The sequence below is a fragment of the Candidatus Sulfotelmatobacter sp. genome (assembly GCA_036500765.1).
Taxonomy (GTDB): domain Bacteria; phylum Acidobacteriota; class Terriglobia; order Terriglobales; family Acidobacteriaceae; genus Sulfotelmatobacter.
Map to the genome: position 1 here is coordinate 1 of DASYBM010000002.1, position 57671 is coordinate 57671.

Below are 57671 nucleotides of genomic sequence, written 5' to 3' on the forward strand. Positions count from 1 at the left end.
AGCTCGCGTTTGACCCTTGCTCGACCTGCTCTCGTTGCTCGCCCTTGCGGGGCGCAACGCGCGATCTTCGCTTGGGCTCCGGGCTCACCGCCAACCGGATAAACCTACCCTACGCCTCGGAACTCTATCTTGCCTTCAACATTTCTTCTCCGTTCTCCTCGACCAGCGCTTTGCTATAGACCCTTGCTCGCCCTCCTTCCCAATCTTGCGATCGGAAAAGTGACTTCGCTCGAGCCCCGGACGCCGCGCCAACCGGAAAAACTTAAGAAGCTGTCAAAGAACAATTCCCTTGTACTCCTTCTATATTTTCAGTCAACGAAAAATACGCGATTGTAAGTACATGCGTTTTCAATCGAGTGCAGCGCGTCCACAGGGGGATGACCGATTTTAGTGCAGGAGGTTGGGCAATTTCGGCGGAAAGCCGCGCGGGACGAGAGTTTCCGCAGGATTTATTGATGGAAGTCGATGTTAAGGATCGAGGCACATTTTGTTGCGGGCTTGTGAAAATCGCGCAGATGGCGCGTACTACAAGGGACTTTGATTCCGGTCAAGCGATCTCAATTGTTTCGTCAAGGAACCGCCTGCTTTCGTCAGAACTATCAAGTTCGAACGAATTAGTGAGAGCTGCCTTTCCTTTCTCCACGCTCGTAATGACATAGGAGAGTCCAGGCCAGTGCGCCTCTGCGAGATCGGTGATTGACCAGTGTGCTGGATGGTCAGGATGAGAGTGGTAGTAGCCGATAACATCCTCGCCGCGCTGTCTGGCTTCTCGTTGAATCCGAATCTGGTCACGCGGATCAATGTTGTAACGATTACGGGGAGAGTCCGTGCGGGTGTTATGGGCTCTTTCGATGGACGTGGTCACTCGTGTGCCTTCGTCATCAATGTGTCCCAAGAGAATTCCGCAGCATTCGTACGGGTAGGTTTCTTCGCCGTGCTTGCGAAGGGCGTCATAGTCTTTGCGGGAGAGTTTCAGCATGAAATTGTCGATCCGAATCGCCTGCTCGGGGCGCAAACTTATCCTTCGGTCCAGAACCTCTCGCTGAGATATTTGTCGCCGGAGTCGCAGAGGATGGTGACGATCACGGCCTCTCGATCTTTTTTTAGCGGGAGGACGTGGGCAATTTTGAGGCATCCGACTACGGCGGCGGCGGCGGAGATTCCTACCAGCAGGCCGGCTTTGCGCGAAAGGTGGCGGGCCATGGCGTAGGCGTCTTCGGTGGAGATTTCAAGATTCTCATCGGCCAGCGTTGGGTCGTAGATTTTGGGCACGATGGCGGTGGACATGTGTTTAGCGCCTTCTATGCCGTGAAAGCTCGAGTCGGGCTGGAGCGAGATGCACTGCACGGCCGGGTTCAGTTCTTTGAGACGGCGCGTCGCGCCGACGAAAGTGCCGCTGGTGCCGAGCATGGAGACGAAGTGAGTGATGCGGCCCTGGGTCTGCTGCCAGATTTCGTTGGCGGTGCCGTGATAGTGGGCCTGCCAGTTGGCTTCGTTCGAGTATTGATCGGCGTAGAAATATTGGTCGGGGTGCAGGGCGGCGAGTTCGCGGGCTCTGCGGATGGCGCCGTCGGAGCCGTCGGCGGGATCGGTATAAAGAATTTTGGCGCCATAGCCTTGCAGGATCTGCTTCCGTTCGCGGGAAACATTTTCGGGCATGCAGAGAGTGACGGGGAATCCTTCGGCGGCGCCGAGCATCGCATAAGCGATGCCGGTATTGCCGCTGGTGGCGTCGAGAAGAGTTTTTCCGGGACGAAGCTGGCCGCGGGCGCGCGCTTCGGCGACGATGTTGGCGGCAGCGCGATCTTTGACGGAACCGCCGGGGTTATACCATTCGGCCTTACCCAGAAGTGCTACGCCGGGTAGGTCGGCCGTGAGCGCGTCGAGACGCAGCAGAGGGGTGTTGCCGATGCGCTCGAGGAGAGTATGGCCGAGGGTTTCTCCCAGTCGGGACGCGGCTCCGCGAGTTTGGTTAGATTGTGCCGGAGTGTACATTGCCGCCGATCTTGCAGAACCGTGTGCCATGAATGAACCGAAAGGCCGTGACCAACGTAATGTGCTATATGGCCGGAAACGAGGTATGTAGTACCTTGTTTACAGTAATCAGATGAATAGTTTCGCCCGGCGATGCAGTCCGTGTAAAGTTACGGTCAGTTTTAACCAATGATGCATCCAATAGACGAGTTTGATGTGGGCAGGAAAGGTTGAACGTAAAAGCTAATGTCGAAAACCATTGAAGCACGAACCTATGAAGAAGCGCTGGCCTGGCTACGCGATCACGGGTTCGACACGACGGACGCTCCGGGCACAACGGCTCGAGTGTTTCTGCGGAAATATAACGTGTCGGCGGCGATTCAGAAGACGCCGGAAGACGGGGTGAAAATTTTCGCGTATCCCGGGTATCTGATTGGCAGCGAGATATCGAAGTTAGTGAACCGCGGGTACCAGCAGTTTCTGAAAACTTCGAAGACCGAGGTTCCTGCTTCAGCCGAGCAATTGAAGGCGCTGCAATCTTTTTCGGAAGAGCTGAAAGTGGGACTCGGGCTGCCTAGCCTCTATAACGAGTCGCTGGGCACGGTGAGCGAGTCGTATCAGTATGACCGCATTGAGGACCGCGACAAGCCGGCGGTGGATCGGCCGAAGCGTCCGTGGGAAGTGGCGGGAAAGGCCGCGGTGGCGGGGAAGAAGGGGCGGGCCTAGGGGCGTTCGGTCTTCCGTCTTAAGTCTTCCGTATTCGGTCTTGGGTCTTCGGTCTTTGGCAGGAGCGAACACCCAACATAGATTTTGCGGTCACAATTATTTGGCCTCCGATGGGTCGTATGCAGGAGGAGACGAATTGATCTTGCCGACCAGGCTGTCTTCAGCCTTCTTATGTAATTCCTGAACCCTGTGGAGTTCCTTCTCCGCGTCGGCGGTCTTGCCCAAAGCTTGATACAGACGTCCCAACTGGTAGTGCGCGTCGGGCAGATCCGGATCTAGAGATATAGCTTTCAGCAAAGCGCTTTGCGCATCCTTATATTTTTTCTGTTGGAGATCGATGGCTCCCAGGTCGACGTAGACGATGCGCAGATTTTTCTGGATGGTTAAAGAGCGCTGAAGGAAGGAAAGAGCTTCGTCGGGATGGTTGGCCTTCCATTCGATATCGCCGAGATAGGCCAGGGACTGCGCGTGGTTGGGGTCGAGAGTCAGTTCGCGCTGAAACTCTTGCCGGGCCTGATCGTATTGTTGCGACTTCCAGTGCAGGTACCCGAGACCGAAGTGAACGTTCGGCTCACTTGGCGAGATTTTCGCGGCGGCCTCGAATTCGGCGATGGCGTCGGCGGTTTGGCTCTCGCCGTCCAAGGCTTCGCCGAGAAGGACGTGGGTGGCGGGGGAGTTGGGATTTTGCTGGAGCAGATGGCGAAATTCTTCGAGGGCGCAGGGATAGTTCTTCGCCCACAGGCAGCTTTGCGCCAGCACGGTATGGAGTTCCGTATTGCCGGGATCGGCCTTAGCGGCGGGCTCGAGATACTTTACGGCGTCGGCAAATTGTTGTGCGCCGTAGTTGCTGAGGCCTAAGAGCGTGCGCGCCTGAGAATTTGTCGAATCGGCGGCGAGGGCGCGGCGAAAGGCGGCAGCAGCGGGCTGGAAGCGGGACTGCTTGAACTCCGCGAGGCCAAGGTTGAGTTGCACGCCGGGGAGTTTGGGATTGAGCGCGAGCGCCTTACGATAAGCGGCGGCAGCTTCAGAATACTTCTGTTCCTTGGAGAGAACCACGCCCAGGCTGGCCAAGGCAGCGGCGTCGGTGGGATTGCGCTCAGTGACGGCTTTCCAGGCTTGGGCGGCTTCGGGAAATTTTCCCTGTTGTTCGAGGGAGATGGCATCGGCGGGAGTGGGCGATTGCGCGAAGGCTACGACTGCCGAGAGGAGAGTGAGGAGAACGACGAGAACGAGTTCGACCGCGCGGTTTGTCATCCGAATAGGATGCTAATTCAACACTGTGGAAGAAGATCGTGCATTTTGCGCAATGCGAGGCCGAGCCCCCGAGAAGCGTGCGCCCCGCTCGTGAGTGCGAGCGGGGCGTGAGGTGGATACTTGAGGCAGATTAGTAGATCAGCTTCAAGCCGAGTTGGAATTGCCGGCCGTCATAGGCCTGGGTAATCTGGCCGAAGTTGCCGGAATTGAAGTTGTTGCCGAGGCCGCCGGTGTCGGAATTGCCTTGAAATTGAGTGTGGTTGAAGGCGTTGAAGGCTTCGGCCCGGAACTCCAAGCGAAACCTTTCCGTGAAAGCAAAGTTCTTCAGGAGCGACAGGTCGAAATTGTTGTGGCCGGGACCGCGGATGAAATCAAACGGCGTATTGCCGTAACAATCCGCGCCCGAACCGCCTTGCGAGCAGGTTGGGAAGCTGAAGTTCGACGTGCTGAACCACTGGGCGGCCGTCTTGGGGTAGGAGACAGAGCCCGTTACGTTGGGCCGCACCCCTGTATTGCCAAGGACAGCAGCGGCGGTACTCTGGTTAACGGGCACTCCCCCGATCAACACCGACTGCGTACCACTAACCCCAAGGTTGACTGGGGCACCGGTTTCTTCAGTGATGATTCCCGACAGTTCCCATCCGCCTAAGGCACCCTTCACCAAGCGGCTAGGGCTGTTCCGGAAAATCGGCAGTTCGTATACGAAGTTAGCGAAGAAAACATTTCTGCGATCGTACACGGATGGTCCCCAATCGGCCCGCCATCCTTGATAAGGATTGGTGGCATTCTCGAGATCGCCGCCGCTGCCGGAAGACGTGGTCGCATCCATCGCTTTCGCCAGAGTGTAGGAAACCTGCAACTGAAGGTCGCGATGGATTTTTCCGGTCAGCGTAGTCTGCAAGGAATTGTAGGTGGAGTTGGCGCCGTTGTATGCCAGTCGGATACCGCCGTAACCAGGATAGGTGAGCGTAGGATCAACGTTAGGGCTCGGTGCACCTGCCAGAGTAAGAGCCGGCAGATCGGCCTCCGCCGGAAGGTTGATCGCCTGATAGTAGTTCTCACGCCGTCCCTGGTCTCCGACATACGCGATGTTTAGCACTGCGTGGGCACCGATTGCCTGCTGGACGCCAATGCTGTACTGGAAGCTCATGGGAGTCGGGTAATGCACAGCGATGCCGGTTACCCCAAGTGGAAGGATGGGCAAGTTCGCAGCGGTGATCGGCGCGCCGCCAGCGAGGCTCTGCCCGGGATTTTGCAACGAAACACCGTTAAGCGTCGGATTCGGATCGCCCGGCGGGTTAACGGCACCGTTGTACATGTCATTGCCCTGAATGCGTTCGTAAGAGATGCCGAAGCCACCACGAACTACAGTCTTGCCTTGACCAGTCAGATCATAAGCAAAGCCGAGACGTGGACCCCAATTGTTCCAGGAGTCGTTGACCAGACCCTTGGGAATTCCATTCACGCCGCCAACGCCGATTCCGTTGGTGTAGAACTGAACTCCCCCAAGGATCGGATTGGTGCTGGTAACGATCCCGGGACTCGGCGCTGTGCATCCCGTTAACCCGGGATTGGCCGCATCGGGGGCACTGCAGACGTGTCCCGAGTTGTCAAAGGTGGCGCGATCGGCCTGGTTGTACATGCTGGGATAGAAATTTGACGAGAGATGGTTGGTCTCGTAAGTATGAGGAATGCCATCCCACCGCAACCCGAGATTCAGGGTCAACCGGCTGTTCACGCGCCAGTTGTCCTGCACATAGGCCGCGGGGGAGATGTTGTTCCAGTGGCCGCTGATTTTCACCCCGTCTTCAGAATATGCCTGGGCATCGCCGAGGAGGAAGTCGGCGTAATCGTAACCCGTGTAGGAACCGTTGAACGTAAAGTTGCCTTCAGTATTGGCGAAGGCGTCTTGCACTTTCTTATAAAGCGCCCAGCTGAAACCGAACTTCAGCTGGTGCGCTCCCTTGGTCCAGGAGAGATCATCGCGAAACTGGTAATCGTCGGCCTTGTTATTCCATGGCGTCCAATTGGCGGTGTAATCGGAGGTGGTAACGCCGCTCAAATTGATCGAGGGGATGCGGTTGTCCTGGTTAGGCCCTTGAAATAGGCGGCCAAACATGAAGCTGCTCGGGGCCGAAACAAGGTTATTGGGAATAATGTGAATGCGGTTGCCGTTGTAATTGAAGGCGATCTCGTTGAGCAGCGTCGGGCTGATCACGTGGGTAGCGTGAATCACGGCGCTGTAGGATGGGTTTCCGAAAACGTTCGCCACACTCGGAACGTTGTCGCCGCTCCACTGAGTAGTTCCGTAGGTTTGCGAAATCTGCTCGGAAATCCAGTGCCCGAAGATGGAGAACTTGCTGCTGAACTGATGATCGACGCGTGCAATCTGTTCCGTCAGAGTTGTGGGCGAATTGTTGCCGCCCTGGAAGAACGCGCCGTTGGGAGAACTCGGGTTCGGAGTCGGGAAGATCCCGCCGTACTTGCCACCGGCGGTCAGCAAAGCTGTCGCGTTGCTGGCGATCATGCAAGCTGGGATGGTGTTGTTGGGAAACGGCGAGCCAGCTACCACTCCCGCTGGGGCCAGACCGCCGGGACAGTTTGCGTACTGAATCGAAGCCGGAACGACCGACAGGGCCGGATCGGTGGCGATGCTTGGCTTACCATTAAATGTGGTCGGGAGCGTCGCGCCAGTGGCAGTGGGATACTCGCTGGCCAGGGGCACGAGCTGATTCAGCAGGCCGCCATCGATTTCCTTGCGCCATTCCTGATTGTAAAAGAAGAAGGTGGGGTGAGCGTCGGCTCCGGGAACCTTCCCGCCCAAGTTGAAGCCGTAGATGTTATAGCGGAGTTCGGCGACCTTCTGAGGGGCGGGATTGAAGTAGTTGCGGGCGTCGAGGGCGTCGTTGCGGAACAACTCCCAGGCTTGAGCGTGAAACTGCTTGGTTCCGGATTTGATTACGGTGCTGATCTGGGCTGATGTAGCCAGGCCATACTCAGCGCTGTAATTCGAAGTGATATTGCGGAACTCGGCGATGGAGTCGAGGGAGGGAGCTACGCTGCCGCTGCTGCCGCCGCGGTCGAGGTTTTCGCCGCCGTCGATGAGTTGCAGGTTGTGGCCGGCGCGTTCGCCGTTGATGCTGATTGCGGCGTCGCTGCTCACAGGGGTGAAGCCTTCGCGGGAGTTGGTGAGGCTGGATGCGCCGGGGGCCAGAGCGAACAGCTCGTACAGACTGCGACCGTTGGTGGCCAGCTGGGTGACTTGCTGTCCGGTAATGACGTTGCTGACTTCGCCGGAGTCGGTTTGCACGGCGACGGCGTTGGCTTCGACGGTGACGGTCTCCTGGGCGCTGCCGACGGTGAGCTTGAAGTCGATACGGCTGCGGTCGCCTACGTCGAGGGTGATATTTTTCTGCTCGGCAGCCTTAAAGCCTGAGGCCGTGGCGCGCACGTTGTAGTGACCGATGTGGAGGTCGGGGGCGACATATTGGCCATCGCTATTGGTGGGCAGATCGCGCGTGACCCCAGTCTCCGTGTTGGTAATGGAAATGGTCGCGTTGGCAACCGTCGCACCAGACGGGTCAGTCACTGTACCGAGGATGGTGGCTTCCTGGGCGAACGCCTGTGATGCGAAGAGCATGAAGACGGACGCGAGGAGAAAAGGACTGCGTCGCAGAGCGCGGCCGAAACTCCCGGCGAACAGGGATGAGAGGGATTTCATGTGGAGCCTCCGAGATTTGTAGGTCGCGATCAGTTGGCACGACCGGTTGGTAACGGATAACCGTTTGACAGACAATCTTTGACAGACAATCAGGGTGAGCTAATTCCGGTAAATGGAAACGTTTACGTGATTACATCCGTTGCATGGTCGTTGTCAAGAAGAAAAACGATATAGTGGCCGCGTTTAGGGCGGTTTGGCGGGCTCGAAAAGGGCGCTTTTCACGCTAACAGGAATGGGTGTACTCTGGCGACATACAAACGGCCGCGTGCCGGGGCTGGCAAAAAGAGCCTTCCTGGAGCGGCGGCATGGGGGCGATGAAATGCCGACCCGAAGCTGGATTAGGAAGCTGGCGGTATCAAGCTTGATTCTCTTCGTTTGTTCGACCCACCTGGTTTGCCCGATTCGCTCATTCAGCCAGGAGAGGGCTGCGACGACCCCGGCCCCCTCTGCGGCCGTGGAGTTTCCAGTGATCATGCAGCAGAATGTGACGGCGGGCAAAACTCAGGCCGGAACCAAGGTCGAGGCGAAGTTGGAAGTCGCAACTATGGTGAATGGCGCGGTCATCCCGAGGAACGCGGTATTTTCCGGGGAGGTGATCGATTCAGTGGCGAAAACGAAGACAGACCCGTCGCGCATTGCCATACGAATGGACTCGGCGCGGTGGAAGGACGGATCGGCTCAACTCAAAGTTTATCTCACCGCGTGGTATTACCCCACACAGGATGTGGGTGGCCAGGACTTGCAGTACGGACCGCAGCAATCCGCGAAAGCGACGTGGAACGGACAAGGGCAGTATCCGGATCCGAATTCGAAAAGTTATAAACCGTTTCCGGGGAGCGACTCGGGGAAGGAGTCGGGCGTTCCGGACACGCCGAATGCCAAGACTTCAAACCACCGTGTGCAGATGAAAGATGTAGAAAGTACGACCGGCGCGGACGGGAGTATTGCGCTAGTTTCTAAACGGTCCAATCTCAAATTGGATAAGCTGACGGCGTATGTCTTCTCGAGCAGCGACTTGATGGCCCCGAAGTAGGGTTGGGGCTTGCCCGTTCAAGGGCTCCGGTGGATTTTGGTCACGCGCGGGGCCGGTTGAGCAGGAGATCTCTTCGACTCCGTTCAGGGGCAGGCTCATCGCTTCGCCTGAAAACGGCTGCGCTCCAGGATGACAAACCAGTGGCTGATAAATCCTAGATGATCCAGGAGCCAGCGGGCGGCTTCTTGACCGCGCGATTCCACTGTGCTACAAGCGACGGTCAATCGTAATCGTTAACGCACTTACATCTAGCAGGTTTTTCGCGCCATCTGGCAACTGTTCGGCGTGCTTTGCGGGGGAGAATTGTCCATGGGAACGCCCACTCGAAATATTCTGCACAGAGTTTTCTTTATTGTCGTCGTTCTCATTTCTGCGCTCGGTGCACCGCGTGCCGGGGCACAGACGGCGTCGAGCCCTATCTATCTGGATCCATCCCAGCCGATGGATGTGCGCGTTGACGATCTGATCAGGCGCATGACGCTGGAGCAGAAAGCTTCGCAGCTGGTGAACCAGGCGCGGGCGATTCCCGACTTGCAGGTGCCGAATTATGACTGGTGGAGTGAGGCGTTGCACGGCGTAGCTAACGCGGGGACGGCGACAGTGTTTCCTGAGCCGATTGGACTGGCGGCCACGTTTGACGATCCGCTGATTCACGAGATGGCGATTGTGATTGGGACGGAGGCTCGCGCGAAACATAATCAGGCGATCAAGGCGGGACGGCGCGACATTATGGAGGGTCTGGATTTCTGGTCGCCGAATATTAATATTTTTCGCGACCCGCGCTGGGGGCGCGGGCAGGAGACGTACGGGGAAGATCCATTTTTGACCGGGCGCATGGGCGTGGCGTTCGTGACCGGCTTGCAGGGGGATGATCCGAAGTATTTCCGGGTTATTTCTACGCCGAAACATTTCGCGGTGCACAGCGGGCCGGAGCCGTCGCGGCACAGCATTGACGTTCAGGTTTCGAAGCACGATATGGAAGACACGTACTTGCCGGCGTTCCGCGCAGCGGTGACCGAGGGCAAAGCCGAGTCGGTGATGTGCGCCTATAACCGCGTGAATGGCGAACCGGCGTGCGCGAATACTTTTTTGCTCAAGGACACGTTGCGCGGGGCGTGGAAGTTCAACGGCTATGTGGTATCGGATTGCGACGCGATCGTCGATATTTTTCAGGGCCACCACTTCGTCAAGAGCCAGGCCGAGGCCGCGGCGGTTGCGATTAAGACTGGAATGGACAATGAGTGCGCCGACTTTTTCACCATCGCGAAGGACGATCACGACTACAAGCCGTTCATCGACGCCGTAAAGCAGGGACTGCTCACGGAGGCGGATTTGGACGTTTCGTTGCGGCGGCTGTTTACGGCGCGCATGCGATTGGGAATGTTCGATCCTCCGAGTATGGTTCCGTATGCGCAGACGCCGGAGTCGGAGATTGACAGCGCGGCGCATCGGCAACTGGCGCTGAAGACGGCGCGAGAATCGATGGTGCTGTTGAAGAATGACGGCGTGCTTCCGTTCGCGAGTGGCGTGAAGAAAATTCTCGTGGTCGGGCCCTTGGCGGAGTCGGTGCAGGTGCTGCACGGAAACTACAGTGGTACGGCGTCGTATGCGGTGACGGCGCTTGAGGGGATTCGGAAACAGTTTGCCGGGGCACAGGTTTCCTATGAGCCGGGGACGAATTTTCTGCGGGAGGCTCCGGTGATTCTGACCTCGGTGTTGTCGACCGAGGACGGCAAGCCTGGGCTGAGAGGGGAATATTTTTCGGGAGAATTGACGGGAACGCCGCAAGTCGTACGGGTCGATCCCTACGTCGATCTTCAGCTTTCGCATCCCGATGCGCATGCGCTGCCGGTGCCGGCCGGCATGAAGGATTTCTCAGTACGTTGGACCGGATTTCTGACACCCTCGGAATCCCGTACTTATCAGATCGGTTTGATGGGGTCGATGCAGCGGCTGTGGCTGGACGGCAAATTAATTATCGATGACTTCGTGGGGCACGATCCCAATCCGCAGTTCGCGACGGTTACGCTCACCAAGGGACATAAATACGCGGTGAAAATCGAGTATCTGGCCGGCGGGCGGACGACGAAGCTGGTCTGGTTGCCGGTGAGCGGCGATCCGTTGGTGGAAGCGGTCTCGGCGGCACAGCAGGCTGATGCAGTGGTCGCGGTGGTGGGCATCACATCGAAGCTGGAGGGTGAGGAGATGCGGGTCGACCTGCCCGGATTCAAGGGCGGTGACCGCACGAATCTCAGTCTGCCGGCCGAAGAAGAAGCGCTGCTCGGAGCGCTGAAAGGTTCGGGCAAGCCGCTGGTGGTGGTGCTGATGAATGGCAGCGCGCTGGCCGTGAATTGGGCGAACGATCATGCCAATGCGATCCTGGAAGCTTGGTACTCGGGAGAAGAAGGGGGAACGGCGATCGCGCAGACGCTGGCTGGCGTAAACAATCCGGCCGGACGGTTGCCGGTGACTTTTTATAAAGGAGTGGAGCAGTTGCCGGAGTTCGAAGATTATGCGATGAAGAACCGCACGTATCGGTATTTCACAGGGGAGCCGTTGTATCCGTTCGGATATGGGTTGAGCTATTCGAAGATCGAATATAGCAATCTGAAATTGTCCAGCCCGGAACTGGACGCGGGTAATCCACTGTCGGTTGATGTGGACGTGAAGAACGCCAGCTCACAAGCGGGAGATGAGGTGGTGGAACTTTACGTCACGTTCCCCAAGCTGGCAGGGACGCCCTTGCGGGCGCTGCGCGGGTTTACGCGGATTCATTTGGACGCCGGCGAAATGCGGCATGTGAAGCTAGAGTTGCGGCCGCGCGACTTGAGCTATGTGAATGAAGCCGGGGATCGGATAGTCGCGGAGGGGGATTATGTGATCACTGCCGGCGGAGGACAGCCTGGAACTGGTGCGGCGCAGGCGGAGGCTCATCTCGCGATTCGCGGGGAACAAAAATTGCCGGAGTAAAATGAGCGGAGGCGCGGGGGCGCCCCTCCGGGATGATACGTCGTAAATTTTTTTGCGTGGTGCTCGCGTTCTTGTCCCTGGGGTTCACGGGCGCGTCGTTGGTTGTACAAGCGCAGGGGCTAAAGCCCGAAGATGAAGTGACGCTTCACTCGGCCCCTTCGACAAGCTCAGGGCGGGCTCTAAAGGGCCGCTCTTCCACGTTACCAGCCGCTCCCGGTTCACCCGTTTCGGGCTGGAACCCCGCGGCCGAAAGTCCGATCCGGTTTACCTTTCAACCCATCGATTTCAAGCTGGACAGTGATGAGACGCCGGAGCGGCATGCTCCCGAGACGATGGCGGGCGGCGTCGCTATTTTCGATTACAACAATGACGGGAAGGTCGATATTTTCTTCACCAACGGTGCGGATATCAAGACGCTCAAGAAGGATTCTCCGAAATATTCAGACCACCTTTTCGAGAACGACGGGCACGGGCACTTCACGGATGTGACCGAAAAGGCCGGGCTGGCGGGAACCGGCTACGACATCGGCGTCGCGGTGGGCGATTACGACAACGATGGATACGAGGACATTTTTGTTACGGGCGTGTATCGCAACACGCTGTATCACAACAACGGCAACGGAACCTTCGCTGATGTAACCATGAAGGCCGGCTTGAACAAGCCGGACGCTGAGTATGGGCCGCTGTGGTCGGTGGCCGCGGCTTGGGTGGATGTGAACAACGACGGGCTGCTCGATCTAGTGGTCATCAATTATTTGAAGTGGGATTTCAATCATGAGCCGCTGTGCGAGGCTTATGGGCATCGAGAATATTGCCATCCGAAGTTTTACAAGCCCACGCCGAACCAGTTGTTCCTGAACAATGGCGATGGCACGTTTCGCGATGCATCGGTCGAGGCGGGATTCCGCGCGCATCCGGGCAAAGGGATGGGAGTGGCGGCGGCGGATTCTACGCTCTCGGGCAAGATGGATCTGATGATTCCCAATGACAAGCTGATGAATTCGTTTTATCGAAACCTGGGAGGCGGGAAGTTTGAGGAGGCGGGGTTTGAGGAAAATGTGGCGCTGCGGGAAGACGGCGTTTTCATTTCCGGCATGGGCGTGGATTTTCGCGACCTGGATAATGACGGGTATCCCGATATTTTTCTGGTGGCGCTGGATGGCGAAACTTTTCCGCTTTACCGGAACACCGGCAAGGGAAGCTTTGTGGAGGTGACGCGCGAGAGCAATATGACGAAGCTTTCGCTGCCGATGGCGGGGTATTCTCCGAACATTGCGGATTTTGACAATGATGGGTGGAAAGATATTTTTGTCTCGCGGGGACATGTGCAGTCGCTGCTGGCTGCGCCGAATATTGTTGTCGAGCAGCCGAATTCTGTATTTCGCAATCTGGGGGGAATGAAGTTTTCTGCGTTGACGGCCGAGGCTGGATTTACGGCGCAACCGGCAGCGCGGCATCGGGGGTCGGCCGTGGGGGACTTGAATGGAGACGGGCGGCTCGACGTGGTGGTGTCTGCACTCAGCGCGCCGGCGGAGATTTGGATCAACCAGAGTCCAGGGAACAATCATTGGATTGAATTCAAGTTGCAGGGGACTAAGAGTAATCGCGACGGGATTGGGGCACGGATCAAAGTCGTGACGAAGACGGGTGCGCAGTATAACCACATGACGACGAGCGCGGGGTATGCATCGTCGAGTGCAGGGCCGGTACATTTTGGGTTGGGGGCGAACGCGTCGGCGGATGTGGTGGAGATACGGTGGCCTTCGGGGATTGTGCAGACTTTGCGGGATGTCGCCGGGGATCGGGTGGTGGTGGTGAAGGAGGCTGGGCGATGATCCCGCTTCAGGGCTAATATCTTCAGCTTCCACGGCTTCAATATTATCTTTTGCCAATTGGAATGCGCATAGCCTTCGGAACCATGTTTTCAAGCGTTCTGAAATACAGTCCCAGCGAACTCGGTGTTACCTTGACGGGCACCATGACCTTCCCTGCGCCTGCGTTGTACTCAGAGAACCATCCGCCTTCACCCCAAACGATATACAGAACGTAGGTTCGGCCTTGTTTGCACTCTGGGCAATCTACGACAGCAGTTCCAAACAGCCTGTCGCCCCGTCTAAGTGAGGCGGCGATCGCCGGGGTAAAAATCTCCTCAAACCCACTTTCATCGCGAGCTTTGATGAAATCGAAAGTTTGTGTTGGTATCTGAAGCGGGTTGAGGTCATTCCGACCCTGGCTGTCCATGTCCCACAGAACCACTTCCCATTTCACATTTCTTGCAACCGCGCCTGAGATGTTATCTATTGCCAAGACTGGATATCTGGGATCGGTGAACCGTAAAGTTACGCTTGGCTGCTCCGGTTGAGGCTCCGCCCGCGGTGAATGTTCGGCGGAATATCGTCTGGCAACGGGACTCCATAACACGACGACGGCAAAAAATGTAGCCGATGCCCAGAGGATCACTTTAACGTCAATCGGACAGGAGGCTGTACCGTCATAAACAAAAAACAGATGTGTTACAAACAGCCAGGCTATCCCCCAGATGACACACGCAACTATCACGCTAGCGGGGAATCCACTCACGGAGTACCCGAGCCCGGCAAAAAAAAGAACGAACGCAAACAAAATGTCGAGATGTGTCGCGCCAAATTTCGCCATTCTCTGCCTGCCGCCGCGCTTGGAGCTTACTCCGCAGTTCGCACAATCCAGCATGCAGTTTTCGAGTGCATGAGGCAAGTACATAATTGCCACCCCGAAGCGCGCCCTATCTAGCTGAATATGTGGTGCAGGGCGGGGTAGATTTTTTGGTAGGTGCGGTAGGAATGCTGCATCGTGGTGGAATCTTTTTTGTTCGCGGGAATGCGGAGGGCTACGCGGACGATTTTGTCGCAGGCTTCATCCACCGTGGTCCAGGCGCCGGCTCCGGTGCCGGCTAGGATTGCTGCGCCGTAGGCTGCGCCTTCTTCCGCGGCGACGATTTCTACTTCGTGGGCGTACACGTCGGCTTGGATTTGGCGCCACAGCGGGGAGCGCGCACCTCCGCCGCCGAGGCGAATGCTCGTCACGGGAATTTGCATTTCGTCGAAGATGGTGAAGGTATCTTTCAGGCTGAAGGCTACGCCTTCCATGACGGCGCGAATGATGTGCGCACGCTGGTGCGAGGCGGTCAGGCCGATGAGAGCGGCGCGGGCGTTGGGGTCGAGATGCGGCGTGCGCTCGCCCATCAGATACGGAACCCAGAATGCTCCTTCGGAGCCGGCGGGGGCGCGGCTGGCTTCTTCGGCGAGAATTTCGTACGGGTCTTTATTTGACACCCCAACTGCATGTGCCTCTCGAACCGCGACGCCGATGCGATCGCGCAACCAGCGCAGAGATAACCCCGCAGCCTGGGTCACGCCCATCACGTGCCAGCGGCCGGGGATGGCGTGGCAGAAAGTGTGCAGGCGCCCCTGGGGATCGAGCGCGGGACGATCGGTGGCAGCGAAGACTACGCCGGAGGTTCCGATGGTGGCGCTGACAGCGCCGGCGCGGGCGATGCCCATGCCGACGGCTCCGGCGGCCTGGTCTCCAGCGCCGGCGACAACCGGAGTTCCAATTTTCAGACCCGTGGCTTCGGCGCCTGGCGCGGAAATTGTTCCGCAGATGTGCGGCGATTCGAAAAGAGCCGGCAGCAACCCGAGGTCGATGCCCGACTTGTTGAGAACCTCGGTCGACCAGCGGCGGTTGGCGACGTCGAGCAGAAGAGTGCCGGAGGCGTCGGCCATATCGATGGCGCGTTCTCCGGTGAGGCGGAAGCGCACGTAATCTTTAGGCAGCATCACGTGCGCGACGCGGGTCCAATGTTGCGGCTCGTTCTCGCGCACCCAGAGCAGTTTAGTGAGCGTGAAGTTGGTGAGAGGAGGATTACAGGTCAGATGGATTAGGGCATTGCGGCCGAATAATTTTTCGAGTTCGTGAGTCTGGGCTTCACTGCGCTGATCGCACCAGATTAGCGCGGGGCGAATGACTTCATCGGCGGAGTCGAGCAGGACTGCGCCGTGCATTTGGCCGGAGAAGCCGACGCAGGCGATCTCGTCGGCGCGCAGGTTTGAGGAGTTGAGGGCTTTGCGGACCGCTAATCCGCAGGCGCGCCACCAGTCGCGGGGATCCTGCTCGGCCCAGCCCGGACGCGGGCTGGCGAACGGCTCGTGTTCTTCCGATCCGGAGGCAATGATCTTTCCGGTCGCGTCAATGACAAGAGCGCGCGTGCCGCCGGTGCCTACGTCGATTCCAAGATATGCGATGTTGCCTCCTCGAGACGCAAGTTCATCACGCAACCTGGAGTGCGCGGATGCTAAGCAAAATCTTCTTTAAGCAAAATCCTGGGCCAGGTCAGGCGTTGTTTCCTGAGCTTCTTCTTTGATTTTTTCTTTGGCCGATTCTTTTTGCAGAAAGAAATCCAGATTGCCGCGCATTAGCAGATGCGGCGCCAGTGCAACCTGGTGCGAACGGCTCGCGCCTGCTCCTTCGAGCAGAAATTCGTGCAGCATGCGAAATGCGATCTGGCCTTGCGCGCGCGGTCGCTGATAGATCGTCGCCGCGACCGCGCCGGAACGAATGTAGGGAACCAGGCCGGGAAAGACATCGGTCGTGATGATGGTCAGGCGCTCGAGCAGATTGGCATCGCGCGCCGCGTTCAGTACGGGGATGGAGACTTCCGTCGTAACGTAGATTCCAGAGATATCGGGATGTTGTTCAAACAACTGGCGGCATTTGTCGTAGGACTCGGCTTCGAGATCGTGATCCTCGATGGGCTTCAACAGGCGCAAATCGGGATAGAAGTTGCGGAGGGTACTTTCAAAAGCGCCACATTTCTCGGCATGCTCGGTGATGCCCATATCAAAAACGGTGATGGCGATCGATCCCTGGCGCGCGCCAAGAAATCTTCCCATGAGATCGGCGGCGATCGATCCGCTGGCGAGAGTGTCGATGGCGACGATGCCCAAACGTCCACTGCCGGGGGCATCGGTCGCGACACAAACTACGGGAATCTCGGCTCGTGACGCGCGGCGGATCCAGGGGCGCAGGACTTGCGGACGACTGGGGAAGGTGATGATGCCATCTACCTTGTCGGCGATGGCTGCTTCAAAGGCTTCTTCGTCGCCTTCGCCGAGGCGGGGATGAGTGCGAAATTCGAGTTCGACATTTTCGAGTGTGATCGACGCGGCGGCTTCACGAATGCCGGTGCGGACTTCGTCCCAGAATGAAGTGGTTCCCTGGAGAGTGTTGACCGAGATGCGCAGATTTTTTCTGGAAGACAAATATCGTGCGGCGATATTTGGCCGGTAACCCAGCGTTCTCGCCATCTGCAAGACTTTGTCTTTGGTGGCGGGGCTAACCCCAGGATGGTCATGCAGAGCACGATGCACCGAGCCAATTGAGGTACCCAGTGCCTTGGCGATGTCGCGAAGAGTGGTGGGAGACTTTCCCATGATTCTGGGTCCGAGTGCGAGAACAGCACCGGCGGCCAATTCAAAATATCTGGGGAGGGCGTTCTGGCCGCCGGCGACGTAAACGTTAACGGAAGTTGGGGAAATGCGCAAGACTGATATGGGGGGTGGGCAAATTTGGCTTTCCGGACGCGCCGGTTGCGTCCGAGATCCTTCACTCCGCCTGAAGAACGGCTCCGTTCATGATGACAATGCAATTTCCGGTGACCGGAACCGTAAGCGTTAGTGCACTGAGGCTTGGCTGCCAACGCGGCCTTTGTCGTCTGCGATGCCGGAGAGTTGGTAGATCCAGGTGCAGATGGTGTCGCGCCAGACGATGGCTTCGGTGGCCTGGTATTGCAGGCGAGCCAGGATGTCGCGATAACGCTCTTCGTCGATGTGGCCGCGGAGCGTCTGCCATTGCGTGATTTGATCGTGAGCTTGCGCTGCGCCGTCGTAGTGGGAATCGTAAATGTGCTGGATGACTGTCTTGCCTGAATGCAGCACGTGGGTGTAGGGCACGTGGTGGAAAAATAAAAGCAGATTGTCGGGGCAGTTCGCCAAAGATTCGTAGAGCGTTTGCACCTCGGGAGGATATTGGCCGATAAATCCGGTGCCGGTCGCGATGGTGCGATCCATGCCAATGCCCAGGTGGTCGGCGCGATGCCATTGTCCCCAGCCGTTTTGCTCGGACGATTCGGGGCCGGGATCGTAATGATTGCCGGTGATGTTGGTGAGCGTGCCTGCGCCCAGCGGGCCGGTATAACTCTCGTAAATGTGCCAGGAGTTGAGTTGCAGGGCGGTGATGGTTTTGAGAACGAGTGGGTCATCGCCGAAGGTGAGGCGGGTCCATTCGTCGACAATTTTTTCTGAGGTGAGGTTGGGATTCCAAGCGAGGCGGGCGAAGCCGTAGAGATTGGCCAGGGCCAGCGGACTGCCCAGCCAGTTGTCGTCCATGCCGACATTGGCCACGCCGACGAAACCGCCAATAGGGCGGTGGAAGACGCGGCCTGCGACTAGATCTTTCACGGGCGACGGCGCGTTGTCTTGCTTTTCACCCACGCGCATGTCGAAGTCAAGGACTTCTTTCCACATGGGAACGAGGAAGCAGAGGTGCCGCTGCTGGCCGGTGTATTCCTGCGTGATCTGCAACTCGATGGCTTCGTTGTTGCGGTGCAGGCCGGCGAACAGCGGAGAAGCGGGTTCGCGTACCTGGAAGTCGATGGGGCCATTTTTGATTTGAATGATGACGTTGTCGTCGAACGCGCCGTCGAGCGGATGGAAATTATCGTAGGCAGCTTTGGCGCGATCGTTTTTCAGATCATGCCAGTCGAGGTGGTGGTTATAAACGAAGGCGCGATAAAAGACGATGCCGCCATGTGGCTTGAGGGCGCGGGCGATTACGTTGGCGGCATCGGCGGGAGTGCGGCTGTAGGTGGAGGGGCCGAGGCGGCCTTCGGAGTCGGCTTTGACTACGAAGCCGCCGAAGTCGGGAATGCGGCGGTAAATCTCATCCACTTTTTTGCGCCACCAGTCGGCGACGCGCGGATCGAGAGGATCGAAGGTATCCAGACCGCCGATGACTTTGGGACTGCTGAGATCGACCGAGAGCGAAAGCTGAACGCCCCAGGGGCGGAAGACGTCGGCGATGCGGCTGACTTGCGCGATGAAACTATCTTCGAGAATGCCGGGGGCGGCATTGACGTTATTGATGGTGCATCCGTTGATGCCGACGGAGGCGAGCAGGCGGGCGTATTGGCCGGCTCGGGTCAGATCGCTGCGAATATTTCCGTCGGCGAAGAAGATGGACGGACCGCCGTAGCCGCGTTCAATTCGGCCGTCTAAGTTGTCCCATTGGTTGACCCAGCGGATGGGGGCGTGGGGCTGCTGGACTTCGTCGAGGTGGGCGAGATTTTCGTCGCGGACTTGCTTACTCAACGCAATCTTGCTTAATAGTGCGAACACGCCGTAGAGGACGCCTCGGTCGTTCACGGCGGCGACGATCAGACACTCGCGCCCGTGAATCTTGGCGCGCTTCAGCCAGTAGCCGTCGGCTTGCAGGTCTGAAGGCGGGGACAGATTTGGGGCAAGCCTGGGCAGGTCTTTCAGCCTTGCCAGAACGATGACGTTCCCGGGAGACGAGCTGATGCGGGCTGGCTTGCCCAGCATTTGTGCAAGGCCTTGGATTAATTCCTGCTGCGCGTTCTTAAGCACGATGGAATCGCTTTGCACAAAAACGTTGGCGGGCAAGCTCTGGTAGGCCTGGGCGGCTTGTGGGGTCAACGGGGAGTAGCGCAGCCAGGCGTCGGTGTCGGTGGCCCATGTCGCAGGGACTAACGAACAGAGAAATCCTGTGAAGACGGCTAACCGCAGCGCGACCGCAATGGGCCGGAGTTTCGGCATGGCACGGGAAGATTTGTTGAGTATAAGAGATAGACACTGAGCAGGTCGTAAAACGAGTTGATTTTTGGGCGCAGGAGGCCTAACATTCGCGGCGGAGGGCCCATGATGGCTGCTTCCAATCCTACCCGTACTTGTCTCCTTAAAATTGCTGCGGTAGCGTTTCTGGCCATGAGCGCTTTTGCTCAGGCGCCGCCTAAATATGATCCCGCCACGGAAACCACGGTAAAGGGCGCGGTCGAACAATTGAAACTGGTGCCGCCTTCGGGCCCGAAACCTATTGCTTATGTGGTGCTGAAGAGCGGCGCGGATTCGCTCGACGTATTTCTTTGCCCGAAGAAATTTCTCGACGACATGGGAATCGCCTTCAAAGATGGCGAGGAGATCGAGGTGACGGGATCCAAAGTTAAGCAACTAGGAGCCGATCTTATCCTGACGCGCGAGTTGCAAAAAGGGGGCGAGACGCTGACATTTCGCTTCAAGGACGGCAAGCCGGCCTGGTAACGCGCGTTTTTTTGTTTGCTGGCGTAGATCCCACCAATTCCGATCATCCATTCTTTGTGTTCTCCGTGCTGCGTGCATCGCGGCCCGGTTCCGCTTCCTGATAATCTCAAGATAGATTTCAGGAGACCGCACACTCATTGCCGCCGCTGATTAATGTTCGCAGTATTTCGAAGGCTTTTGGAGCCGACCCACTCTTTCAGAACGTCTCGTTCACGGTTTCCGAGGGAGACCGGATCGGGCTGATCGGGCCGAACGGGTCGGGCAAATCTACGCTGCTGCGCATTCTCGCGGGCACCGAAGAGACGGATGATGGGGAGATCGCCGTCCGCAAACGCATTCGGATGAGTTATGTGGAGCAAGAGTCGGAGTTCCGGCCTGGCGAGACGGTACGCGCGGGGGTCGACGCTGCGTTGAAAAATTCCGCGGTGCCGGAGTCGGAGCGGGGCACGCGTTTTGCCGAGACGCTGGGACGCGCGGGCTTTGCGGACCTGGACGCCGAGGCATCCGAACTTTCAGGGGGCTGGCAGAAGCGGCTGGCGATTGTGCAAGCGCTGGTGCAGGGGCCCGATATTCTACTTCTGGATGAACCCACGAATCATCTCGACCTGGCGGGAATCGAGTGGCTCGAGGAAGTGCTGGAGCAGGCAGGGTTCGCCTGTGTGGTGATCAGTCACGACCGGTATTTTCTGGAAAACGTGGCGACCGAGATGGCGGAGCTGAGCCGGATTTATCCGGACGGGCTCCTGCGGGTGAAGGGACGCTACAGCGTATTTCTGGAAAAGAAAGAAGAATTCCTGCACGCGCAGTCGAAGCGGCAGGAAGCGCTGGAAAATTTGGTTCATTCAGAGATCGAATGGCTGCGGCGCGGGGCGAAGGCGCGCACCAGAAAATCGAAGGCGCGTATCGACAAGGCGGGCGAGTTGATGGAAGAACTCGCGAACCTGAACACGCGCAGCCGCAGCGGCACGGCGCAGATCGATTTTTCGGCGACCGATCGCAAGACGAAGCGGCTGATCGAGTTGCAAGATGTCGCGTACGAAATTGGCGGGCGGCGGCTGTTTCAGGGATTGAACTTTATCATTTCGGCTGGGCTGCGGGTTGGGCTGGTCGGGCCGAATGGCAGTGGGAAGACGACTTTACTTCGCTTGTTGCGCGGAGAGGTGGCGGCGACCGTTGGTGAGATTCGGCGCGCGGAGAAATTGCGCATCGTTTATTTCGATCAGCGGCGGGAGCTTGATCCCAATGTTACTCTGCGGCGGGCGCTGGCGCCGGAGGGCGATTCGGTGATTTATCAGGATCGCGTTACGCACGTCGCTTCGTGGGCGGCCAAATTTTTATTCAAGAGCGAGCAGTTGAATCAGCCCGTGGAGCGGCTATCGGGAGGGGAGCGGGCGCGGGTGCTGATCGCGCAGTTGATGCTGCAACCTGCCGACGTCTTGCTGCTGGATGAGCCGACGAACGATCTCGACATTCCGACGCTGGAAATTCTGGAGGAGAGCTTACTCGAGTTTCGCGGGTCGCTGGTGCTGGTGACGCACGATCGCTACATGCTCGATCGCGTGTCGACGATCGTGCTTGGACTGGATGGCCAAGGCGGCGCCGAGCGCTTTGCCGACTATTCGCAGTGGGAGACGTGGCAGGCGCAGCGCATGCAGGCTGCGCAGGCTGGCGATCGGACAACGGCGCGCGCGGCGACTGCGGGAATCACTTCATCGCAAACTGCGACAACATCGGCGAAAAAGAAACTTTCCTATTTGGAGGCGCGGGAATACACCACAATCGAGCAGCGCGTTGCCGACGCGGAATTGGTGTTGGAATCCAAGCGCGCGGCCGCCGAGGATCCGGCGATTGCCAGCGATGCGGAGCGGTTGATGAGCGCTCACAAGGAACTCGAAGAAGCGCAGTCGGAAGTGGATGGGCTTTACGCGCGCTGGGCGGAATTGGAGAAGAAGCAGTAGACGACGATCATCCGAAGCCCTTCCAGGATGCCGCCGATGCTACCGAGATCCCTCACTACGCCTGATGAGACATCGTGTCGCGGTTATGCGCTTCTCGTTCCGTGATCGATGTCAATGCGCCAGGCAGAAAGCGATGATCGTATTGCCGCGAGCGCCTGTGCTTTTTCCCAGTTCGGAGAGCAGGCGCGATTCCAGGTCATCGGGATCGGGCTTCATTTCGCAGGCGGCGATTTCTTCGGGAGACGCGCCTTGAAAGCAGAGTTCGCAGACACCGAGACCACTTTCGCCTTGAGCGTCTTCGCCAGGAGCTTCTGAGCGCACAGGCGGCCCGAAGACACGGCAAGTCATCGGCCGCGATTCGTAGAGTTCACAATATCCCGTCTGGGGATCGAGCGCCGGGCAAGGCTCGTCGTTGGCGAAGTCGGCGAACTGTTCCTCGGCCTCTTCGCCTTCGCATAACGTGCCGCTGACGGAATCGCCGGGAAACTCGGGCGACAGCCGGGCTACCGATTCGCGAGCACGCTGGCGCACTTGCGCTGCGCGCTCGGGCGCGCGCGCTTCAAGATCGGCGAGGCCTTGCCGCAGACGGAGCGCATCGAGCTGATTGATGGGAAACGCTCCGATGCAGCATTGCGTGCATCCGGGGCGGCAGACGAGCCAGTGGCCGCTTTTCCGGGTGACGTCGACTAAGGCAGAGTCCACGATCTGAATCAGCCTCTGATCTCTTTTTCGAACTCCGCGGGATGGATAACGGCTCTGCATATCCGAGGATAGCGCATTTAGAGCCCGAGCAAATTGACTCTCAGCTTGGCATAGCCGCGTTCGCGAGCCCATAGGTCGAGGGGAGCGGAGGCGAGTTCGTCGACCACCGGTTCGGCGCGTCCGTTTTTCGTCAGGTCGATGCTCTTGGTGTAGGTTTTGCAGGAGTCGCAGCATTCGACGCGAATGTAGTCGAAATCGTCGGCGGTGAAGACCGCAAGCTTTTTGTCATTTTCTTCGCCGCAACCTGGGCAGACAATGCGGCGGAATTCCCATTCGGCGAGGCAGAAGGTACAGACCATCGATCGCGCGCCGCCGTCGCCCATCTGGCGCAATACGCCGAAGCCGGGCTTGCGATTGCAGAACGGGCAGAGAGCGTACGAGGTCGAACGCGGGCGCAGAGCAGCGTGGGAGCGGAGCAACTCGGCGTAGGGCTGGAGAAAAGCCTGGGCCAGTAAATCCTGAGCGTCGGCCGGAGCGTAGGCTGCCCATACTGATTGTAATAATTCCGCGCAGAACTGTGGGCCACGGCTGCGCAGTTCGCGACTCACCTCGGCCAACAGCTTCGGTCCGTACGCTTCCGCCATGAACACGAACGAATCGAACCGGGAGCTGAGTTCGAAGAGCTCCGCTGGCGTGAGGTCGCGGTCTATCGAAGAGATCGGCGGCTGAAGCACGACGCGGAGTTCGCGATTGAGTTCCTCCTGGAAACGTGCGATGCGGATGTAAAATCCGAGAATTTCTGCCGCGAAGGCGTGCGGGCTGGCAAGTTCCTGCGCGCGCTGGATGCGCCGCTGCCAGGGGGATTTCGTCATCTAGCAATTATCGGCGGCGATCCTACGATCGGCAAGCTTGCATGCTTCTCGATCGACGATTACAGTAGCTTTGCTTCATTCCCATTTCTCGACTCCCGGGAAGCAGGTGGCGCATGTCCGGAACTGCAGGCGCATCCACTTCGCATGAGAAATTAGCCTCGTCACCGCCGCCAAGCGGCGGAAGTCTTCCCCCTATTCTGATGTTCCTGGTTACGGCGGCCGTCGTGATCATGGCCTGGAGGGGCGCTACACCCGCCACGCCGTGGGCGCAGGGTTACGATCCCTTCGGGCGCTGGTGGCTGTCGGCGATTTGCGCAGCACTGCCCGTGGTGGTACTGCTCACGACTCTGGCGATTTTTCGTGTGAAGGCGCATTATGCCGCTTTTCTTGGACTCGTGACCGCCCTCGTAGTTGCCGCTGGGCTGTTCCACATGCCGATCAAAGTGGCGAGCATCACCGCCATCTACGGAGCGCTGTACGGATTGTTCCCCATCGGCTGGATCATTCTCAATGTCATTTTCCTGTACCGCATGACGCTGGCGACCGGGCGATTCAAAGTCTTGCAGCAGAGCATGACCGGCATCACGCAGGACACGCGGCTGCAACTGCTGCTGATCGCATTTTCGTTTGGCGCGTTTTTTGAAGGCGCTTCGGGATTCGGAACGCCGGTAGCCGTGACAGCTGCGCTTCTGATCGGCCTCGGCTTCAGACCGTTGCAGGCTTCCGGGTTGTCGCTGATCGCCAATACCGCCCCGGTGGCGTACGGCGCGCTGGCCACTCCGATTGTGGCTTTGGCCGCAGTCACCGGGTACAGCGAGTTTGCGCTGGGAGCACAAGTTGGCCGCATTCTTCCATTTTTCTCGATGCTGGTGCCGTTCTGGTTGATATGGGCATACGCGGGTTTTAAGGGGATGAAAGAGATCTGGCCGGCCATTGCGGTTGCGGGCGCGGCCTTCGCCCTTCCGCAGTACCTGGTCTCGAACTATCACGGGCCATGGCTGACCGACATTATTGCAGCGATGTGTTCGATGCTGTGCTTGATTCTGTTTCTAAAAATCTGGCAGCCTGCGCGGATCTGGGGACATGAGGGCCACCAAGGGGAACAGCGTGCTGCGCGCGGTGCGCACGGGTATAGCCGCAGTGAGGTGGTGCGCGCGTGGCTGCCATGGCTGGTTCTGAGCATTACGGTTTTCTGTTGGGGAACATACACCGGCAAGAAAATTATGAACACGCCGGAGAAAGTATTTCCTTTCATGAGCGGGTGGTCGACGCCACCGAGTAAGATGACCAACCCTCAGATTCCTGTGACCGGGCTCAACAAGATGGTGCAGCGGGTGCCTCCGGTCGTGGCCAAGCCTACGGCCGAGGCGGCGATATTCGGCCTGAACTGGTTGTCGGCGACGGGCTCGGGAATTCTGATTGCCGCGATAATTTCCGGCTTCATTATGGGATTGTCGCTTCCGCGGATGGTCGCGATGTGGTGCCAAACGGTGTGGCACGTGCGCTTCTCGATGATCACCATCGCGGTGATGATGTCGCTCGGCATTATCACGCGGTACTCGGGCGTGGACGCCACGATGGGCCTGGCCTTCGCGCGGACGGGGCATCTTTATCCGTTCTTCGGAACCTTGCTGGGATGGTTGGGCGTGGCGCTGACCGGCTCCGACACTGCGTCGAACGTGCTGTTTGGCAGCTTACAGAAAATATCGGCACAGCAGATCGGCATTTCGCCCGTGCTGATGGCGTCGGCGAACAGCGCGGGCGGCGTGATGGGGAAGATGATTGACGCCCAGAGCATTGTCGTCGCCAGCACTGCGACCGAATGGTATGGGCACGAGGGCGACATACTGCGCTACGTGTTCTGGCATAGCATTGCGCTGGCTTGCCTGGTGGGCGTGCTTGTATTTCTCGAGGCGTACGTGGCGCCGTTTACGCGGCTGGTAGTGCAGTGAGTTACGCGGGAGTCGCAGTTGCGCACAACTCCCGCTTTCCTTACGGGAACTAGATTGTCAGATTGCTGCTATGCCGTTGAGCGCCGCATCCGCGGAAAGCCCACCGGCATTGCCAAGATTGGTGAGGCTGCCATCGGAATTGATGCCGAAGGTGTCGATCGTGCCGGTTCCGGCGTCGAGAGTGTAGAGATATTTGCCGTCGGCGGTGATGGCAATGTCAAGGTTAGTGCTGCCAGAGGGCAGCGTGCCCACAACCGTCCCGGGCAGCGCAGTTAAGGAGCCACTAGCGCCGATGGAGAATCCGGAGATGGTCGAGGTGCCTGAGTTCGAGGTATAGACGAAATGACCGTCAGGAGTAACTACGTTCCAGCACGTGGCAGCACCGAGCGTAGGCACGCTCGCGCTGATGGCGGAGAGAGTTCCGCTGGGCGCGAGCGCGTAGGACGAAATGGCCGACGCATTCGTGGCACCAGCGGGGCCAGTTTCAGCAGCCAGTACCGCTCCATTGGGAGCGAAGACGACCGAGAACACTCCAGGGCCGGCGCTTGGGTTCACAACGATGGAAGCGAGCCTGCCGTCGGTCTGCACATGGAAGGCATCGATTACATTCGTGACTTTTTCCGTCACCAGCAAGGATTCGCCATCCGGGCTGAACGCCAACGAAGACGCTCCGGAACTGGCAGTGGACAAATAAGCGATGGAGTCTGGTATCTGCGTGAGACCATTCGCATCCAAGCGGAAACCAACGACATTGCTGGTACCTCCGGCGTTTACCACGTAGACCAGCTTTCCGTGTTGCGCGACCGCAACCGGCTCGCTGCCGCCCGAAGGAGTCTTTCCAACCAGAGAGAGGGTTGGTCCAACTACGCGAAAAACCGAAATGTCCCCGCTGCCGGCGTTGACGGCCAATAAGTGAAAGCGATCCTGGGTGAGAGTGAGCGAACCCTGGGATGCCAACGGATCGGTCAGGCCTCCGCTGCCACGGCCGCCGGTGGAGAAGCTGTGACGTCCGTGCAATGAGCCGTCGGCAGCGCGTTTGTAAGCGATTACTTCATTATTGTCAGCGGAGTTCGTCATCGCGAAGCGCCGCTGCTGCCAGTTTGAGCGTTGCTGCGTGCCGGCAATCCTACGGCGATTGCCAGCATCATGAGGAATAGGGTGCGAGTTGTCGTGGTCATTTCTCTCTCCTGGTCGATGGATGACGCAGAAATACCAAGGGGACGGCCACGGCGGACGGGGTTCGCCCCAGGGTGCATTGCGCACAGCATGGGAGGTGCGAGCGGCGGGAAAGTTTCAGGTTTCGGGAAAAAATCGAATCCGATTCGGAAGCTCCGGCTTCTTCCGGATTGACTACCCCCGCGGCGCAGGAATATAGTCTCCGGCATCGGGCGGATACAGACCCTGGCCGTCGGGCGTAGAAAGCACAACGGTCGCAACCTTCAACCTTTGTTCTACATCTTAGAGTTTCTCCGGGTCCGCGTGGCTCGATTCGCAGGCGGCAGATTCGCTGGAGGCTTTTGATGGAACTCTCCCGCAGGACTTTTCTCAAGGGCGCCGTTCTTGGCGGAGCCGGTTTCTCCGCACTTGGATTCGACCTTACCCCGGTCTACGCCCAAACTGCCAACCTGAAAATTTCGCGAGCCAGTGAGACGCGCAGCACTTGTCCTTATTGTTCGGTGAGTTGCGGCGTGATTATTTACACGCTGGGCGACAAGGCGAAGAATGCGATCCCACAGGTGGTGCACGTCGAGGGCGATCCCGACCATCCTATCAATCGCGGAACGCTGTGCCCAAAAGGGTCGTCGCTCGAGCAGGACATTATGAATGACAGGCGGCTGCTCAAGCCGCAGGTGCGGCGGCCGGGCGCGACCGACTGGGAAGATATTTCGTGGGACCAGGCTTACGCGGAGATTGCTCAAAAAGTAAAGAAGACGCGCGACGACACTTTCACCGAGAAAGATCCTTCCGGCAAAACCGTGAATCGCTGCGAGGGCATTGCCTTCACCGGCGGCTGCACCGATACCAACGAATTTAATTATCTCGTGGTCAAGAGCATGCGCAGCCTGGGGGTCTGCTACCTGGAAAACCAGGCTCGGGTTTGACACGGCCCTACGGTCTCCAGTTTGGGGCCAACATTCGGACGCGGGGCGATGACCAATGGTTGGATCGACATCAAGAACACCGACATGATGTTGATCATGGGCGGCAATCCCGCCGAGAACCATCCGTGCGGCTTCAAGTGGGCGATTGAAGCCAAGATTCACCGCAATGCAAAAACGATCGTCGTCGACCCCCGGCTCACGCGGACTGCCGCGACGGCGGATATGTACGTACAGATTCGTGCGGGCGCGGATATTGCATTCCTCGGCGGCGTGATTAACTACGCCATTCAGAACGGCCGCATCGCCCACGACTATCTGGTCAACTACACCAACGCGGCGTTCATTATTAAAGACGGTTTCAAACTGCCGGAGGACGGCTTGTATTCCGGCTTCGACGCCGAGAAAAAAACATACGACAAGGCGACGTGGAATTACGAAGAAGGCGGAGACCTGACGGGCAAACCGGTCATGCCCACTCCCGCGGGGCAACAACCACCGGCCCCGCACGCTAACGCCGGCGGCGGCGAGGGCGCGGTCAAACAAGAAGGACAGGGCTATCAAGGCGCGAGTCCGGCAGGAGCGAAGGGCGGAACCGCTCCTGCTCCCACTTTGCCGCCGAAAACTGCGTTCGATCTTTCGTTGCAGCACCCGCGCTGCGTTTTTCAATTATTGAAAAAGCAGTACGAGCGGTACACCCCGGAAATGGTGGAGCGCATTACGGGGATTCCAAAAGACGAGTTTCTCAAGGCAGCCGACCTTTACACTTCTGTGCGCAAAGACGGCGACATGAACAAAGTTTCGACCATCATTTATGCGGTGGGCTGGACGCAGCATAGTTTCGGCACGCAGATCATTCGCACCGCCGCCATGCTGCAATTGCTGATGGGAAACGTGGGACGTGCGGGCGGCGGGGTGAATGCATTGCGCGGGCATTCCAACATTCAGGGCGCCACCGATATGGCCGGCATCTTCGACAATCTGCCCGGCTATTTGAAGATGCCCAATCCCGCCGATGTGGATCTTGCGACGTATGTAAAGCGGATCACACCGACGGCCTCGAAGCCCGATCCCTGGGATTCGTTCAACTACTGGTCGAACACGTCGAAGTTTACCGTGTCGTTCCTCAAAGCGATGTACGGGACGGCGGCGACCAAGGAGAACGATTTCGCGTTCAACTATTTGCCGAAGATCGATCGCAACTATTCCTGGGTCAACATCTGGAACGACATGTATGAAGGCAAAGTGAAAGGCCTGTTTGCCTTTGGCATGAACGGCGTCATGATTGGCCCAGATTCGGAAAAGAATATTAACGCGTTGAAGAAGGCGGACTGGCTGGTGGTTTGCGAAATCTATCCCGACGAGACCAGCGAATTCTGGCGCGCTCCGGGCATTTCGACCGAGGATATGAAGCAGATCAACACCACCGTGTATCGGCTTCCGGGCGCGGGTTTCGCGGAGAAGGACGGGACGTTCGTCAATTCGGCGCGCTGGTTGCAGTGGAAGAATGTTGCGCTGCCGCCGCCCGGACAGGCGCGACTTGACCAGGAAATTCTGGCGACGATCTTTTTGAAGACTCGCGAGCTGTATAAGAAAGACGGCGGAAAATTCCCAGACCCGGTTCTGAATGCATCGTTTGCCTACACAGATCCTTACAATCCGTCGCTCTCGGAGGTCGCGAAAGAACTCAACGGGAAGGCGATCGGCGACATCACTGACCCCAAGACGAATCAAACCATCAAAGCCGGACAGCAACTTCCCGGCTTTGCGTGGCTCAAAGACGACGGCACGACGCTCTCGGGCAACTGGCTGTATTGCGGATCGTGGACTGAGGCGGGCGCGCTGACGCAGCGTCGCGGCACTGAAGATCCATCGGGACTCGGCGTGTATCCAAACTGGGCGTGGTCGTGGCCCATGAATCGGCGTGTGCTTTACAACCGCGCGTCGTGCGATACCGAAGGCAAGCCCTGGGACCCGTCGCGACGCCAGGTTTGGTGGGATGAGAATAAGAAAACGTGGGCCGGAGTCGACGTGCCCGACTTTAAACCCGATTCTGCGCCCAAGGATCACATGGGTCCGTTCATCATGAATCCCGAAGGCGTGGGCCGGCTGTTCGTGCCGCTGAGCGCAATGGCGGACGGACCGTTCCCCGAATTTTATGAGCCGATCGAGAGCCCGATCGCAAATCCGCTGCATCCGAACCAGTCCACGAATCCCGTAGTGAAGAAGTACAAGACCGACATGGACAAGTACGGCACGGTGGAGCAGGGCTACAACGTGATCTGCACCACTTACCGGTTAACCGAGCATTACCACTACTGGACCAAGAATAATCCGATGAACGTGCAACTGGTGCCGGAACCGTTTGTGGAGGTGCCGGCGGAGTTGGCTGACAAGATGGGCATCACCGGAGGGGAGCGCGTAAAAGTGACGAGCGCGCGCAGCCACTACATTGCGAAAGCGATGGTCACGCGACGCATTCGTCCGATGAAGATCGATGGCAAAGATATGTTTCAGATCGGCATTCCGATTCATTGGGGATTCCGCGGCATTGCCGAGGATGAAGGCAAGACGGCGAAAACGCTGGCGAATCAGTTGACGCCGACGGTGATCGATCCGAATGCGTTCACGCCGGAGTTTAAGGGATTTTTGGTGAAGATTGAGAAAGCGTAGGAAGCTATCAGCTATCAGCTCTCAGCAAAATGCTGGAGAGTGATGGCTGACCGCTGATAGCTGAAAGCTGACAGCTAGAATGAGCGATCGCAAGACACTTCAGGTCCGGCAGATCTCGGGGCACTCCGGGACTCCGCCCGGCTTCGACACGCAGCGCGATGCGGAAGTGTGCAAGCTGATCGATACCACGATCTGCATCGGCTGCAAGGCTTGCGAGGTCGCTTGCGTCGAGTGGAACGACATGCCGTTCAGTCCGACCACGTTCGACAATACCTATCAGACGATGCCGGCGACGCGCTGGAATTTCTGGAATCTGATCAAGTTCAACGAGCACCAGCGTGAGGACGGGACCATTCAGTGGCTCATGCGCAAGGACCAGTGCATGCACTGCGCCGACCCGGGCTGCCTGCGCGCCTGTCCGGCGGACGGCGCCATTGTGCAATATACCAACGGCATTGTCGACTTCCAGCAGGAGAACTGCATCGGGTGCGAGTTCTGCGTTTCGGGATGTCCGTACGACATTCCCAAATTCAATCCCGCGACGAAAAAAGTTTACAAGTGCACGCTGTGCTCCGACCGCGTCGGCGCCAGCCTGGAGCCGGCCTGCATCAAGGCTTGCCCGACGGGATGCCTGAAGTTTGGCACCAAGGACGACATGAAGTTCATCGCGGAGGAGCGATCCAAGCAACTGCGCGACAATTTCGGATTCAAAGATGCGGGCGTGTATGATCCGCAGTCGATCGGCGGCACCCATGTTATTTACGTGCTGCATGACGCGGAGAATCCCGAGCGTTACGGCGGACTGACAAAGAATCCGGTGATCCCGTGGAGCTATACGGTTTGGAAATGGCTATTCAAGCCTGTGCTGGGCGCGTTTGCCATGTTTGGCCTGCTAGGAGTTCTGCTGCACTACATCACCGTGGGTCCGCGCGTGCCGCAACCTGAGCCGCCGCTGAAGCCCCAGCCGCCGAAGAAGGAGGGCTCCGATGTCCAGCGTAGTTGAACGCTTTGACGACAAGGCGCGCGATGCCTTCGACCGCATCGGGCAGAATGAGATCCATGTCGGCGAGTTGCAACGCCATCGCGTCTATACGCGCTTTCTGCACTGGATGGTTGCTCTATTCTTTTTTCTGGCATTGTTCTCTGGCTTCGGCATTTATCTTCCGTGGCTCTTCCGCTGGTTCACGCCGATCTTCGGTGGCGGGCCGATGGCTCGCGCTCTGCATCCCTGGTTCGGATTGGGATTCGTGACTTTCTTTGGACTGCAAACACTGAACTGGATCGCGCCGATGAAGTGGACTCCTGCGGACACGCGCTGGATGCGTAACCTGAAAAACACGGTCGGCGGCAACGAAAAAATGGAACCGCCCGACACGGGCTTCTTCAACGGCGGCCAAAAGGCGCAATTCTGGGAGATCGTCGCGGGCTCTGTGATTTATCTGATAACGGGAATTATTCTTTGGGCCGGGGCGCGCACGTTCGGGCGCTGGGCCGTTGCCGTCAGCTACGTTCTTCACGATATCTCCGCGATCGTGATGCTGGGCGGAATCTTTATTCATATTTATCTCAGCACCATCGGCGAGCCCGGAACTTTTCAGGCGATGATTCGCGGCGCGGTCAGCGAGGCCTGGGCGTGGACGTTCCATCCGGCTTGGTACAAAGAGGTGACGGGGCGCGATCCTGCGCAGGCCTGTGAGGAGGCGCGACAGCATGGGCGGTTCGAGGGCAGGTAGTTGACGAGGATCTCTTCCTTTCTCCGATCTTTACAATGGATTTTTTGCATTGGACTATCTTGCGGGTCTGCGCCAAAGTAATTCTGCATCTCCTGCAATGTCGCAGGAGATCGGCCACCATTTCAGTTGGCTTTCTCCCCGCGAATGGGTTTTTCCAGTTGCTGACCACGCTGTCTGCATGTGGGCCTTGAAAATGAGGTCTGCATTCGTAATCGAACAAGATCGGCTCGTTTCAGAATCCTGCCCTGTCAGAATTAAGGGGGACATTTTGTCCGACAAAAAAGCTGTGAGCCTGCGAGATGTCGCCGAACGAGTTGGGCTTGCTCCGTGTTCCGTATCGGCCGTGCTGAACAACACGCCTGCGTCGTGGGCGATTCCGCAGCGCACGAAGGAGCGAGTCTTCCGCGCTGCCGGCGAGTTGAACTATCGCCCGAACCTGTGGGCGCGATCGCTGCGCACCCGGCGCACCCGACTGGTGGCCGCCATCACCGCGGATATTGGGCGGCCGTCGGTGGCGCGTGTCGTGGCGGGAGTACAGAAACAGTTGCATCGGCGCGGCTATCTGCTGGCCCTGGAATCGTTCGACTGCGCTTCCGAGTGGAATACGATTCCAGCTCAGCTCCACCAGCGCGGGATCGAAGGAGTCATCGCCATCGACTCGATTCTGCCGCAGGAAATGGAATTACCCGTCGCTTCGGTTGAAGTGGAATATATGGCGCTTCCGCAACCGTTAGACGATGAGATGCAGGCGTGGCTTTCGGAATTGGGCGAGTCCGCGGCCGATACCGTTATGCGTCAGATTGAAAAGGACAATGCTCCGCGCCGGATGAAGGTGCTTCCGAAGCTTCCCAGTTCGTCCTTCGAGTTGCCAGGTGGGAGGCTGAATATGGATGTTCCGGAGCGGGCCTGAGCGCAGCGGCCAAGTCGCTGGCGAAACCGGTGAGAAAGCTTTCGCCGCCGACTGCGAGGAGAAGTTCCCCTTCGACGAGTTCAGGGGCGGCTCGCGCGATATTCGGCGGGGACGCCAGCGCTACTCGAGAATATGCCGCTACGGGCGCCGTGCTCCGCGGCGCGACTTGGCACGCTCTAATATTCGAAAGAGCAGCAGCCAGCGCTTTACGTTGGTGGTCATCAGGAAATTCTCCTTGACGTGCTCCCTCCCCGCGGTGCCAATGCGTTTGGCGAAATCCGGGTGCGTCAGCAGATAGCGAATCTGAAACGCGCAGCCCTCCACCGAGTGCACCAGAACCCCAGTCAGTTTGTGAATGACCTGGTTCGGAATGCCGCCTACGGCGCCCGCGATTGTCGGCTTTCCTTTCCACAATGCTTCGGTGACGGTGAGGCCAAAGCCTTCTTTAAGTGACTTCTGCACCACGATGGTAGAGGCGCGCTGAATGGCATTGATTTCGAGCGCGCACCAAGGCGGAAGGTCGAGAATGATAATGTCGGGGTCGTTCCCGGCGACGTCTTTTACTTCCTGCAAAACGGCCGCGCCTTCGGGATCGTCGGATGCGCCGCCGCCAGCCAGAACCAACTGGCAGTCCACGTACTTCTTGGCAAGTTTATAAGCCTGTACGACGCCGACGGGATCTTTCAATCGGTCGAATCGCGATACCTGAGTCACGATGGGACGGGAGCGGTCAATGCCAAAATCGTCGCATATTCTCTGGACCACGGCGTCGGGCAGGTCTTTGTTTTTTTCCGACAGCGGATCGATGCAGGGATAAAACAGATATTGCGGAATCGGCAGTTGGCGCGCGAACGACTGCGAAGAAAAAATCGCGGCGTCGAATTGCTCCACAAACGGCCGCAGAAATTCCCACACCTGCTCATCGGGATTCGACAAGTCAATGTGACAACGCCACACCCAGTTGGCTGGAGTCCTGTCGTGGGAGCGGATCAGGCCGACGGGCTGGGGATCGTGAATCACGATCAAATCTTCGGCGAACTGGAGGCGTTCGCGATTCTGCTCGTTGTACATCAGAAATATTTCCTGCGCAGCCTTGGTCAGCTCGTAGCGGGTGCCATGCAGAGCGTTGTGAAAGGCTTTGGTGACCTCGAAGAAATCGTTGCCGCCGGTAATCACGTCCCAGTGCGTGGGGACTTCCAACTCGGAGAGCAAGGGAACCAGGCGATTCAGCATCTCGGCCACGCCTCCTCCCACCGCGGTGGAGTTGACCATCTTGATCGACTTGCCTTTCAGATCGCGGGCGAGAAAACGCAAATCGTCTAACTGAGCCTGACCAATGATTTTCTCGTAGTCGTCCAAATGCGGCGAGGGCGCCGGGGGCGGCGGGGTGAGCACGCTGGCGGGCAGGCGACGGCTCTGTCCGCCGCTCGTGTCGCTTCCCGATCCCGTCGGGGGCGCAGGGCGAGCGGCGCCTTCCGAAACCTCGGCGTCGCGAACTTCCCTTTCTGCCGTTTCTGCGGCAGCGGTTTCTGGGCCGGCGGACACGCGAGCATCGATTTCAGACTGTGAGCCAGCGGTTTGCGGGGAAGCGCTGGAGCGCTGTTCTTCACTTGAATACTTCTCGGTCGTAGACTTCTCGGTCGTAAACTTCATGTTTTTCCGGTCCTAGTTCAGATTCTGTTCGACGATGTTGGCAATCTGCTGGCGCACGCCTTCCATCGTATTGGTGTAAATATCGATGCGCTCAATCGATTGTGCGGGCCGCTCCAAACCAACTTCCTCTTCAAGCCATTGGGAGAAATCGTTGGTCATGGAATGCAGGCGCAGGCGAGCTTCAATGAAATGGTGATGAATCGAATGCACGCTGACTTTCCGAAGGCCCTCGAGGAATCCGGAAACCGTGTCGGGTGCAAAGGGCGTGGGCAGCACGACCAGGTCAGAGGCGCAGAAAAAGAACGGCTCGTGCGCCGTCTTATCGCCCGACCGCGGATGCTGCTGCAAGAATTCATCCACGATGCCGACCATACGTCGGCGCAAACCCTCGATGTCGGTATATTCGCGCACATCCACGCTGGCCAGTTGTTCCGCCAGCACGGGCTCGTTGCAGGCCGAAATCGCCCAGTGCGCGAAGTCGTTGGAGAATCCCTGCCGGATGAAATGATGTTCCTGGAGGGTGCGAAAAGTGTGCTGGAAGATCGAATCATCGGGGCAGGTTTGCAGCGCCTGCCACAACTCGGCCAGGTTGGTTGCCTTCTGCCGCCCAATTCGCAGCAGGTGCTCCGAGGTATTGAAATAAAAGGGCTTGTTCGGTTTGCGCATATTGTTCCTGTTTATTAGTTGCTTTTTTATCGGGTTAGGCTGTTTAGCCCACGGAGGCGCTCGCCCGCGATTGGTTGTTCCCTCCTTCGGGCACATCCAGGCGCACGTCACAAAGATCGCCAATCAGGCTGCCGGCCCAGCGAAACACGTTGTTCTCGCGCACCTGCCTGCGCATGCGCTGCATGCGCATCTGCTTTTCTTCGGCTGGCATTTCGAGGGCCGCGCGAATCGCCTCCGCAGTCTGATCGATATCGTAGGGATTCACTTGCAGCGCGTCGCGCAACTCTCGGGCAGCGCCGGTGAAGCAACTGAGAATCAGGACGCCGCGCTCATCCTGTCGCGTCGCAACAAATTCCTTGGCCACCAGGTTCATGCCATCGTGCAGCGAAGTGACCAGACACAAGTCGGCGGCGCGATAATACGGTGCGATCTCACCGTGACTGTGCTGCCGGTTCAGCAGGACGATGGGCTTCCACTGATCGGCCTGGAATCGCCAGTTAATGCGGTCGGCCTCGGCCTCCACTTCGGCCTGAAGGTCGTGATAGCGCTTGATGTGCGTGCGCGTGGGCGCGCCAATCTGCACGAAGGTAAACACGCCCTGGTAGCGCGGATACTTTTCAAGTAACCGTTCCACAGCCAGAAATCGCTCGAGAATTCCCTTGGTATAGTCCATGCGGTCTACGCCAATACCCATGAGCGCGGCCTCGACCCCGAGACTCTTCAGCAGCGCCGCGCGCTCCTCATAAGCCGACTCCTGGCCCGGAGAATCCGCCGCTTCCGCCGCTTCCACGCTGATTGGATAAGGACGCACGGTGGTTTGATGGTCGAGACGCTGCACCGAGAAGTGCTCCCAGTCGATGCGCGATTCGACGATGCGGTCGACCGTCTGGAGAAAATTGGTGCAGTGCGCCTGAATATGAAAGCCGATCAGGTCCGCCCCCAGCAATCCGTCGATCAGTTCCCGCTGCCAGGGACAGATCGCGAAGGCCTCAGGATTCGGCCACGGGATGTGCCAGAAGATGGCAACCCGCGCGTCGGGCCGACTTTGCTTGATCATGCGCGGCAGCAGCGCAAAGTGATAATCCTGCACCAGCACCACCGGCCGGCTGACGTTCTCCATCTCCTCCAGCAATGCGTCGGCGAATTTCCGGTTCACTTGCTCGTAATACTTCCAGTCGCTGGCCCGGAAGAGTGGGCGAGCGTGCGCGATATGGCACAACGGCCACAACCCTTCATTCGCAAAGCCGTAGTAATATCCTTCTTCTTCGTCTTTGTTCAGCCAGACGCGGCGCAGGATATAGCGCGGATCGTCCGGGGGGACCAGCAGGCGGTCCTGCGCATCCACCGTTTCAAGATCGGCGTCGCCCGATCCGTGCGCGATCCAGGTTCCATCGCAGGCGCGCAGGACGGGCTCGATGGCGGTGACCACGCCGCTTGCCGGTTGGCTGACCGCGATCTGTTTCCCGCGCCGTATGTGCATATAAGGTTCGCGGTTCGAGACCACGAACAGCCGGCTATCTTCCAGGCGAGAACTCAAGTGCACCGCCAGACGGTCCGCCGTCCACATGGATTGGCTCGTCTCTCGCAGGCGGGCTTCCAGTTCGGCGGCGGAGCGGGCAGTGTTCAGGCTCTCGGCAAAGGTCGCCACCTCCCGCGCCAGGGGACGAAATAATTCAAGATCGGGCACCTTGATTCGCACCGCGCCCCGTCCCGTACGCAAAGCCTTCATCCAGTGAGCCGTTCGCGCAATCGGTCCGGCGATGCTCCAGCGCACAATCAGCAAGGTAATCAGAACAATAAGAACGACGTGCGCCAGCGCGCTCAGGAACGTTTCCCGCCAAATGGTGAGGCTCTGCTGCCGGATGTAGCCGGAATCGTGAACAATCGCCAGGCTGCCGATGAGGTCATCGCCGCGATGCAGGGGCATGGCGTAGATGTGAATAGAGGCGGTTCCCATCCGCAGAAATTCGCTCTCATCGTGGTCGTCCTTGAGCGATTGCTGCACGACCGCCGGGGCGCTGGCCATTAGCGGCTCAAGGGTGGTAGTGACAGCAATGGGGTGGCCGTGCGGATCGTATACGGCGAGCCCGGCCAGATGTTCGCGGTTGGCGAACTGCTGCACCGTTTTTTGCAGCGTGTGGGGGGCGTCGCGCTCCAGATCGCGTTCCACATTTCGTGCCAGGCTGTCTCCCAGGACTTCGGCCCGGCGTTGCAGGTCTTTTTTTAATCCGCGGTTCAATCCCAGAACTTGGTAATAGGACGTGCAGAGCGATACCAGCGTGACGCCGACGATGAGAGAGACGATGAGTCGCGCGCTTAGCAATCGCATTTACACGTCCTCCACAGCCCGCAACACCGGACCTGCCCTGCCCAGGGAAAACCACAGGGACAATAGTGCTCAGCGATTCCGACTACTGACCGGGACCAACGCCTGCAACGGTCCGCAACGCGGTCGACGCGACCGCGACATGAGACGGGGCGCACAAGACGAGGGCATTCCCGCAGCCGTCACTCGAAGCGACGCAAACCTCTGCCTCGTCGCTTTAACAGCTAAGCAACAAGCCTCTATCTGAGGACAGGAACGAAAAAAAGGTTGCACTGCGGGGGCCAAAAGCTAAAAGGTTGTTTTTCAGCGCCTTAAGTTGCTCGCGAAGGTGTGCGATATGTAATTCTTTCTTACATCGGTGGTTGTGAGTATAGTGCGTAAAAGGATTTAAAGAACCCTCGCTTAGGAAATGGTGAGAGGAGTATCGATGGAATCCCAGGGCGACCAACGCCACCGCCAGCGCCGAACACTATTCGTAATCATTTTCGTTGCCGTCGCTCTCGCCGTCGGTGCGGGTGCGAGCAGCTTAGCCGGACAGGCGGCCGCTCCGCCAACTGCCAGCCCGCAGATTGCCGCGCCGACAAATGTTCCGGCATGGAAACTGATTTGGAGCGATGAGTTCAACGGCGCCAACGGCTCCGCAGTCGATGCCTCCAAATGGACCGCAGAAAGCGGCGGCGGAGGCTGGGGCAACAATGAACTCGAATACTATACCGATCGCTTAGAGAACGCTTCGCAGGTCGACGGAAATCTCGTCATCACAGTTCGCCAGGAAAAAGTCCGCGAGGAGAAATCCGCCGGCGCCGATGGCGTGACCAGAAATTACACTTCGGCGCGCCTGAAAACCTTGGGCAAGTTTTCGCGAGCCTATGGCCGCTTCGAAGCGCGCATCAAGATTCCCTTCGGACAAGGAATCTGGCCCGCCTTCTGGATGCTGGGCGATGACATCGAGAAGCCCGGCTGGCCGGATTGCGGCGAGATCGACATTATGGAAAACATTGGTAAAGAGCCGGCACTGGTTCACGGCACGATTCATGGGCCGGGATATTCTGGGGAACACGGCATCGGTTCGCCCTATGCGCTACCGAGCGGCCGGCGATTCGCCGACGACTTCCATGTCTATGCGGTAGAGTGGGAGCCGAACACGATCCGCTTCTATGTGGATGACGATCTCTATGCGACGCGCACTCCCGCTAACCTGCCCAAAGGAGCGAAATGGGTTTACGACCATCCGTTCTTTCTGCTGCTGAACGTCGCCGTGGGTGGCTACTGGCCTGGAAGTCCGGACGCGACCACTGTATTCCCGCAAACCATGCTGGTGGACTATGTGCGAGTGTACGAGCGTGCTGCGCCGCCTAGCCGTCCGGCGCAACCCAGCCTGCCTCAACCCTGAAATCGTGTTGCCTATCCATATTATTAGTGCCTTTCGATACCAGCTGAAACGGATTGACTCCCGCATCCTCGGGTCGGATAAAATCGCCGCGAGAGACCCTCTGGAACGTCTGCGATGGTTACCGGACGCCATACTTTAAGGAGTTCCTACATGAGTAAGGTAAGAGTCCTGGCGGGCACCCGCAAAGGCGCATTCATTCTTACGGCGGACGGCAAACGCCAGAACTGGGAGGTCAGCGGTCCGCACTTTGCGGGCTGGGAGATTTATCACCTCAAAGGCTCGCCAGTCGATCCCAATCGAATTTATGCTTCGCAGACGAGCGGCTGGTTTGGCCAGATCATGCAGCGCTCCGACGATGGCGGAAAAACCTGGCATCAGCCGGGAACGCCTCCCGGACAAGCTGCCGCACCGGGCGCTCCACCGAAAACCGACAGCAACAAATTTGCTTACGACACATCGTCCGAGACCGGCGCGCCGCTGACCACACACCAATTTTATGACGGCACGCAGCATCCTTGGGAGTTCAAGCGGGTCTGGCATCTCGAGCCGTCGCTCACTGATGCCAACACGGTTTACGCCGGAATCGAGGACGCGGCTCTATTCCGCTCGACCGATGGCGGCGAAAATTGGAAAGAACTCTCCGGCCTGCGCGGTCACGGCACTGGCCCCATGTGGCAGCCCGGCGCGGGAGGCATGTGCCTGCATACCATCATTCTCGATCCCAGTAATCCGCAGCGCATTTATATTGCGATCTCGGCGGCTGGAGCGTTTCGCACCGACGATGGCGGCAAGAATTGGAAGCCCATTAATCAGGGACTCCATTCCAAATACATTCCCAACCCGACGGCCGAGGTGGGACATTGCGTGCACCACGTCGCGATGAACCCGAAGCGCCCGGGAGTGCTGTTCATGCAGAAACATTGGGACGTGATGCGCTCCGATAACGCCGGCGACCAGTGGACAAAAATCAGCGGCAACCTGCCGACGGATTTCGGTTTTGTCATCGACATTCACGCCCATGAGCCGGAAACGGTTTACGTTGTTCCGATCAAGAGCGATTCCGAACATTACGTTCACGAAGGTAAGCTACGCGTGTTCCGCAGCCGCTCGGGCGGCAACGAGTGGGAGCCGCTTACCAAGGGTCTGCCGCAAAAAGATTGCTATGTCAACGTACTGCGCGACGCGATGGCCGTCGACACGCTGGATGAATGCGGAATTTATTTCGGCACGACGGGCGGCCAGATTTATGCCTCGGCAGACGCCGGAGATAGCTGGAATCCGATCGTGCGGGATTTGCCGGCCGTGCTCTCGGTGGAAGTGCAAACACTGCCGTGATGCGCGTCGAGAAGAACCACAAGGACCGGGAGAAGCGAGAAGAATCCGGGTGCCCCATTTCTCGCGCGTTCTGTGCGCGAGAAGTGGTAGCGGGTCAGTTTTGGCTTTCTAGATCGCGGTTGTAATCCTGAGCGCAGCCGTTTTTCAGGCGGAGCGAAGAGCCTGCCCTGAGCGGAGTCGAAGAATCTCACAGTCTGAAGCCCGCGGGCGATTACAAGAGTAGTTCCATGTAGAGCGCGCCTGCGATCGGATTGGCGCAATAGGGAGCGATTTCGACGAAGCCGAGTTGGCGGTACATCGCGACGGCGTCTTTCATGACGGGTTCGACTGTATCAAGACGCATGCGTTTGTAGCCGATCTGGCGAGCCTCGGCGATGATGCGATCGGCGAGTGCGCGACCTAATCCTTTGCTGCGGAATTGCGGGCGCAGGTAGAGGCGCTTCATCTCGCAGATGTTGTCGGTCGTTAGTCGATGGTCGTTTGTCGTTGCCCTGATTAGGTTGTGAAAAGCGACGCAGCCGGCGAGTTGGCCTTCGTATTCTGCCAGCAGCAGGCTGCCCGCTGGTGGCGCGTAGTCGCCGGGAAGTTCCGCCAGTTCTTTGTCGAAATTCTGGAAGCAGAGACTGAAGCCTAGCGACTCCGCGTATTCGAGGAAGAGTTCGCGGGCTTGCGCGATTTGCGCTGGGGATTCGGCTTGCGCGAAGTCAAACGCTTTAACCACAGAGGGCACTGAGGACACAGAGGAAGAACATTGGGGCGTTTCGTCGCTCATGGTTCCTCTGTGATCTCAGTGTCGTCTGTGGTGAAGGCTTTGGGAAATTATCCCATCAGCAAGCCGCCGTTTACGCTTAGCACGTGGCCGGTGATGTACGAGGCTTCGTCGGAAGCGAGGAAGGTAACGGCGCTGGCGACGTCGTCGGGCGTTCCCACGCGGCCGAGCGGAATCTGTTTGACGGCGGTCTGTTTGAATTCGTCGCTCAGGACGGCGGTCATGGCGGTTTCGATGAAGCCGGGGGCGACGGCGTTGCAGGTGATGTTGCGCGAGCCGACTTCGCGGGCGATGGCCATGGTCAGGCCGATGAGCCCGGCTTTGGAGGCGGCGTAGTTGGCCTGCCCGGCCTGGCCCATCTGGCCGAAAACGCTGGTGATGTTGACGATGCGTCCCCAGCGCTGCTTGAGCATGGCGGGGATGACCGCCTGGATGCAGAGATAGGCGGAGGTGAGGTTGGTTTGCAGGACTGCGTCCCAGTCAGCGCGCTTCATGCGCATGACAAGCTGGTCGCGGGTGATGCCGGCGTTGTTGACGAGGATGTCGATTTTGCCGAACTGCGGATTGGCGATGATGGCTTTGACGGTCGCCTTGACCTGATCTTCGTCCGTAACGTCGAGGGCGAAGGCGGCGGCCTGGCCTCCGGCGGCGGTGATTTCGGCGACCAGTTCGTTCAGCTTTTCCTGATTGCGAGCGGCAACGGCGACGGTCGCTCCAGCTTTCGCGAGTCGGAGGGCGCAGGTGCGTCCGATGCCTTGCGAGGCGCCAGTGACCAGCGCGATGCGTCCTGTGAGGGACATTTCTTTCTCTCCCGGTTGCGTTGATGAATGCGGTGGAAGGGGAATTATACGCGGCGGGGGGGGCGGTAGAGTGGTGTCGCGCTTGGCTAAAAGAAACTGCGAGCCGTCAGTCCGAATTGCTATATCACGTGGTGGACGGCCGGAGAGAGTTATCGTTCTGACTGGTGGTCAAGAGCATGCGATTCAATTAGTTACGAATGTGTGAGTTGCCTTTATTTACTTGACAGATCGCAGCGTGTTGGGAGAAGCTAGTGCAGAGCAAGAATCAGCAGCCAGTGCGAAGTTACTGCTTTCTGCCGGCATCCTGGAAAATGAGCGACCATCAGATTAGAGCGATGATTGAGAAGGAAGCGCGGGCTCTCGGCCTGACCTTCGATGACGCGGTTTCTCGCGTTCAAAAAGGCCAAATAGGCGAGAACTACCTGTGGCAAGACCTTGCATCGCTGGTATATCTGCTTCATGAGTAAGCCTTAATTAACCGGAGATAGACCCGCCGAAGTCTTCCGCAAGTTTCGCGACCACATCAGTGCTTTGCTGAATCAAACAATTACTGATGCGCCTCTGAGTTTGACACATCGCAAGGATAGACCTTTCGCTCAGTTTGCTTTTCGAGACGAGGCCGATTTCCCTATGGCCGCGCCTTTGTTTTCGGGAGGACTCTTTTTGGCGGTGTCTCAGCAACTCCAGGTTGAGCAGCTTCCTGACAAGACTTGGAAGTTGCGAACTTTGGCGTACAGTTACCATCTTCTCGAAGATTCCAATCCCGACAGCAGATGGATTATCAGGTGGGAATATGTTTCCCACATTCAAAGACGCAATGAGCACCCGCGTCATCATGTTCACATCGCAACCTTGGTGGATACTCCAGCCGGGGAAATGGACTTGGATAAACTTCACCTTTCGACCGGATGGGTAACAATCGAGGAAGTAATTCGATTCTTGATTGCAGAGATGGGAGTAAAGGCGAAGATTGCCGACTGGGACGACCAGCTGTTAAAAAGTGAAGATCTCTTCAAGAAATGGACAGGGCGGGAAATTTAATTGCAGCTCACTGACCCCTGATTCGCGTTGCTAATCCACAACTCCGACGCGTAACATTCCTGCACTCATGCCTCAGACTGCTACCAACGTGATTGTCATGCCCGAACCTTCCAACAAGAATTCATCGCCCGCCCCGACATTGGAGAAGCTGCCGGCAGAGGCGGACAAGAGTGTCCGCTCCACACAGGCAGAAGCCGCGCAAGCTGAGCCTTCCACGGAAGTCTTTGCCGTGTTTGGCGTGGAGCCGGAGATTCAGGCTTATGCGATGGCGAAGTATTCGCGGTCGTCTCTGTCGATGAAGGACGCGCTGCGGGAGATTTCGACGCAGAAGGCGGAGAAGTTTCTTAACACTTTTTATTTTCAGTATGGGCACCGGTCGATTGCCGACCTGGCGCACATTGCGCTGGCGGTCGAGCGGCTGTCGATTCTGGCGGCGATTGAGTTGGCCGACGAGCAGCGCTGGGACGGGCAGGAGCGCTCGACGCGCTATCAGGATTTCAAGAAGAGCGGATATTACGTTCCCGATTTTGGTGCGGATGACGAAGCGCGCAAACTTTATCGCGAGACGCTGGACTTCTTATTTTCCGAGTATGAAGCGCTGTCGGCGCACATGACCGGGTACCTGATCAGCATCACGCCCAAGCCCGCCGACATGAAGCAGGATGCGTATGAGCGCACGTTGAAAGCGCGCGCGTTCGATATTACGCGGTATCTTTTGCCCTTAGCCACCAACACCTCTTTGGGCGAGATCGTGAATGCGCGGACGTTGGAGACCCAAGTTGCGCATTTGCTCAGTCATACACACAAAGAAGTACGCGTGCTGGGCGAGTCGCTGAAGAAGGCGGCGACTGGGGCGGCTTACAACGTGAATGCCGAGTCGCTGAAGGATTTGGTGGCGCAGATTTGTGCGGTGAGTCAGGAGTTGGGCGCGCGGGCTGAGGCGGAGTTGCTGCGCGAAGTGCGGGTGGCTCCGACGCTGGTGAAGTACGCCGATCCGAATGAGTATGAGATGGCGACGCGGCGCGAGTTGCGGCAGGCGGCGCGCGAATTGATGGCCGACGAGCCGCTGGCGCCGTCGAAGGCGATTGTCGATCTGCTCGATGAAGAACCGCTGGAGGTGGAGATTGCGACGACGTTGCTCTACGAGCATTCGCATCATTCTTACCGGCAGATTCGGCAGGCCGTGCAGGTGGCGGGCGAGCGGCGGCGGCGGGAAATTATCGACCTGGGAATGCGGCATCGCGGCAAGCATGACGAGATGCTGCGCGGATTCCGCGCGGGGCAGCAGTTTCGCTTCGACATTCTCATGGATACGGGCGGCTTCCGCGATATGCATCGGCACCGGCGCTGCATCCAGGTGATGCAAGGATTTACAACGCAACACGGCTACGAGATGCTGCTCGACATGGAAGATGCCGGCGTGCGCGGTCGCTTCGAGGCGGCGATGCGGCGAGTGCAGGCGGCGGTAGAGAATCTGGCGGGGCGTAAGACTCCCGAGGCGCCCGCTCTCGAAGCGGAAGAGAATTCGCAGTACGCGATTCCGCTCGCGTTTAGAAAACGCGCGCTCTTCAAAATGGATTTCGCCGAGGCAGTTTATATTTCCGAGCTGCGGACGACGCCGGCGGGGCATGTGTCGTATCGCAACGTCGCCTATGCGATGTATGAAGCCGTGGCGCGGAAGTATCCGGCGCTGGCTAAGTATTTCCGAGTGCATGACGTGACGGCGCCGGTGGATCTGCTGCAGCGGTAATGGGATGACTTCGGGAAAAACGACCACGGTTTATGTGCGTCTGATGGAGGAGGGAACAGACGTTTCGCGTCCAGCGCAAGGAATTGCCGTGGGCGACGGTTTGACAGGCTCGTCGCGATTCAGAATTACGATCCCCAAGACGAACATTGGGAATTTCCGCCGGGATCGGTCGTTCGCTCCGAGTCAAGAGGTCGCGACGGCGAGCAATATTTGTTGGCAGTCAGCCAGAGTCCCGCTTTGGGACCTTTCCACGAATAATTCCTTAGATTCGCCTTTCTTTCGCTTCGATCTGTATGTATAATCCGGCCAGATTAGATTTCATTTAGTCTGCACTCATAAAAGGAGCCTCTCCCATGGCGGATGAACGCGTAAAAGCGATTGATCTCGCGGTATCACAGATCGAAAAACAATTCGGCAAAGGCTCGATCATGCGGCTGGGATCGAAGGAAGCGATCGTGCCCATTTCCGTGATTTCGACCGGGTCGATCTCGGTGGATGCGGCGCTGGGGGTGGGTGGGTTTCCGCGGGGGCGCGTGATTGAAGTCTTCGGGCCGGAATCTTCCGGCAAGACCACGCTGACTTTGCAGGTGATTGCCGAGGCGCAGAAGGCCGGAGGCATGGCTGCTTTTGTCGATGCCGAACACGCGCTCGATCCGGCATACGCGAAGAAGCTTGGGGTGGATGTCGACAACCTGCTGGTCTCGCAGCCCGACTATGGCGAGCAGGCGCTGGAGATTACCGAGGCGCTGGTGCGGTCGAATGCCATCGACGTGCTGGTGGTGGATTCGGTGGCGGCGCTGGTCCCCAAGGCCGAACTGGACGGCGAAATGGGCGACAGCCACATGGGCTTGCAGGCGCGGCTGATGTCGCAGGCGCTGAGGAAGCTGACCGGGACGGTCTCCAAGTCGCACACTTGCCTGATTTTCATCAACCAGATCCGGGAAAAGATCGGCGTAATGTTTGGCAATCCTGAAACCACGACCGGCGGAAAAGCGCTGAAGTTTTATTCTTCGGTGCGTATCGATATTCGCCGTATCTCCGCCATCAAAGATGGCGACCTGGTAATTGGCTCGCGCACCAAGGTGAAAATCGTGAAGAACAAGGTGGCCGCGCCTTTTCGCGATGCCGAATTCGACATCCTCTACGGCGAGGGCATTTCGCGCGAGGGCGACCTCCTGGATCTGGCAGCCAACAGCAACATCGTGGAGAAATCCGGCTCATGGTACAGCTACAAGGGCGAGCGCATCGGCCAGGGCCGCGAGAATGCGCGCCAATTCCTGAAAGACAACAAAGACGTCATGCTTAAGATTGACGCCGAGGTGCGTAAATCGCTGGGCTTGACGGGAGCGTCCGCTGCTCCCGCGGCTGTCCCGGCTGTGCCCACGAATGGGGCGGCGGGTCGCGTGACGGCCATGCCGGCCGCGCCGGAGCCGGTGAAAGCCCCGATTGTAGCGGCACGGCGCTAAACTTTCGTTGCCTCCCGGGCGCAGGCGGTGCTTCGATCCGCGCCCGGGCCTCCCAGATTGTTTCTTCAGGTCTGACTCTCTGGCGTTCAACCTTGGCTTCGCAGCCCTCGGACTTTGACCACTGGCGGTCGAGCTCATTCGATCGACAGCCGAGGGCGGCTGTCGCCACATTTATCTTTCGGGAATCTGCATCCGCTTCACTCCCCGATTGCCATTGTTGCTCCTGCCCGCATAAAATCTCCTATTGCTCTACTTCCTTCAACAGCGGTCTACATGCTGACACAATCTGTGAGGGCGATTGAATAAGGGCACGGCGGTTTATCCCGGGTCGTTTGATCCGCCCACTAATGGGCACCTCGATCTGATTGAGCGGGGCAGCAAGATTTTTGAAGAGCTGGTCGTGGCGATTCTCCGCAACTCGGAGAAGACGCCGATGTTTAGCGTGGCGGAGCGATTGGAGATGCTGCGCGAACTGACGGCCGATCTCAAGAACGTTCGACTGGATACGTTCGACGGGCTGATGGTGGAGTTCGCCAAATCGATCGACGCGAAGTGCGTGCTGCGGGGCATCCGGGCGATCAGCGACTACGAGTATGAGTTGCAGATGGCTCTGATGAATCGCAAACTTGAACCGACGCTGGAAACGGTGTTCATGATGCCGGCCGACAAATATTCGTATGTGAGTTCGCGGCTGGTGCGGGAAGTGGCGCAGGCGGGCGGTCCGGTCAAGGGGCTGGTGCCGGAAGTAGTGGAGCAAAAACTGCGGGAAAAACTCGATCCCGCATACAAACTTCGGGACGCGGAATTGGTGGAACTCCCGAGGAAAAGGAAAAAGAAGGCATGACCACCGCGAGCTTAACCACGGAAACGACGGGAGCGCTTTTGAAATTGACGGAAAGAATCAACCGCATTGAACCCTCGGCCACCATGGCTGTTGTGGCGGAGGCCGACAAGCTGCGTTCGCAGGGAATCGATGTGGTCGATTTTGGCGCGGGTGAGCCCCACTTCGCCACGCCGCAACACATCAAAGACGCTGCCATTGCCGCCATCCAGGGGAATTTTACGAAGTACACGGCTGTGCCCGGAACCGCCGAGTTGCGCGATGCCATTGTGCACCGGCACGCGGTAGATTTCGATTCCGATTATCGGCGGGAGGAGGCAATCGCCTCAACCGGGGGCAAACATGCCTTGTTCAATGCGATTCAAGTTCTGGTGGATCATGGCGACGAGGTGATTCTGCCGGTGCCGTACTGGGTGTCGTTCAAAGACATCGTGCGCTATGCGGGCGGGAATTGCGTACTGCTGGAATCGGACGAGGCGCAGGGATTTCGCGTGACGGCGGAGATGGTCGCGAGACTGATCACACCGCGGACGAAAGCGATCATCCTCAATTCGCCGTCGAATCCTTCGGGCGCCGTGATGAGCCCAGAAGACATGAAGGAAGTGGTTCGCCTGGCGCATCAACGCGGGATTTGGGTTCTGTCGGACGAATGCTACGTGTATCTGAACTACACGGGAAAGAATTTTTCCGTGGGATCGCTGCGCGAATATAAAGAGCGCATGGTGGTGCTGGGATCGCTGTCGAAAACTTATGCGATGACCGGCTGGCGACTGGGATATGCCCTGGCTCCAGTCGCAGTCGTGAGCGCGATGGCAAAGCTGCAAAGCCAGTCGACGTCGAATCCTACATCGATTGTGCAGAAGGCGGCGGTGGCCGCGCTGAAGGGGCCGCAGGAGTCCGTCGAGCAGATGCGGGCGGAGTACATTGAGCTGCGCGACTATGTCGTCGCCGGGCTGCGATCGATCCCGGGGGTGGCGTGCACGCTGCCGGAGGGCGCGTTCTACGCCTATCCAAATATTTCATCTTTCCTGGGAACGGGCGGCCTGAAATCGGCATCAGATGTGGCCGGACGTTTGTTGCGGGAAGCTCACGTAGCGACCGTGCCCGGAGAGGGGTTTGGCACCGGCGCACATATTCGGGTGTCGTATGCAACGTCGAAGGCTGAGTTGGATCGCGGGTTGGAGCGCATGCGGAAGTTTTTCGCGGCTCTGTAGTATGTCTCCCGCGGTTTTTTTTGTTTTATAGTTTGGCATTTTGAAATCCCTAACCACAGAGGGCGCAGAGGGCACACAGGAAATCGGGTCAGGAATAACTGGATTAAGCAGAGGGGCCGTTCCGTTGGCGCGAGCGGTCTTTTTTGTGGACATAGCTTCATGGACAATCTTTATCCATTGTTGATGCTGCCGGGGTTTGACCCGCGACCGTGGGGCACGCAGGATTTGTCTCCCATTTATCCCAATCACAGGTTCGAGGAAAAAATCGGCGAGGCCTGGTTGAGCGGGGACGATTGCAAAGTGGCGAACGGACCGCTCAAGGGGACGACGCTCGCAAGGCTGAGCGAGGAATATCGGCGCGAACTGGTGGGTGATGCAGCGCGGGACGCGAAGCGGTTTCCGTTGCTGCTGAAATTTCTTTTTCCGCACGAGAAACTTTCGGTGCAGGTTCATCCCGACGATGCACAGGCCCTGCGCGTAGGGCAGCCGTGGGGCAAGACGGAATGCTGGTATATCGCTCACGCAAAACCTGGCGCGCAGATTGCGCTGGGACTCAAGCCGGGGGTTACGGCGCAGGCGCTGGAAGAGGCGATTCACCAGAAGCGCGCGGAAGAAGTGCTGAATTGGATCAATGTTTATGCGGGTGACATGATCTATGTGGCCGGGGGCACGGTGCACACGCTGGGGCCGGGTTCGGTCGTAGTCGAGACGCAGCAGCAGTCGGACACAACTTATCGCCTGTATGATTACGGGCGGCCACGCGAGCTGCATCTAAAAGACGGCATGGCGGCGGTGAAGGAAGAAGTTCGTTCGGGAAAAGTTGTGAGGCCGGCGCCGGCGCAGATCAACGGCGGCAAGAACCGGCACGCGCCTTTGGTGGGCGCCCCCTATTTTGTGGTCGATATGTTTGAGGCGAAAGATGCACTTGAGCTGGAGACTCGCGACGATTCCGGGCGAAGCTCGGTGCAAATTCTGGTTGCGGTGGAAGGCTGCGGAGTTATCGAAGCGGCTGGTATGGAATCGGTGACGTTGGCGAAGGGCGATGCGGTAGTGGTTCCCGCAAACATCGGCCGGTTCGGCGTGCGTCCGCAGTGGGCGCTGGAATTTCTCAGGGCGTATGTGCCCGGAAAGCCGCTGCCTGAGCCGGAGACGAGACTGTAGATCCTGATCCGTGGAGATCCGTGAGAATCCGTGGCTAACAACTCTAATTTCTATCCTGTGATTCTAGCTGGAGGGCGCGGCACCCGCTTCTGGCCGCTGAGCCGCAAGAAGCGCGCCAAGCAGTTGCTGGCGCTCGACGGCAAGCAGACCATGATTCAGCAGACCGTCGCTCGCCTGTTGCCGATAGCGGCGGCGAAAAAGTTCTGGGTCATTACCAACGAGGATCTGCGGCCGGCGATTGTGAAGCAACTTCCGAAATTGCAGAAGGCGCAAGTGTTGCCGGAACCAGTGGGAAGGAACACGGCTCCGGCCATCGGGCTGGCGGCGTTTCTGCTGTTGCGGGAAAATCCCGAGGCGGTGATTGGCATGTTTCCTTCCGATCACGTCATTGCGGATGAGGGGCGGTATCGCGAGACGCTGGAGCGCGGAATTGAAATCGCAGCCGCTGGGCCGAACATCGTCGTGCTCGGCATCCGCCCGAATCGTGCGGAGACCGGATACGGGTACATCGAGGCGGGAGCGCTATTTCAGGGCGATGCGCTGCACGTGCGCCGCTTTACCGAAAAGCCGAATGCAGAAACGGCTGCGGAGTTTCTTGCGGCGGGGAATTATTTCTGGAACAGCGGCATGTTTTTGTGGAGCGCGCTTACGCTGGCCGACGCGCTGCGAGAACATTTGCCGAAGACTGCGCCGCTGCTGGAAGAAATTGCCGCTGCGTTTGGGACTAGCAAGTTTGGCGCAACGTTCAAAAGGCTATATCCGCGCTGCGAGAACATCAGCGTGGATTATGCTGTGCTCGAGCCACGGTCGGCCAAAGGGGAAGGAAGTGGCAACATTTTCTGCCTGCCCGCCGACTTTGGATGGAACGATCTGGGCTCCTGGACGGCGCTGCACGAACACCACAACGCCAAGAGCATTCCGCCCGAAGGCAATCTGGTGGAGGGTTCGGGCGTGTTTCTGCTGAATGCGCGGAGCAACTATATCCATGCTCCAGGAAAGTTCGTGGCGGCTGTGGGCGTGAGCGATCTGGTAGTGGTTGAGACTGCCGACGCCTTGCTGATCACCACGCGGCAGCATGCGCAGGATGTGGGCAAAGTTGTGAAGTATCTGGACGATAAGAAGATGCATACACTGGTGTAGAAGAGAGTGATCAGTGGTCAGTAAAGCCGGATCCAATTTTTTGACCACTAGCCACCGACCACTAGCCATTAAGCACATGCCCATGCAAGAGATTAAATTCGGAACCGATGGTTGGCGCGGAATCATCGCCGATGATTTCACGTTCGAAAATGTGCGCCGGGTTGCGGGGGCGATTGCTTCCTACGTATTGAAGTACGAGGAGCCACAGCGAGGAGTCGTGGTGGGATATGACGCGCGTTTCGCCTCCCCGCGCGCGGCGCAAATTGTGTCGGAGGTGATTGCCGCGGCAGGAATTCCGGTGAAGCTGGCCAACGATTACACGCCCACGCCGGCCGTGTCTTATGCGGTGAAGCAGCAGGGCGCGGCGGGCGGAGTTATGGTCACGTCGAGCCACAATCCCTGGAACTGGAACGGGGTGAAATTCAAGGCGAAGTTTGGCGGGTCGGCGACGCCGACGATCATGAAGAAAATTGAGGAAGAAATGGCGGCCGAAGCGGCGCCGAAAGGCGTCAAGGCCGCGGTGGAGGAAGTCGATCTCAAGAAAGATTACGTCGCGGCGGTATGCAAGTTCGCCGACATGGACCTGATTGCGAAAACAAAATTCAAGTTTGCCGTGGATGCGATGTATGGGTCGGGGCGCGGCGTGTTGAGCGGAATTTTTGCGGAGCGCGGAGTGCAGTATGTCGCGATTCGTGAGGAATTGAATCCGCTGTTTCCGGGGATCAATCCGGAACCGATCGAGCCGCACACCAAGATGCTGCAAGAGACGGTGGTTCGGGAAAAATGCGACGCCGGGCTCGCCACCGATGGAGACGCCGACCGCATTGGCGCGGTGGCTGAGGACGGCAGCTTTGTGGACTCGCACAAAATTTTCTGCGTGTTGCTGCGCTGGCTTTTGGAGCGCAAAAAGTGGCCCGGGGACGTGGTGCGAGCGTTTAATACGACACGCATGCTCGACCGCATCGCAGCGAAATATGGGCGCAAGCTGCATGAGACTTCTATCGGATTCAAGTACGTTGCCGATCTCATGATGGAGCGCGATATCCTGATGGGCGGGGAAGAGTCGGGCGGAATCGGTTACTCGCGGTTTCTGCCGGAGCGCGATGGCGTGCTGAACTGCCTGCTCCTGGCCAATGTGATGGCGGAGGAAGGCAAGCCGCTGGGGCAGTTAGTGGCCGACGTGCAGCGTGAGTTCGGGCCGCACTATTACGGACGCCGCGATCTGCACATTCCGGAAGATATGAAGCAGAATGCGATTCAGCGGGCTCGCGCGGAGAGTACGCAAAGCCTGGGCCGCTACCGTGTGCTCAAGAAAGAGCATATGGATGGAGTGAAGTTCTTTCTTGATGCGCCTAGGAGCGGGAATGGAGCGGAGGCGTGGGTGTTGTTCCGCGCCTCGGGAACTGAGCCGCTGTTGCGGCTTTACACGGAGGCATCTTCGTCGGAGTTGGTGCGCGAGTTGCTGACGACAGGCGAGAGCTTCGTGCGCAACGGCTAACGTTTCTGCTGGCCACTCATCGAATATATCCATATCATCGAATCAGCGATCACCCATCAGCGATCGCCGAATCATTCCGAGAATGCCAGACGATTCAAATCCGGTGCAGACCGATTCGCCTGAAGCTCGTGGCTATAACCGCATTCGGCGGTGGCTGGGCATTGCGGATTTCGTGGTTGGTTTTGCGTTCCTGGTTCTTCTTCTAGTTACAGGATGGTCCGGCTGGCTGCGGGATCGGGCGTTCCGCCTGGGATTTCAAAATTATTCCCTGTCGCTTTTCATGTATCTGGTGTTGCTGCTGGCGATCGGCAAGGCGTTGGGGATTGGGCTCGACTATTACGGGTTTTCGCTGGAACGCAGGTTCAAGCTGTCGACGCAGAAGTTTCGCGCGTGGCTTTGGGATGAGGGGAAAGGTTTTCTGGTGGGATTAGTTTTGGGCGCCATCGTGGTCGAAATCTTGTATTTTACGATCCGGCAGTGGCCGCAGCATTGGTGGGTGCTGGCCTGGGCGCTTTTCATGGGCCTGTTTATTGTTATGGCGCAACTGGCGCCGGTGGTGCTGTTTCCGATTTTTTATAAGTTCGAGCCGCTCGACGACGAGGATCTGCGGCGGCGCTTGGTCGTGCTCAGCGAGCGCGCGGGCACGCGGGTGCGCGGCGTGTATCGCTGGAAGCTATCGGAAAAGAGCAAGAAGGCAAATGCGGCGCTTACGGGATTGGGTGCCACCCGGCGCATCATTCTGGCCGATACTCTGCTCGACAACTATTCTCCCGAAGAAATTGAAGCCGTGCTGGCGCACGAGCTGGGGCACCATGTGCATCGCCACATTTTGAAGAGTATGTTCGTGCAGGCGGCGATCACTCTCTTCGGCTTCTGGGCGGCGAACTGGGTGCTGCACTATGCGGTCGACCACCACGTGTTCCAGCTCGACGAGATGTCGGATTTCGCCAACTTGCCGCTGCTGGCGCTGGTTTCGGTGGTGCTGTCTTTTGTGTTGATGCCCGCGCTGAACGCGTATTCTCGTTTTAACGAGCGACAGGCGGACCGGTACGCGTTCGAGTCCATCGCCAGCGTGGCGCCTTTTATTTCTTCCATGAACAAACTGGCGGAACAGAATCTGGCGGAGCGGACCCCTTCGAGGTTTGTGGAGTGGTTCTTCCATTCGCATCCCGCAATCTCAAGGCGGCTCGCGGCGGCCCAGGCGTGGGGCCGGAAACAGGCGCTGAATACACCAGTCTGAGGCTTCCTGGCTGGAACTCTAAGGCTAGCTTTTCCTCAGGAGTTCAGTCACGCGCTGAAGGTCTTCTTCCGTATCCACTCCGACGCTGTCATGCGGAGTCTCGCCGACATAAATGGAGATGCCGTTTTCAAGAAAGCGCAACTGCTCCAGGCGTTCACTTTTTTCAAGCGACGATTCCGGCAGGGTAACGAAGCGGTCGAGCGCGGGCTTGCGATACGCGTAGAGGCCCAGGTGCTTGAAATATGCCGGTCGCGCGCCATCGCGATCGAATGGGATGGTGGCGCGGGAGAAATAGAGCGCGCGGCCGGTGATATCGGCGATGACTTTTACGGCATTTGGGTTAGCGATATCGATCGCGGCGGCGAGAGTCATCAGCGTGCCGACCTGGGCGGCGGGATTCTTCATGACTTCCACCAAAGTTGCGATGTGCTCGGAGCGCACGAGAGGCTCGTCGCCTTGCACGTTGATATAAACATCGGCGGCCTCGCGAGCGGAGACTTCGTGCACGCGCTCGGTGCCGCTGCGGTGTGCAGCGGAAGTCATCTTCACTTTCCAATTGTGCTGGCGGCAAGCGGCCATGATCTCTTCGGAGTCGGTAGCGATTAGGACGTCGTCCAGCAATGGAGAGGAGCAGACAGCTTCGTACACGAAGCCGATGAGAGGCTTGCCGGCGATTTCGCGCAGCATTTTGCGCGGCAGTCGCGTCGAGGCCAGGCGGGCTGGGATGATGGCGATTGCTTTCATTGATTCTGCTGCTTATTGTAAGCGGAAGGTCGGAGTGTACGAGTCTGGCGCCGGGTAGTGTCTCAGTTTGGATTGCGCTCAACATCCAAAGTGGAGCTGAGGCGTCGGCGCAGTCCGTCGGGCAAGTCCCGCGATTAAGCGGGAACGTACGTCAACCGAATCAGGTCCTCGGCGATTAGGCCGCTGGCCACCAGGTGGAGCGGCGGCCGGGGCCCGGCGAAGAATGGCATGCCGCTCCCAAGCACTACAGGGCGGAGGTAGAGTTGATACTCATCGATAAGACCGGCTTCGGTCAGACTCTGCGCCAGGACGGGTCCGCCAACGTCAAACTCGCCATCTAGCTCAGCCTTCAGCCTACGTATCGCCCCCTCGAAGTCCTCCGCGATAAGCGTGGCGTTGGGGCCAACTGTCTTGAGCGAACGCGACACCACCCACTTCGGTTTGCTCCGCCACGCCACCGCGAAGTCGCGATCCTCCGCGTCCCAGTCAGGAAGGTCTTCGTCCCAATAACGCATGATCTCGTACAGGCCGCGACCATATATGCAGCCCGTCAGGCCACGCGTATGCTCGATGAAGTGACGAAAGGCCGAGGGCACAGGCGGCCCCAACTTCATGTGGTCGACGTAGCCATCCAGGGATTGGCTCATTCCAAAGACAAGTTTCGCCATCCTGCAAATCTCCCTCCCAGGTTCTTCAGAATAGCTTAATCCGACGTCGCGTGTGGAGGTAAGGTCGAACACTATCTGCGCGCCAGCTTCCCTATCCCCAGATTCAAACTGGTCCACTACCTGGCGCTGAGACCGTTTGACCTAATGCGCAAGCGCTTTTAAAATTGGGGGTTAGACTGCGAGTGCCGGAGGCCATACCGGCGGCAAGGTTCCTTTCGCGCATCCTTCCCGATTGCAGGCAAGTGGCGGCGTAGCTCAGGTGGTTAGAGCGACGGTCTCATAATCCGTAGGTCGTAGGTTCGAGTCCTACCGCCGCCACCAAATTAACCGATCCTGCGTCTTCAGCAAGAAGTCGAAATAAGAAAGGGTTCCAGTAAGAAAAGGGCGGGATCTCCCCGCCCTGATGCATTTCCCGACTCTTAAGCCCTAAGCGACTTCTCGATCTACCGCATCTACCGCCATCGAAGGGGTCTGGATATGCGGGTTCGAAGGGGCGTTCCAAACATTCGGACTCAAAGTGAAATTGTAAGGTGGGGCGGGCAGCGGATTTGCAGCCACAGCAGGCTTGACCTGGCCGGCGCCAATGTCATACGAGCTGCCCGTGCAGTAGTTGCTGGAGGGCGTCAAAGCTACGTTCTGGGTGGACGAATTCTTCCATCCAAAATCGCAACCCGAAGAAAGCGAGCCGCCCGTAACCTGTCCAGTTCTAATGTCAACTTCGATCGGCATAGTTTTTTTCTCCTTGGTGTTCTTGTTTAAGCAACTTCGCTATCGGTTAGGCGCGCGCAATCCCGCCCATTATTCCCGCGCAAGCCTTACGCGACTTCTTTTCGCTCGATGTGCATCGACGGCGTCTGAATGTGAGGATTCGAAGGACCACCGACCCAGACGTCGGGTTTGAGCGTGTAGTTGAAAGGTTCAGCGGGCAATGGATTTGCTGCCTGGGCGGCTTTCGTGAGGCCTGCACCGATGTCATAAGTGGTCGCGGTGCAGTAGTTGCTCGAGGTGGTCAGCTGAACATTCTGGCCCGTGGTGTTGTTCCACTCGAAAGGACACCCTGCGGTGAAGGAACCAGGACCACCGTAGATTTCTCCGGTCGTAATATCGACTATCAACATGGTTGTCTCCTTCTCTATAATTGGGGTTTATTTTTCCTGCATCAGGGCCCGGTATTGCGGATTGTCGTGCAAATTGTCGAATACTGGAGCTGTCGCCACGACGGAGCGGGAATACCCGGCGGCCAGCGCTTTCCCCAGCCACTCCAGCGCAGGGCCATTTTCGTGCAATTGGTTGTACACCTGAGCCGCATTGAAAAGCAACTCTTTATCCCCGTGGCCTAGTTGAAGCGACTTGTCGAGATAGCTCAGAGCCTGCTTCCGATCGCCCAGCACCGCGTAATAATTGGCTAAGTCACCGAGTATTCCGGCGTCGCGGGAATTGACCTTCAGTTGTTGATTGGCCAAGCCGATGGCCTTGCGGTAAGTGTCCAGCGCTGGAGTAGTATCGCCGCCAAAATAGAGGGCATCAGCCAGGCCGCTCCAGACCTGATAGTTGCTGTCATCCAGTTTTAGGGCTTCTTTGAAGTTGGCTGCTGAATCTTTGTAATGGCGCAAGCGGAATTGAGCCACGGCGATGTTGCTGTGAGCGGCATACGAAGGCCGGATGACAATCGACTTCTCGAATGCCGTTACCGCATCGCTGTCCTTCCCCTGATAGAGTAGAGCCGCACCCAGAGCGTTGAACGCCAGGTAACTGTCGGGATCGAGTTCCGTGGCTTTGCGACACATCTCCGCGGCCTTCTCGTAGTCAGCCTGCGACATGTAGAAAATGCCGAGCAGGTTATACGCTCGCCAGTACTGGGGCCGCGCGCTGATCGCCCGTTTGTACGTTTCCTCGGCTTTATCGGCCTGGTTGAGATGCTGATAGGTTCCGGCTAAGCTGATGTAAGCCCGGTCATTGGTCGGATCTAACTGCACCGCTTGCTGAAACTGCTCGGCTGCCTTCTCATACTGGCCGGTGCCGTCTTCGAGCAACCCGAGGCACATGTGGCCTTCGGCACCGGCATTGCCAAGTTCGATGGCTTTGCTGCACGCATCCTGTGCCGGGGCGATCCATTGTTTCTGCTTTCCCTGTAACTGGTATCTCAACCAATACGTCTGACCCAATGCTGCCTCGGTTTGGCCGTAGGTCGGATCGATCTTCAGAGCTTGCTTGAAAACAATCTCCGCGCTGGTCAAATTTTCCGGCCGGCGCGGATCCTGGAGATAGCCGCGCCCCTGCGCGTAGTATTCATAAGCTTCCGGGAACGCCGTCGAGTGGGCGCCGAGGGCCTGCTTCTCGTCGTTGCGGAGCGATAGCCGGAGCGCAGAGGCCACGCCGTTCGCAATCTGATCTTCAATGGTGAACAGATCCGAGACCGGGGCCGTGATTTGCGCTCCCGCCAGATTCTTGCCGCTTTTGGCGTCGGTCAAGTTATAGGCGGCGCGAAATAGATCGTTGGCCTGCTCCAGCGACACGGTGAGTCCGAGAGTCACACTGAGTTCCTTGCTGGCGTCGGCGAGCGTCGTAACTTTCTTGTCTTCGAGCGTTCTCGCCGGAACAACTTCGAGATCGCGATTGGCGCTCAACTGCGAAAGCTTGGCGGCGACGTTCTCCAGCATGCCTTTGGCGAAGGCGGTCAGCTTGGGATCGCCTGCGACGGCGGCAAACGGGAGTATGGCGATGCTCTTGCGCTGCGGTACGAGAGTTGCTGGCTGCACCGGGCTTTCAGCCGCGGAGGTCGCGAGGCGGCGGAGAAGTCGAGGGCCCCATACCCCTGCGGCCGCCAGCAGGAGCACCGCCACCGCAGCCAGAGTCAGGCGCAACTTTCTTTGCGGAGACCAGGTCGTCGCGACCCGCACCGACTTCAGCGACTTCCCCGAGTCGAAGTCTTTTTTCAGCTTCAGCAGATCGCGATGGATCTCCGCCGCGGTCTGGTAGCGGAGGTCGCGGTTCTTGATGAGGCACTTATCGATGATTTC

Annotated in this window: 45 protein-coding genes and 1 tRNA gene (1 of these 46 running past the window's edge); 25 read left to right on the top strand and 21 right to left on the bottom strand. The window is 58.2% G+C overall.

The genetic code is table 11. The features are described from left to right. Positions 1 to 547: 547 nt before the first annotated feature. Positions 548 to 1015: a M67 family metallopeptidase gene (locus VGM18_01270; protein ID HEY3971599.1), complete on the bottom strand. Its 468-nt coding sequence runs from the start codon at positions 1013 to 1015 to the stop codon at positions 548 to 550. A gap of 2 nt (positions 1016 to 1017) precedes the next feature. Beyond that, entirely contained in the window at positions 1018 to 1995 is a 978-nt protein-coding gene (locus VGM18_01275) for a cysteine synthase family protein (protein ID HEY3971600.1), read from the bottom strand. 225 nt (positions 1996 to 2220) lie between these two features. On the opposite strand from VGM18_01275, the gene VGM18_01280 reads away from it, so the two are divergent. Further along, positions 2221 to 2700 carry a hypothetical protein gene (locus VGM18_01280; GenBank protein ID HEY3971601.1) on the top strand — a complete coding sequence of 160 codons (480 nt, stop codon included), beginning with the start codon at positions 2221 to 2223 and terminating at the stop codon, positions 2698 to 2700. A 96-nt stretch (positions 2701 to 2796) separates the two neighbouring features. On the opposite strand, the gene VGM18_01285 is transcribed toward VGM18_01280, so the two are convergent. After that, positions 2797 to 3954 (bottom strand): tetratricopeptide repeat protein, encoded by a 1158-nt coding sequence (locus VGM18_01285; protein ID HEY3971602.1) that lies wholly within the window; start codon positions 3952 to 3954, stop codon positions 2797 to 2799. A gap of 130 nt (positions 3955 to 4084) precedes the next feature. Then, entirely contained in the window at positions 4085 to 7675 is a 3591-nt protein-coding gene (locus VGM18_01290) for a carboxypeptidase regulatory-like domain-containing protein (GenBank protein ID HEY3971603.1), read from the bottom strand. A 454-nt stretch (positions 7676 to 8129) separates the two neighbouring features. Here VGM18_01290 and VGM18_01295 point away from each other — a divergent pair, with 454 nt between their 5' ends. From VGM18_01295 to VGM18_01305, 3 genes are all read left to right on the top strand, one after another. Beyond that, the gene (locus tag VGM18_01295; GenBank protein ID HEY3971604.1) at positions 8130 to 8708 is read left to right on the top strand and encodes a hypothetical protein; all 579 of its coding nucleotides are present in this window, start codon (positions 8130 to 8132) and stop codon (positions 8706 to 8708) included. A 309-nt stretch (positions 8709 to 9017) separates the two neighbouring features. Beyond that, positions 9018 to 11678 carry a glycoside hydrolase family 3 C-terminal domain-containing protein gene (locus VGM18_01300; GenBank protein ID HEY3971605.1) on the top strand — a complete coding sequence of 887 codons (2661 nt, stop codon included), beginning with the start codon at positions 9018 to 9020 and terminating at the stop codon, positions 11676 to 11678. Positions 11679 to 11749: 71 nt separating this feature from the next. Beyond that, entirely contained in the window at positions 11750 to 13513 is a 1764-nt protein-coding gene (locus VGM18_01305) for a CRTAC1 family protein (GenBank protein HEY3971606.1), read from the top strand. Between the two features lie 43 nt (positions 13514 to 13556). Here VGM18_01305 and VGM18_01310 read toward each other — a convergent pair whose 3' ends face one another. From VGM18_01310 to VGM18_01325, 4 genes are all read right to left on the bottom strand, one after another. After that, a complete protein-coding gene (locus VGM18_01310) occupies positions 13557 to 14333 on the bottom strand; it encodes a hypothetical protein (protein HEY3971607.1) in 777 nt (258 codons plus the stop codon). 110 nt (positions 14334 to 14443) lie between these two features. Continuing rightward, positions 14444 to 15991 carry a xylulokinase gene (gene xylB / locus VGM18_01315; GenBank protein ID HEY3971608.1) on the bottom strand — a complete coding sequence of 516 codons (1548 nt, stop codon included), beginning with the start codon at positions 15989 to 15991 and terminating at the stop codon, positions 14444 to 14446. A gap of 33 nt (positions 15992 to 16024) precedes the next feature. After that, positions 16025 to 17146, bottom strand: coding sequence for a LacI family DNA-binding transcriptional regulator (locus VGM18_01320; GenBank protein HEY3971609.1), 1122 nt, complete (start codon positions 17144 to 17146; stop codon positions 16025 to 16027). Between the two features lie 240 nt (positions 17147 to 17386). After that, positions 17387 to 19546 (bottom strand): alpha-glucuronidase family glycosyl hydrolase, encoded by a 2160-nt coding sequence (locus VGM18_01325; protein HEY3971610.1) that lies wholly within the window; start codon positions 19544 to 19546, stop codon positions 17387 to 17389. Between the two features lie 168 nt (positions 19547 to 19714). Here VGM18_01325 and VGM18_01330 point away from each other — a divergent pair, with 168 nt between their 5' ends. Further along, entirely contained in the window at positions 19715 to 20047 is a 333-nt protein-coding gene (locus VGM18_01330) for a hypothetical protein (GenBank protein ID HEY3971611.1), read from the top strand. Positions 20048 to 20184: 137 nt separating this feature from the next. Further along, entirely contained in the window at positions 20185 to 22005 is a 1821-nt protein-coding gene (locus VGM18_01335) for an ABC-F family ATP-binding cassette domain-containing protein (protein ID HEY3971612.1), read from the top strand. Positions 22006 to 22116: 111 nt separating this feature from the next. Here the strand turns inward: VGM18_01335 and VGM18_01340 are convergent, their stop codons facing one another. Together VGM18_01340 and VGM18_01345 are read right to left on the bottom strand one after the other, a co-directional pair. Continuing rightward, positions 22117 to 22707, bottom strand: coding sequence for a YkgJ family cysteine cluster protein (locus VGM18_01340; GenBank protein ID HEY3971613.1), 591 nt, complete (start codon positions 22705 to 22707; stop codon positions 22117 to 22119). A 77-nt stretch (positions 22708 to 22784) separates the two neighbouring features. Beyond that, positions 22785 to 23579 (bottom strand): formate dehydrogenase accessory protein FdhE, encoded by a 795-nt coding sequence (locus VGM18_01345; protein ID HEY3971614.1) that lies wholly within the window; start codon positions 23577 to 23579, stop codon positions 22785 to 22787. Positions 23580 to 23692: 113 nt separating this feature from the next. On the opposite strand from VGM18_01345, the gene VGM18_01350 reads away from it, so the two are divergent. Next, positions 23693 to 25531, top strand: coding sequence for an L-lactate permease (locus VGM18_01350; protein ID HEY3971615.1), 1839 nt, complete (start codon positions 23693 to 23695; stop codon positions 25529 to 25531). A 57-nt stretch (positions 25532 to 25588) separates the two neighbouring features. Here the strand turns inward: VGM18_01350 and VGM18_01355 are convergent, their stop codons facing one another. Beyond that, positions 25589 to 26608 carry a beta-propeller fold lactonase family protein gene (locus VGM18_01355; protein HEY3971616.1) on the bottom strand — a complete coding sequence of 340 codons (1020 nt, stop codon included), beginning with the start codon at positions 26606 to 26608 and terminating at the stop codon, positions 25589 to 25591. A 443-nt stretch (positions 26609 to 27051) separates the two neighbouring features. Between VGM18_01355 and VGM18_01360 the strand changes: the two genes are divergently transcribed. From VGM18_01360 to VGM18_01380, 5 genes are all read left to right on the top strand, one after another. Beyond that, positions 27052 to 27633, top strand: a complete 582-nt coding sequence (locus tag VGM18_01360; protein ID HEY3971617.1) for a hypothetical protein — start codon at positions 27052 to 27054, stop codon at positions 27631 to 27633. Between the two features lie 48 nt (positions 27634 to 27681). Continuing rightward, positions 27682 to 30303 (top strand): formate dehydrogenase-N subunit alpha, encoded by a 2622-nt coding sequence (gene fdnG, locus VGM18_01365; GenBank protein HEY3971618.1) that lies wholly within the window; start codon positions 27682 to 27684, stop codon positions 30301 to 30303. A gap of 79 nt (positions 30304 to 30382) precedes the next feature. Further along, a complete protein-coding gene (gene fdxH, locus VGM18_01370) occupies positions 30383 to 31306 on the top strand; it encodes a formate dehydrogenase subunit beta (GenBank protein ID HEY3971619.1) in 924 nt (307 codons plus the stop codon). Beyond that, entirely contained in the window at positions 31290 to 32036 is a 747-nt protein-coding gene (locus VGM18_01375) for a formate dehydrogenase subunit gamma (GenBank protein ID HEY3971620.1), read from the top strand. Before fdxH ends, VGM18_01375 begins: the two co-directional genes overlap by 17 nt. 268 nt (positions 32037 to 32304) lie before the next feature. Next, positions 32305 to 32946, top strand: coding sequence for a LacI family DNA-binding transcriptional regulator (locus VGM18_01380; protein HEY3971621.1), 642 nt, complete (start codon positions 32305 to 32307; stop codon positions 32944 to 32946). A 138-nt stretch (positions 32947 to 33084) separates the two neighbouring features. On the opposite strand, the gene VGM18_01385 is transcribed toward VGM18_01380, so the two are convergent. From VGM18_01385 to VGM18_01395, 3 genes are read right to left on the bottom strand one after another with little or no spacing between them, the layout of a single operon-like run. Beyond that, on the bottom strand, positions 33085 to 34599 hold the full coding sequence (locus tag VGM18_01385; protein HEY3971622.1) for a glycosyltransferase: 1515 nt from the start codon (positions 34597 to 34599) through the stop codon (positions 33085 to 33087). A gap of 12 nt (positions 34600 to 34611) precedes the next feature. Further along, positions 34612 to 35265: a DUF5752 family protein gene (locus VGM18_01390; GenBank protein ID HEY3971623.1), complete on the bottom strand. Its 654-nt coding sequence runs from the start codon at positions 35263 to 35265 to the stop codon at positions 34612 to 34614. 43 nt (positions 35266 to 35308) lie between these two features. Further along, the gene (locus VGM18_01395) at positions 35309 to 37594 is read right to left on the bottom strand and encodes a trehalose-6-phosphate synthase (protein HEY3971624.1); all 2286 of its coding nucleotides are present in this window, start codon (positions 37592 to 37594) and stop codon (positions 35309 to 35311) included. 424 nt (positions 37595 to 38018) lie between these two features. Here VGM18_01395 and VGM18_01400 point away from each other — a divergent pair, with 424 nt between their 5' ends. Together VGM18_01400 and VGM18_01405 are read left to right on the top strand one after the other, a co-directional pair. Next, positions 38019 to 38984, top strand: a complete 966-nt coding sequence (locus tag VGM18_01400; GenBank protein HEY3971625.1) for a glycoside hydrolase family 16 protein — start codon at positions 38019 to 38021, stop codon at positions 38982 to 38984. Positions 38985 to 39134: 150 nt separating this feature from the next. After that, a complete protein-coding gene (locus VGM18_01405) occupies positions 39135 to 40319 on the top strand; it encodes an exo-alpha-sialidase (GenBank protein ID HEY3971626.1) in 1185 nt (394 codons plus the stop codon). A 211-nt stretch (positions 40320 to 40530) separates the two neighbouring features. On the opposite strand, the gene VGM18_01410 is transcribed toward VGM18_01405, so the two are convergent. Continuing rightward, complete coding sequence (locus VGM18_01410; GenBank protein HEY3971627.1) at positions 40531 to 41091, bottom strand: GNAT family N-acetyltransferase; 561 nt, start codon at positions 41089 to 41091, stop codon at positions 40531 to 40533. A 47-nt stretch (positions 41092 to 41138) separates the two neighbouring features. After that, positions 41139 to 41888, bottom strand: coding sequence for a 3-oxoacyl-[acyl-carrier-protein] reductase (gene fabG / locus VGM18_01415; protein ID HEY3971628.1), 750 nt, complete (start codon positions 41886 to 41888; stop codon positions 41139 to 41141). 251 nt (positions 41889 to 42139) lie between these two features. Here fabG and VGM18_01420 point away from each other — a divergent pair, with 251 nt between their 5' ends. The 10 genes from VGM18_01420 to VGM18_01465 all read left to right on the top strand — a co-directional run bounded on the left by VGM18_01420 (position 42140) and on the right by VGM18_01465 (position 53239). Continuing rightward, positions 42140 to 42355 carry a hypothetical protein gene (locus VGM18_01420; GenBank protein ID HEY3971629.1) on the top strand — a complete coding sequence of 72 codons (216 nt, stop codon included), beginning with the start codon at positions 42140 to 42142 and terminating at the stop codon, positions 42353 to 42355. Positions 42356 to 42419: 64 nt separating this feature from the next. Further along, positions 42420 to 42929 (top strand): hypothetical protein, encoded by a 510-nt coding sequence (locus tag VGM18_01425; protein HEY3971630.1) that lies wholly within the window; start codon positions 42420 to 42422, stop codon positions 42927 to 42929. 67 nt (positions 42930 to 42996) lie between these two features. After that, entirely contained in the window at positions 42997 to 44679 is a 1683-nt protein-coding gene (locus VGM18_01430) for an FAD-dependent thymidylate synthase (protein ID HEY3971631.1), read from the top strand. A gap of 353 nt (positions 44680 to 45032) precedes the next feature. Beyond that, complete coding sequence (gene recA / locus VGM18_01435) at positions 45033 to 46145, top strand: recombinase RecA (GenBank protein HEY3971632.1); 1113 nt, start codon at positions 45033 to 45035, stop codon at positions 46143 to 46145. Between the two features lie 298 nt (positions 46146 to 46443). Then, complete coding sequence (gene coaD / locus VGM18_01440) at positions 46444 to 46989, top strand: pantetheine-phosphate adenylyltransferase (protein HEY3971633.1); 546 nt, start codon at positions 46444 to 46446, stop codon at positions 46987 to 46989. After that, complete coding sequence (locus tag VGM18_01445; protein HEY3971634.1) at positions 46986 to 48200, top strand: pyridoxal phosphate-dependent aminotransferase; 1215 nt, start codon at positions 46986 to 46988, stop codon at positions 48198 to 48200. Before coaD ends, VGM18_01445 begins: the two co-directional genes overlap by 4 nt. A 159-nt stretch (positions 48201 to 48359) precedes the next feature. Beyond that, complete coding sequence (locus VGM18_01450) at positions 48360 to 49361, top strand: type I phosphomannose isomerase catalytic subunit (protein HEY3971635.1); 1002 nt, start codon at positions 48360 to 48362, stop codon at positions 49359 to 49361. 30 nt (positions 49362 to 49391) lie between these two features. Then, positions 49392 to 50501: a mannose-1-phosphate guanylyltransferase gene (locus VGM18_01455; protein ID HEY3971636.1), complete on the top strand. Its 1110-nt coding sequence runs from the start codon at positions 49392 to 49394 to the stop codon at positions 50499 to 50501. A gap of 82 nt (positions 50502 to 50583) precedes the next feature. Beyond that, complete coding sequence (locus tag VGM18_01460) at positions 50584 to 51999, top strand: phosphoglucomutase/phosphomannomutase family protein (protein HEY3971637.1); 1416 nt, start codon at positions 50584 to 50586, stop codon at positions 51997 to 51999. Between the two features lie 82 nt (positions 52000 to 52081). Continuing rightward, positions 52082 to 53239: a M48 family metallopeptidase gene (locus VGM18_01465; GenBank protein ID HEY3971638.1), complete on the top strand. Its 1158-nt coding sequence runs from the start codon at positions 52082 to 52084 to the stop codon at positions 53237 to 53239. A gap of 24 nt (positions 53240 to 53263) precedes the next feature. Here the strand turns inward: VGM18_01465 and kdsB are convergent, their stop codons facing one another. Together kdsB and VGM18_01475 are read right to left on the bottom strand one after the other, a co-directional pair. After that, complete coding sequence (kdsB, locus tag VGM18_01470; protein ID HEY3971639.1) at positions 53264 to 53983, bottom strand: 3-deoxy-manno-octulosonate cytidylyltransferase; 720 nt, start codon at positions 53981 to 53983, stop codon at positions 53264 to 53266. A gap of 134 nt (positions 53984 to 54117) precedes the next feature. Further along, a complete protein-coding gene (locus tag VGM18_01475; GenBank protein ID HEY3971640.1) occupies positions 54118 to 54651 on the bottom strand; it encodes a dihydrofolate reductase family protein in 534 nt (177 codons plus the stop codon). Positions 54652 to 54895: 244 nt separating this feature from the next. On the opposite strand from VGM18_01475, the gene VGM18_01480 reads away from it, so the two are divergent. Continuing rightward, positions 54896 to 54972: transfer RNA gene (locus VGM18_01480), tRNA-Met, on the top strand. 105 nt (positions 54973 to 55077) lie between these two features. Here VGM18_01480 and VGM18_01485 read toward each other — a convergent pair. The 3 genes from VGM18_01485 to VGM18_01495 all read right to left on the bottom strand — a co-directional run. Next, positions 55078 to 55380: a hypothetical protein gene (locus VGM18_01485; GenBank protein ID HEY3971641.1), complete on the bottom strand. Its 303-nt coding sequence runs from the start codon at positions 55378 to 55380 to the stop codon at positions 55078 to 55080. An 86-nt stretch (positions 55381 to 55466) separates the two neighbouring features. Beyond that, positions 55467 to 55769 (bottom strand): hypothetical protein, encoded by a 303-nt coding sequence (locus tag VGM18_01490; protein HEY3971642.1) that lies wholly within the window; start codon positions 55767 to 55769, stop codon positions 55467 to 55469. Positions 55770 to 55796: 27 nt separating this feature from the next. Next, positions 55797 to 57671: the 3' portion of a tetratricopeptide repeat protein gene (locus VGM18_01495; protein ID HEY3971643.1), read on the bottom strand. Its footprint extends 756 nt past the window's final position; the window shows 1875 of its 2631 coding nt (coding positions 757-2631); the start codon falls outside the window, past its right edge; the stop codon is at positions 55797 to 55799.

Bases quoted from the DNA above. Each gene is read 5' to 3' on its own strand.
- VGM18_01450 (HEY3971635.1), top strand. From the start codon at position 48,360: ATGGACAATCTTTATCCATTGTTGATGCTGCCGGGGTTTGACCCGCGA.
- VGM18_01345 (HEY3971614.1), bottom strand. From the start codon at position 23,579: ATGACGAAATCCCCCTGGCAGCGGCGCATCCAGCGCGCGCAGGAACTT.
- VGM18_01390 (HEY3971623.1), bottom strand. From the start codon at position 35,265: ATGCGCAAACCGAACAAGCCCTTTTATTTCAATACCTCGGAGCACCTG.
- fdnG (HEY3971618.1), top strand. From the start codon at position 27,682: ATGACCAATGGTTGGATCGACATCAAGAACACCGACATGATGTTGATC.
- VGM18_01465 (HEY3971638.1), top strand. From the start codon at position 52,082: ATGCCAGACGATTCAAATCCGGTGCAGACCGATTCGCCTGAAGCTCGT.
- VGM18_01400 (HEY3971625.1), top strand. From the start codon at position 38,019: ATGGAATCCCAGGGCGACCAACGCCACCGCCAGCGCCGAACACTATTC.
- fdxH (HEY3971619.1), top strand. From the start codon at position 30,383: ATGAGCGATCGCAAGACACTTCAGGTCCGGCAGATCTCGGGGCACTCC.
- VGM18_01485 (HEY3971641.1), bottom strand. From the start codon at position 55,380: ATGCCGATCGAAGTTGACATTAGAACTGGACAGGTTACGGGCGGCTCG.
- VGM18_01410 (HEY3971627.1), bottom strand. From the start codon at position 41,091: ATGAGCGACGAAACGCCCCAATGTTCTTCCTCTGTGTCCTCAGTGCCC.
- VGM18_01330 (HEY3971611.1), top strand. From the start codon at position 19,715: ATGAGCGCTTTTGCTCAGGCGCCGCCTAAATATGATCCCGCCACGGAA.
- VGM18_01300 (HEY3971605.1), top strand. From the start codon at position 9,018: ATGGGAACGCCCACTCGAAATATTCTGCACAGAGTTTTCTTTATTGTC.
- VGM18_01405 (HEY3971626.1), top strand. From the start codon at position 39,135: ATGAGTAAGGTAAGAGTCCTGGCGGGCACCCGCAAAGGCGCATTCATT.
- VGM18_01285 (HEY3971602.1), bottom strand. From the start codon at position 3,954: ATGACAAACCGCGCGGTCGAACTCGTTCTCGTCGTTCTCCTCACTCTC.
- kdsB (HEY3971639.1), bottom strand. From the start codon at position 53,983: ATGAAAGCAATCGCCATCATCCCAGCCCGCCTGGCCTCGACGCGACTG.
- recA (HEY3971632.1), top strand. From the start codon at position 45,033: ATGGCGGATGAACGCGTAAAAGCGATTGATCTCGCGGTATCACAGATC.
- VGM18_01360 (HEY3971617.1), top strand. From the start codon at position 27,052: ATGGAACTCTCCCGCAGGACTTTTCTCAAGGGCGCCGTTCTTGGCGGA.
- VGM18_01310 (HEY3971607.1), bottom strand. From the start codon at position 14,333: ATGGCGAAATTTGGCGCGACACATCTCGACATTTTGTTTGCGTTCGTT.
- VGM18_01385 (HEY3971622.1), bottom strand. From the start codon at position 34,599: ATGAAGTTTACGACCGAGAAGTCTACGACCGAGAAGTATTCAAGTGAA.
- VGM18_01460 (HEY3971637.1), top strand. From the start codon at position 50,584: ATGCAAGAGATTAAATTCGGAACCGATGGTTGGCGCGGAATCATCGCC.
- VGM18_01320 (HEY3971609.1), bottom strand. From the start codon at position 17,146: ATGGGAAAGTCTCCCACCACTCTTCGCGACATCGCCAAGGCACTGGGT.
- VGM18_01395 (HEY3971624.1), bottom strand. From the start codon at position 37,594: ATGCGATTGCTAAGCGCGCGACTCATCGTCTCTCTCATCGTCGGCGTC.
- VGM18_01475 (HEY3971640.1), bottom strand. From the start codon at position 54,651: ATGGCGAAACTTGTCTTTGGAATGAGCCAATCCCTGGATGGCTACGTC.
- VGM18_01280 (HEY3971601.1), top strand. From the start codon at position 2,221: ATGTCGAAAACCATTGAAGCACGAACCTATGAAGAAGCGCTGGCCTGG.
- VGM18_01275 (HEY3971600.1), bottom strand. From the start codon at position 1,995: ATGTACACTCCGGCACAATCTAACCAAACTCGCGGAGCCGCGTCCCGA.
- VGM18_01490 (HEY3971642.1), bottom strand. From the start codon at position 55,769: ATGTTGATAGTCGATATTACGACCGGAGAAATCTACGGTGGTCCTGGT.
- VGM18_01355 (HEY3971616.1), bottom strand. From the start codon at position 26,608: ATGACGAACTCCGCTGACAATAATGAAGTAATCGCTTACAAACGCGCT.
- fabG (HEY3971628.1), bottom strand. From the start codon at position 41,888: ATGTCCCTCACAGGACGCATCGCGCTGGTCACTGGCGCCTCGCAAGGC.
- VGM18_01375 (HEY3971620.1), top strand. From the start codon at position 31,290: ATGTCCAGCGTAGTTGAACGCTTTGACGACAAGGCGCGCGATGCCTTC.
- VGM18_01445 (HEY3971634.1), top strand. From the start codon at position 46,986: ATGACCACCGCGAGCTTAACCACGGAAACGACGGGAGCGCTTTTGAAA.
- VGM18_01430 (HEY3971631.1), top strand. From the start codon at position 42,997: ATGCCTCAGACTGCTACCAACGTGATTGTCATGCCCGAACCTTCCAAC.
- VGM18_01290 (HEY3971603.1), bottom strand. From the start codon at position 7,675: ATGAAATCCCTCTCATCCCTGTTCGCCGGGAGTTTCGGCCGCGCTCTG.
- VGM18_01350 (HEY3971615.1), top strand. From the start codon at position 23,693: ATGTCCGGAACTGCAGGCGCATCCACTTCGCATGAGAAATTAGCCTCG.
- VGM18_01325 (HEY3971610.1), bottom strand. From the start codon at position 19,546: ATGCCGAAACTCCGGCCCATTGCGGTCGCGCTGCGGTTAGCCGTCTTC.